We start from the raw sequence: 56,113 nt of genomic DNA, 5'->3' as shown, positions 1-56,113 counted from the left end.
GATGGCTCGCCGATCATCGACCGCACCCACGTCAAAGGGCTCTATCTCAATGCCGGCTGGTGCTATGGCGGCTTCAAGGCCACGCCGGGCTCGGGCTTCGTCTTCGCGCATCTGCTGGCGAAGGACGAACCGCATCCCGCCGCAAACCGCCTGCTGCTGGATCGCTTTCGCTCAGGCCACATCGTCGATGAAAAGGGCCAGGGCGCCCAACCGAGCCTGCACTGAGGCCCCATGCGCATCCCCTGCCCTTATTGCGGATCCCGCGACGCTTCGGAGTTTGCCTATTCCGGCGACGCCACGCTGACACGGCCCGCGCCCGGCAATGCCGATGCGATGTTCGACTATGTCTATCTGCGCGACAATCCCGCAGGCGTTCACAGGGAATATTGGTATCACGCAGCCGGCTGCCATGCATGGCTGAAGGTGACGCGTAACGTCTCGACTCATGAAGTGATCGACGCCGTGCTGGCCCATGACGAGGCGACGTCATGAGCACATCGCGTCGACTTACGTCCGGTGGACTGATTGATCGGTCCAGGCCGGTCAGCTTCACTTTCGATGGCAAGACCTATGGCGGCTATGCCGGCGACACGCTGGCGTCAGCCCTGCTCGCCAATGACATGATGTTGGTCGGCCGTTCGTTCAAATATCACCGGCCGCGCGGCATCTTTTCGGCCGGGCCGGAAGAACCGAATGCGCTGGTGACGCTGCGCTCGGGCGCACGCGTCGAACCGAACACCAAGGCCACCACGGTCGAACTGTTCGATGGGCTGGACGCGTCGAGCCAGAATTGCTGGCCGTCGCCGCATTTCGATCTCCGCGCCGTGCATCAGCTCGCCGGCCCGCTGCTGAATGCCGGCTTCTACTACAAGACTTTCATGTGGCCGGCGGCGTTCTGGGAAAAATTCTACGAGCCCGCGATCCGCGCCTCGGCCGGTTTGGGTGCGCTGAGCGGCCTCGACGATCCCGACACATATGAGAAAGCGCACGCCTTCTGCGACCTGCTGGTGATTGGCGCCGGTCCTGCCGGCCTCGCCGCAGCGCTGTCTGCCGGGCGCGCCGGCGCGCGGGTGATCTTGGCCGAGGAAGACTTTGTGCTCGGCGGACGATTGCTCAGTGACACCACGCAGATCGATGACGTCTCCGCCGCGTCGTGGGCGGCGCTGGCGGAAGCGGAGCTTGCGATGATGCCTCATGTCCGCATCCTCAAGCGCACCGCCGTGTTCGGCGCCTATGACGGCGAATATGGCGCCATCGAGCGCGTCAGCGATCACCTGCCTGTGCCGCCGCCCTTCACGCCACGACAACGACTGTGGAAGATCGTGGCCAGGCAATGCGTGCTCGCCGCGGGCGCGCAGGAACGACCGCTGGTGTTTCCCGGCAATGACCGGCCCGGCATTATGCTGGCCTCCGCGCTACGCACCTATGCCAACCGCTTCGGCGTCTCGCCCGGCCAGCGCATCGCCATCTTCACGACATCGGATGATGGCTGGCGCAGTGCGTCCGACCTGCAGAAGGCCGGCGCCGAGATCGCCGTCGTGATCGATGCACGGACGGACGTTTCGCCTGAGGTGCGCAAACTCGCAGGCAACGCACCTCAGTTCCTCGGCGCGCATGTCTCGGACACATCGGGCTATCGCCGGCTGACGAATATCACGATCACCGACAGCGCCGGCCAGACGCGTTCTGTGGCCGTCGATACGCTCGGCGTGTCCGGCGGCTGGTCGCCGAGCATCGGCATCGCCACGCATCTCGGCGGCAAGGGCAGCTGGTCGGAGGAGAAGTCGGCGTTTCTCTGCAGCGACATGCCACCGGGCATGCAGATCGCCGGCGCCGCAGCCGCGCAATGGACGCTGGCTGACGCGCTTGCGCACGGCGCGCTGGCCGGCGCGAAAGCAGCTTCGCATGTCGGTCTCGGCCTGCAGACACAGAAGCCCATCGTCGCCAGCGACGAGGCATCCGGGAACCATCCCGTCTGGCTGTTCAAGGGATCGCGCCGCAAGGCATTCGTCGATCTGCAGAACGATGTCACGGCAACCGATGTCGCGCTCGCAGCCCAAGAGGGCTTTCGTTCGGTGGAGCAGCTCAAGCGCTACACGACGCTCGGCATGGCGACGGATCAGGGCAAGACGTCCAACGTCAACGGCCTCGCCATTCTCGCCGGCGAGATCACAAAGACCATTGCCGAGACCGGCGCGACGCGGGCCCGCCCGCCGCATGTGCCCGTTGCCATCGGCGCCTTTGCGGGCCTGCATGCGGCCAAGCATTTCAAGCCCACGCGGCTGACGGCGAGCCACGCCGCCTCCGCGGCAGCGGGCGCCACCTTTGTCGAGGCCGGCCAATGGATGCGTGCGCAATGGTTCAATGCGCCCGGCGAGAGTGACTCGCTGCAAAGCGTCACCCGCGAGGTGAAAGCCGTGCGCTCCGGCGTCGGCATCTGCGATGTCTCGACCCTCGGCAAGATCGCACTGTGCGGATCGGATGTCGGGACATTCCTCGATCGCGTCTATATCAACACCTTCTCGACCCTGCCTGTCGGCAAGGTGCGCTATGGCGTAATGCTGCGCGAGGACGGTTTCGTGATGGACGACGGCACCACCGCGCGGCTCTCCGCTGATCACTGGGTGATGACCACCACCACGGTAAATGCCGGCAAGGTGATGCAGCATCTCGAATACTGCCATCAGGTCCTATGGCCCGAGCTCGACGTGCAGATGGTGTCTGTCACCGAGCAATGGGCGCAGTATGCGGTCGCCGGGCCGAAGTCGCGCGACCTGCTGCGGGCACTGCTCGGCGACGCCTTCGACATCTCCAACGAGGCTTTCCCGTATCTGGCCTGCGCTGAATTCCTCGTCGGCAACATTCCGCTGCGGCTGTTTCGCGTCTCGTTCTCCGGCGAGCTTGCTTACGAGATCGCCGCGCCCGCGGGCCATGGCGAGGCGCTGTTCAACGCGCTGATGCAGGCCGGCAAGGCCTTCGATGTGACACCCTATGGCACCGAGGCGCTGTCCGTGATGCGGATCGAGAAGGGCCATGTCGCCGGCTCCGAGCTCAACGGCCAGACGGTTGCGCGCGATCTCGGGCTTGGACGGATGATGTCGGTGAAGAAGGACTATATCGGCCGCACCATGGCGGCGCGTGAGGCGCTGATCGATCCCGAACGGCCGACACTGGTCGGCCTGCGGCCGGTCGATCGCAGCCAGCGTTTGCGCAACGGATCGCTGCTGTTCGCGCGCGGCGTGACGCCTGCGCCGGACACCAATGCCGGCTTCATCACGTCCACAGCTTTCAGCCCGGGCCATAACCACTGGATCGGCCTTGGCCTGCTGGCGCGCGGGCCGGAGCGGCACGGCGAGATCATCCGCGCCTGGGATCCGGTGCGTTCCGGCGATTATGAGCTCGAAGTGGTCGATCCCGTCTTCATCGATGTAGAAGGAGCGCGGCTGCGTGCTTGATCTCGCTCATATCTCCGCCTTTGCTGAATTGCGCTCGATCGGCGACGGCCGCGGCGTCATCGCGCGGGAACGTCGCGGCATCGCCATTGCGACGGTCATGGCCCGCAAGGGCCAGAGTGCCGCGCTCGCTGCGGCCGTGAAGGAACAATTCGACGTCAACCTGCCGCTCGGGCCGCATGGCTCCGGCAGCGATGCGACATCGTTTCTTGGCACCGGTCCCGGCCGCTGGCTGGTGACTCACGACGCGGGCACGCCGCGTTTCGTGGACAGTCTCGCGCAGCAGCTCGACGGCCTCGCTTCGGTGGTCGATCAGTCCGACAGCGTCGGATTGCTGCGGCTGACCGGGCCGGCCCTGCTCGACGTGCTGGCCAAGGGTGTCGCCATTGATCTCGGCGCAACGGCGTTTCCCGCCGGCAGCGTCGCGGTCACGCAGATCGCGCATATGGGCGTAACGCTGTGGAAGGTGGATGAAGCGCCGACGATTCACATCGCCGCCGCGCGCAGCATGGCCGGCAGTTTCCTGCACTGGCTGGAAGCGTCGGCCGCGATGACGGGATTGGCGGTGGAGTAGTTGTTTCTCTTTAACCTCTCCCCGCCTAGCGAAGCTTCGCTTCGCCGGGCGGGGCGAGGGAAAAGTCAATATCCCCGGCTGCGATCCACCGAATCCTTCGGCGTTACGCCGGCCTGCACTGCCTCGGCGGTGGCGAGGATGGTGTCGCCAATGGCGGTCATGGTGACCTCGCAGGCGTCATGCGGCGTCAGCACGATCTGCGGATGCGACCAGAAGGGATGATCCCTGGGCAGCGGTTCGGTGTGGAAGACATCGAGAGTCGCGCCGGAGAGCTGCCCGCTGGCGAGCGCATCGAGAATATCCTGCTCCACCGAGTGCTCGCCGCGGCCGACCTGAATGAGATAGCTGCCACGCGGCATCTTCGCAAACAGGCTTGCATCGAGAATGCCGCGGGTTTCCTCGGTGAGCGGCAGCAGGTTGACCAGCACCTCGGCGCCCGCGAGCATCGCGTCGAGCCCCTCACTGCCGTGGAATCCGGTCACGCCCGCTGTCGTCGGCTTGGCCGAGCGGCTCCAGACCCGGACGGGAAAGCCGAGCATCGCCAGATCCGACGCGACCCGCGCACCGATGGCGCCATAGCCGAGAATGCCGATCGCAACCTCGGACGGGCGGCGCCCGCCGCCGAGGCGCTTCCAGACCTTGTCGCGCTGGTTCTGCAGATAAGTGCCGAACTGGCGCTGGTAATAGATCACGTTCCAGATCACGAAGCCGGACATCATCTGCGCCTGTGCCGGCTCGACCACGCGCACCACGTCGATGCCATCGCGCAGGCTCGGACAGTTCAGGATGCTGTCGGCACCGGCGCCGATCGAACACGCCGCCTTCAGGTTCGGATAGTGATCAAACGCATCCGCATGCGGATGCCAGCCGACGGCCATGCTGACTGCAGCGGGATCGGTGCCGTCGAGGTGATCGACAAAACTCACCTTGCCGTCCAGCCGGGCGATTTCGTTGGTCAGGTATTTGCGCAGGTTGATGGTCCTGCTCAGGAAAACGCAGGTCACGGAAGGCGTCGGCATAAGATCAAGCGGCCTGGGATGGCGAACTCTGGCCAGGGACGGCGCCGAGCAATTCGCGGGTGTAGGGATGTTCGGGCGCCGCAAACAGTTGCGCCGTCGGTTTCAGCTCGACGATGACACCGCGCTGCATCACGGCGATACGGTCGCAGATCTGCGCTGCGACGCGCAAGTCGTGCGTGATGAACAGCATCGAGAGACCGAGGCGGGCCTTGAGGTCTTCCAGCAGTTTCAGCACCTGCGCCTGCACCGAGACGTCGAGTGCGGAGACGGCTTCGTCAGCGACGATGATCTCCGGATCCATCGCGAGCGCGCGGGCAATGCCGAGGCGCTGGCGCTGGCCGCCGGAGAATTCGTGCGGATAGCGGTCGAGCGCGCCGGCATCGAGGCCGACCATCCCGAGCAGATCACGCGCACGCTGCATCGCGACCTTCGGATCGGCACCGCGGGCGATCGGGCCATCGGTGATGATCTGGCCGACCCGGCGACGCGGATTGAGCGAGGCGAACGGATCCTGGAAAATCATCTGGATGCGATGGCGCTGCGCGCGCAGCGCCTTGCCTTCGAGTGCCGTGAGATCGACATCGCCAATGCGCACCGTGCCGCGATCAGCCTCGATCAGCCGCATTACGAGACGCGCCACTGACGACTTGCCCGAACCGGACTCGCCGACCAGACCGACGGTCTCGCCCTGCATGATGGAGAACGTGACTTCATTCGCGGCCTGCACGCGGCGATCCGGCTTGAACCAGCCGCCCGAGGTCACATAGGTCTTGTCGAGGCCTATGACTTCAACCGCCTTGGCGTTTTCATCCAGCGGCGCGCGCACCGGCGGGTGCATCGACGGCACGGCAGCGAGAAGCGCCTTGGTGTAGTCGTGCTGCGGATTCCTGAACACGGCGTCGATCGAGCCTTCCTCGACGATCTTGCCATGGCGCAGCACGACGACGCGGTCGGCGATATCGGCGACGACGCCGAAATCGTGGGTGATGAACATCACCGCCATATTGCGGCTGCGCTGCAGGTTGCGGATCAGCTTGAGGATCTGCGCCTGGGTGGTGACGTCGAGGGCTGTCGTCGGCTCGTCGGCGACGAGCACCGACGGCTCCAGCGCGAGCGCCATGGCGATCATCGCACGCTGGCGCTGGCCGCCGGAGAGCTGGTGCGGATAGGCGCGGATGATGCGCTCGGGATCGGGCAGACCGACTTCCCTGGCGAGACTGAGCGCCTTGGCGCGACGCTCCTTCGGCGTCAGCAGATTATGCGCCTCGAACATCTCCATCATCTGGTCGCCGATGCGCATCAACGGATTGAGCGCCGTCATCGGCTCCTGGAACACCATGGCGATGCCGCGGCCGCGCACTTCGCGCCAGCCGCTCTCGTCGAGCTTGAGGAGATTCTGGCCCTCGAACAGAACTTCGCCGGTCTCGGTCTTCACGGTGTCCGGCAGCAGACCCATCAGCGCATGCGCGCACATGGACTTGCCGGAACCGGATTCGCCGACGACGCAGACGATCTCTCCGGGAATGAGATCGATGGACACGCCATCGACCGCATAGGGGCGTTCGGCGCTCTTCGGCAGGGCAATCTTCAGGTTCTTGATGGAAACGGCGGGGGTAGCGGTCATCAGCGGCTATCCTTCGCCAGGCGCGGATTGAGCGCGTCGTTGAGGCCTTCGCCGATCAGGTTCATGCCGAGCACCGAGATGAGAATGGCGATGCCGGGGAAGACGGTGATCCACCAGGCCTGACGGATCACCGTGCGGCCGGCACCGACCATATAGCCCCAGGACATCAGGTTGGGATCGCCGAGACCAAGGAACGACAGCGAGGATTCCAGCAGGATCGCATTGGCCACCATCAGCGAGGCCAGCACGATCACCGGCGACAGCGCATTCGGCAGGATCTCGCGCGAGATAATCCAGGTATTGCTCTGGCCGGTCACGATGGCCGCCTGAACATATTCGCGTGTGCGCAGCGACAGCACCTCGCCGCGCACCAGGCGCGCCACCGGCGGCCACGAGACGATGGCGATGGACCCGACGATGGAATAGATCGACGGCTGCAGGATCGCCACCAGCACAATGGCCAGCGGGAAGCTCGGAATGGTCTGGAAAAATTCGGTGAAGCGCATCAGGGCGTCATCGACCTTGCCGCCGAAATAACCGGCGATGGCGCCGACCGGCACGCCGATGGTCAGCGCCACCGTCGTGGACACCAGACCCACCAGCAGCGAGACGCGGGCGCCGTAGATCAGGCCGGCGAACACATCGCGGCCCAGCGCATCGGTGCCGAGGGTCACCATGGGATTGGTGAATGGCGGCAGGAACGGCCGCTGCACCATCCGCCAGGGGGAGGTCGGAAAGATCATCTGCCCGAACAGCGCGATGAAGATCGCAATCGTGATGATGATCAGACCGATCAGGCCGCCGGGATTGCGCAGCATCAATTTCCAGAATTTCTTCATGATGCAAACTCGATGCGTGGATCGACCAGCCGATAGACCAGGTCGGTGACGAGGTTGAAGATCAGGACCATCGCCGAGCAGACCACGAAGACGCCGAGCAGAAGGTTATAATCGCGTTGCAAGAGCGCCTCATAGAGCAACCGGCCGATGCCGGGCCATGCAAACACCGTCTCGGTGAGCACGGCGCCGCCGACCAGCGTACCGGAGTGGACGCCGGCCAGCGTCACCACGGGCAGCAGCGCGTTGCGCAGCACGTGACGGCGCTGGATGATATTGTCGCGCAGGCCCTTGGCGCGCGCGGTCTTGACGAAGTCGAGGCGCTTGACCTCGAGCATCGACGCCCGCGTCATGCGCGTATAGGTCGCCATGAAGAACAGGCCGATGGTCATCGCCGGCATCACCAGATGCAGGGCGACATCTTTCACATGAGCCCATCCGGTAAAGTTTCCACCGACGGTCTCGTAGCCGAAACTCGGGAGCCAGCCGAGATAGACCGAGAACAGCAGGATCGACATCAGCGCGACCCAGAAGATCGGCGTGGCGTAGAACAACAGCGCAGAGACCGTGATGGCGGTATCCGCCCATGTCCCCGCAAACCTTGCGGCCAGCGTACCGAATGTGATGCCCAGCAACAGCGATATACCGAACGCCGTCAGCGTCAGCAGCAACGTCGCCGGCAGACGCTCGGCGATCAGCTTCGCGACCGGCATCTGCTGGCGGAACGAGAAACCGAGGTCGAGGGTGACTACACCCTTCACGTAAATGAACAGCTGCTCCGGCAGCGGCTTGTCCAGTGAGAACTTTTCGCGCAGCTGCTGGACGAACTGTGCATCGCTGGCGCCGGCTTCACCGGCCATCACCGCTGCGGGATCTCCGGGCGCAAGGCGGATCAGGAAGAAGTTCATCACGATGATCGCAATCAGGACGAACACGCCCTTCACGATCCTCTGGGCAACGAATGACAGCATCAGAGGTCCATCGCATTCAGGTCAGAGTACACAAAGAAAACCCGTGACGATCACAGCGATCGTCACGGGCATCAGGTTGAAAGCTACTTGTCGATCCAGACGTCGCGGAAGCCGTCATTGACGCCGATGCCTGTGGTGATCAGGTTCTTGATCTTGCAGTTCGTGATGGTCGGGAACTGCAATTCAAGCTGCCATGCCACCGGCACGTCTTCGACGAGGATCTTCTGGACCTTGTCGTAGATTTCCTTGCGCTTCGAATCCGGCGTCGCAATCGCGCCCTCCTCGAACAGCTTGTCGACCTCGGGATTGGAGTATCCTTCGAGATTGTTGAACAACTGGCCCTTCTGGATGGCGCTCGTCACGTAGTTGCGGCCGACGCCCAGCGCCGGATCGCCGTACTGATACAGATAGGTGAACGAGATGTCGTAATCCCATTCGCTGTTCTTCTGGTTCGAGCCGGGAACGTCGGTGGCGATGGTCTCGATATTCATGCCGACGTCGACGAGGTTCTGCTTCACGGCCTCACCCCAGCGCGACCAGGTCTCGCCATAGGGCAACGGCATCAGGCGGATCTTTTCGCCCTTGTAGCCGGCTTCCTTCAGCAGCGCCTTGGCCTTGGCCGGATCGTAGGGGTATTTCGGCACGTTGTCGGTGTAGAACTTGATCGCCGACGACGACGGGCCAGTGGCCACCTTGCCAAGACCGTTCCAGATCACGTCCTTGGCGAATTCGCGGTCCACCGCGAACATGATCGCCTGACGCACCTTCTTGTTGGCAAGGATCGGGTTGCGGTTGTTCAGCCACATCCAGGCCATCGGCGAGAAGAACTCCCAGCCGTCGCCGGTGACGCAGGTGTTCGGCAACTTGCTGACGCGCGGCACGTCGAAATTCTCGATCGAACCGCCCGGCAGCACGTCGACCTTGCCGGTCTCGTAGGCCACCGAACGCGCAGCGGCGTCCGGAATGATCTGCCAGTAGATGCCGTCGATATAGGGCTTGCCTTTGACGTGATAGTTCGGGTTCTTCACCAGCTGGATGAAGGAGCCCTTCTTCCATTCCTTGAACATGAACGGGCCGGTGCCGATCGGCGTGTTGTTCGCCGGATTGGTCTTGATATCGGTGCCTTCATAGATGTGCTTCGGAATGATCGGCATCGAGCCGACCTCGAAGATGCCGATGAAGGGGCCGAAGGGCTGCTTCAGCGTGAACACGACCGTATAGTCGTCGGGCGCTTCGACCTTGTCGAGCTGCACGAGGTTGTTGCGCGCACGGGCGTGGGTGACCTTGAGTGTCTCGATGGAAAACAGCACGTCGGCCGCAGTGAACGGCTTGCCGTCGTGCCAGGTCACGCCCTGCTTGAGCTTGAACGTGTAGGTCTTGGCATCCGGGCTGATGGTCCAGCTCTCGGCGAGACCCGGCTGCGGCTCCAGCGTCTTGCTGTAGCGCAGCAGGCCTTCATAGATGTTGCCCGAGACCATCTGCGTCGGGCCGTTCTGCACCAGCGCGAGCATCAGGCCCGGCGGCTCAGGCTGGATCACCGCATTGATGGTGCCGCCCATCTTCGGCTCCTGCGCGAGCGCCATCGTGCCCGTGAAGACGAGCGGGCTCACGCTGCTCAGTGCCAAAGCCAATACAAATTTCTTCAACATATCTTTCCCCTTAGTGCCGGCTGGCACGTACCCCAGATCAGTTGACGATGTGTAGCGGAAGTCGGATCAATTCTTGTAATCGGCGTCCGTGCGATCGAGCATGCGCTTGAAGGCTTCCCATTCGCTGTCCGGCTTGCCGCCTTCGGCGCCATGCACCTTCTCGTAGCCGCGGTCGTATTGGCCGGCGGTGTGCGCGGCAATGGCATGCGAGGGGCGAATGACCTCTGCACCGGTAGACAGGATCGCGAGCTGCGCGCGGCACGAGCGCTCCATGTTGAACATCAGCTTGAAGGCTTCGCCAACCGAGCGACCGCAGGTGAGCAGGCCGTGATTGCGCAGAATGAGAACCATCTTGTCGCCGAGATCGGCGACAAGGCGCTCGCGCTCGGACAGGTCCAGCGCGATGCCTTCGAAGTCGTGATAGGCGATACGATCGGTGAACTGCATCGACCACTGGTTCAGCGGCTGCAGACCGTCCTTGAGGCACGACACCGCAACGCCGGCAACGGTATGCGTGTGCAGCACGCACTGCGCATCGTGGCGCGCGGCATGAACGGCGCTGTGAATGGTGAAGCCGGCCGGGTTGATCCCGAGGCCGAGCGGATCGTCGACAACCTTGCCGTCGACGTCGACGGTGACGAGGTTACCGGCCGTCACTTCCTCGAAGCGCATGCCATAGGGGTTGATCAGGAAGCGGTCCTGCGTGCCGGGCACGCGCACCGAAATATGCGTGTAGATGCTGTCATCGAGGCCGAGGCGATGGATCAAACGATAGGCAGCCGCGAGGTCGACACGGACCTGCCTGGCGGCATCGAGGGTCGGCGTAATGTTTGCATGCATATTCACAGGCGTGGTCCCCGGCTTTTTTAAGGTGCGGGCAGGAAACACAATCGCATGGCAGCTCGCAAGATTAAACTGTCGACAATCGACGATTAATTCTTGTACAGGGGAAGAAACGGGTCCCCCGCATGCGTTTGATTACTCCTCCAGTTGGTCTGACCGCCCTCGCCGACACCGATCTTGTCGGGCAGGTCACGCGCATCCTCACCCAGGCCATCATCAAGGGACAGTTGCTGCCCGGCGCGAAGGTCGTCGAGGTGGGCATCGCCCGCGAGCTCGGCGTCAGCCGCGCTCCTGTCCGTGAAGCGGCACGGCTGCTTGAGCAACAGGGTCTGCTGGTCTCGCATCCGCGCCGCGGCTTCTTCGTCCGCAAGCTCGAAGCGACGGATATCGACGAGATCTACGACCTGCGCATTTGCGTCGAATGTCATGCCGGCGTGCTCGCCTCCAAGAACATGACGCCGGCCAATCGCGACATGCTGCGCCGGCAGATCGACGTCTTGCATGAGACTGCAGGAATCGACGATCATGCGCGGCAGATCGAGGAAGACTACAAATTCCATCGCATGATCTGCGAGATCGCCGGCAGCAAGCGCCTGCTGCGACTGTTCGACGATCTCGCTTCGGAACTGCGCATGACGATCGGCCTGATCGGCCGGCTCTATGACGATCCGCATCGCATTGCGCAGACCCATGAGGCGCTGCTCGAAGTTCTCGAACAGGGGCATCCCGATATCATCACCGCCCGGATCGACTATCACATCGGCGCTGCCTGGCGCGAAGTCGGCAAGCTGGTCCGCGAACTTCCCTCCTCAACGAATGGAGCCGCCACGTGAAAGCCGTTTATTCCGACAAGCACAGCGCCCACGATCCGCAATTCTACCTGGTGCGCGGCCAGATCCGCAAAACCACCGAACAGCCGGAGCGCGCACTACGCCTGTTGAAGGGGCTCAATGACGGCAAACACACGCTGGTGGCACCGACCGAATTCGGCCAGGGACCACGCGCACGGGTGCATTCGCCGGAATATCTGCGCTTTCTCGAAACCGCCTGGGATGAATGGACGAAGCTGCCGGACTACGGCACCGAAATGATCCCCAACATCCATCCGAACCGCGTGCCCGGCAGCTATCCCACTCATATCGTCGGCAAGCTCGGCTGGCATACGGTGGACACGTCCGCCCCGATCGGCCCCGGCACCTGGGCCGGCGCCTGTGCTGCGACCGATATCGCCGTGACCGCCGCGCAGATGGTGATGGATGGCGAGGACGCGGTCTATGCGCTGTGCCGGCCGCCCGGCCACCACGCCTATCGCGATCTTGCCGGCGGCTTCTGTTTCATGAACAACTCGGCGATCGCCGCCGAGCATCTGCGGACCAAACATGAGCGTGTGGCCATCCTCGATGTCGACGTGCATCACGGCAACGGCACCCAGGGCATCTTCTATTCGCGACCGGACGTGCTGACGATCTCGATCCATGCCGATCCCGGCAACTACTATCCGTTCGTCTGGGGCTTCGCCGACGAGAAGGGCGAAGGGAATGGTTTGGGCACCAATCTCAACATCCCGCTTGCCCACGGCACCGGCGATGACGGCTTCATCGATGCGCTCGCTGTGGCCGAGAAGACCATCAAGTCGTTCGCGCCGACTGCCCTTGTGCTCGCGCTCGGCCTCGATGCGTCCGAGCAGGATCCGCTGGCAGCCCTGAAAGTCACCACCCCGGGCTTCAAGCGTATCGGTGAAGCCGTTGCGCGCATGGGCCTGCCCACCGTGCTCGTTCAGGAAGGCGGATATCTCTCCGACATCCTGGGCGCCAACCTGACGTCAACGCTCGCTGGCTTCGAAGCGGCGCGGTGATGAACGAGAGCACAAGCCCTCGTCATTCGTAGGATGGGTAGAGCGTCTTCGCGAAACCCATCATTCATATCGACCGGGGTGATGGGTTTCGCTGCGCTCTACCCATCCTACGGCACAACCACTCTCACCCAACAACAACATCCAAAAAACTGAAGGACAAACTCGCATGCCAACCAATGCAGAAATCTTCGCACGGCGCGAAGCCGCCGTTCCACGCGGCATCGGCCATTCCACCCCGATCTCGGCGCAGCGCGCGCTGAATGCCGAAGTCTGGGACGTCGAAGGCAAGCGCTATGTCGACTTCGCCGGCGGCATCGCCGTGCTCAACACCGGCCACTGCCATCCGACCATCATGGCCGCCGTGCGCGAGCAGATGGAGCGTTTCACGCACACCTGTTTCCAGGTGCTGCTGTATGAGCCCTATGTGACGCTGGCCGAGCGCCTCAACAAGCTGGCCCCGATCGACGGCGCCGCCAAGACCGCCTTCTTCACCACCGGCGCGGAAGCGACCGAGAACGCCATCAAGATCGCGCGCGCCTCGACCGGCCGCGCCGGCGTCATCGCCTTCACCGGCGGCTTCCATGGCCGCACCGCCATGACCATGACCATGACCGGCAAGGTGCAGCCCTACAAGAAGGGCTTCGGCGCCGCGATCCCGGAAGTCTGGCACGTGCCGTTCCCGGTGCCGCAGCTCGACGTCACCGTTGAAGAGTCGCTGAAGTATCTGAACTTCCTGTTCAAGGCCGATATCGATCCGGCCCGCGTTGCCGCGATCATCATCGAGCCGGTGCAGGGCGAAGGCGGCTTCCACCAGGCGCCGCCGGAATTGATGCGGGCGCTGCGCAAGATCTGCGACGAGAACGGCATCGTGCTGATCGCCGACGAGGTGCAGACCGGTTACGGCCGCACCGGCAAGATGTTCGCGATGGAACATTACGACGTGAAGCCTGACCTCATCACCGTGGCGAAGAGCCTCGCCGGCGGCTTTCCGCTGTCGGGCGTGATCGGCAAGGCCAAGATCATGGACGCTGCCGATCCGGGCGGCCTCGGCGGCACCTATGCCGGCAACCCGCTGGCCGTGGCTGCGGCGCTTGCTGTGCTCGACGTGTTCGAGAAGGAGAAGCTGGTCGACCGCGCCAATGTCATCGGTGCGAACATCGTGGCCCGTCTCAAGAAGATGCAGCAGCGCAACGATCTCGTGCCGATCGCGGGCGTCCGCAATGTCGGCGCCATGATCGCCTTCGACATCGTCAAGGAGCGCGGCAGCGATGCGCCGGATGCGGAGATGACCAAGAAGGTGACGCAGCGCGCCACCGAGGAAGGCCTGATCCTGCTGTCCTGCGGCGTCAACTTCAACACCGTGCGCGTGCTGGTGCCGCTGACCGCCGACGACAAGATCATCGACGAAGGCATGGACAAGCTCGAAGCCGCTCTGTCCGCCTGATTACATCACACAAGAACAAGGTCACCATCAATGACACTCGATCCCACACTTCGCGACAAGATCATCGCCGCAGTCGACAAGGGCTTCGATGCCCAGGTCAAGTTCACTCAGGACATGGTTCGCCATGTCTCGACCCGCGGCAACGAACACACGATGCAGGACTTCATGTTCCGCGCCATGAAGGCGCGCGGCTACAAGATGGAGCGCTTCGAGATGGACCGCGCAGCGCTCGGCCATCATCCCGGCGCCGGCGCCTGGGACGACCTGCACTCGACCGCGCCGATCGTGGTCGGCACCCATTATCCGCGCGAGGAAAAGGGCCGCTCGCTGATCATGCAGGGCCATGTGGACGTGGTGCCGGAAGGCCCTCACGACATGTGGACCACGCCGCCTTACGATCCCGTGATCCAGGGCGACTGGATGCAGGGCCGCGGCGCCGGCGACATGAAGGCCGGCTGCGCCTCCAACATCTTCGCCCTCGACGCCTTGAAGAGCCTCGGCCTGCAGCCGGCGGCCACCGTCTATCTGCAGTCCGTGGTGGAAGAAGAGTCCACCGGCGACGGCGCGCTGATGACGCATCTGCGCGGCTACAAGGCCGATGCGGTGGTGGTATCGGAGCCCTCGCACGAGACGATCACCCGCGCCAATATCGGTGTGGTCTGGTTCCAGGTCGAAGTTCGCGGCGTGCCGGTGCATGTGCAGCGCATGGGCACGGGCGCCAACGCCATCGACGGCGCCTATCGCATCATTGGCGAATTGCGCAAGCTGGAAGCCAAATGGAATGCGACCAAGGACCAGCACGAGCACTTCAAGAACATCGAGAAGCCGGTCAATCTGAACATCGGCAAGATCGCCGGCGGCGACTGGGCGTCCTCGGTCCCGGCCTGGTGCAAGGTGGACTTCCGCATCTCGCTGCTGCCCGGCAAGACCGCCGAAGCTGCAAAGAAGGAGATCACCGACTGCGTCGCCGCCTTCGCTCATCAGGATCCGTTTCTGTCGAACATCCCGCCGACCGTGACCTTCAACGGCTTCCAGGCCGAAGGCTACGAGCTCAAGCCGGGCTCCGACGCCGAAGCCACACTGGCCGCGGCGCATGAAGCGGTATTCGGCCAGAAGCCGAAGCCGGAAATCTCGCTGGCCTATCTCGACAGCCGCGTCTATGCGCTGTTCGACAACGTGCCGACGCTGAACTACGGCTGCATCTCGCGCGGCGTCCACGGTTTCGACGAAGGCGTCAACCTGCCCTCGCTGAAGAAGACGACGACGGCGCTGGCGCTGTTCATCGCCGAATGGTGCGGCGTGGAAGAGATCAAGGCCTAATCAATCAGGCCTCGGCTTGAAGACGGAACGGGCGGCGGAGTCATCCGCCGCCTTTCTCATTTCCTCCAGTTGCAGATACCGCCCGTGCGGCACGGCCAGACCTGCACCCGCGTATCCGCCGCATTGGCATCGAGCGGATTGCCACGGCGGCTGCGAGCAACCTTCTTCTGCGCAGCGGCGCGCTGCGCCACCGGCTTGGCAGCCTGCGCGCGCGCAACACGCGGCGTCGCCTTTACCGGATTGGCTTTGGCATCCGTCTTGGCATCGGCTTTGGCCTGAATCTGCACCGGCTCGAATGACGCGGGCGGGCCGAGCAATTTCGGCGACAGCACGGCCTTCTGCAGATCGAGTAGCAGGTATTCGCCCGGCTTGTAGGAATCGGCCTGCGCGGCACCACAATTCGCCAGCAGCGCAATGCCGGCCGAGGCCGCAATCAACCGCTTCAAACTCATTTACGCCTCCCGAGGCCGGTTCCGGCTTCTGGACTACAATGTTGCTAAGTTAAGCATGGATAACGCTGAATCCAGCCCTGAGTTTCCCCGAAAGCGCCTGCAGCGCAGGCATTTCTGGCGGTAAGACTAACCGTCCCCTCGGGCCCGCCCAATTGATCCAGCGCAATGCGACTCCGCGCCGCTGCGCCGACCCTCCGCTCAATCACTTCAGCAGCGGAGACTGCCATGACATCCGTCCAGCCCTATCCCCTCGTCAGTAATTTCATCGAACGCCTTGGCGACTGGTTGATCCAGCGCCGCCAGCTCAACGAACTCGGCGCGCTCGACAGCGGCGAGTTCAAACGCATGGCCCACGAACTCGGCCTTGCGCCAGGCGATCTCGATACGATCGTGCGCAAGGGCGTGAACGGCGCCGAGGAATTGCCGCGGATGCTGCGCGCGCTCGGCTTCGACGAGGCCGCCATTGCCAGGATCCAGCCGCCGCATATGATGGAGATGCGCCATGCCTGCGCCAGTTGCGCACACAAGCGGGCCTGCAGGACCCACCTCGCAGCCAAAACGGCGGCGGCGAATTACGAGAACTATTGCGCCAATGCCAACGATATCACGCTGCTGGCCCGTGCTGCGGAGTAGATTATTCTCCACCCTTGCCAGAAATGCTCGAAAAACCGGCCAGGTAAGCCTAATCGGTTAGGTTAAGATTTGGTTTAAGTTGCGACAAAACACGGCTGGGATAGCGTCGACCACGTCGCGCAGTGGGGTTTGGAAGTCGCTTTCCAACCCCGAATTTCAATGCTCGGCACGGGGCCGCCGTTATTACCTGCGTCGGCGGTCCCACCCCTTGGCAGACGATTCCGAACACCAAACGCGCGACCGTTGCGCATCATGCGATCCGCGTCATTGCTGCGACTACGTGCGTCCGATCGCGTGCAGAGCACCGGTGGCGCCTAGATATCAGCGAACACCTCCAGCAAATTCCCGTCGGGATCGCGAAAGAACAGCGTGCGATGTCCAAAGACCTGATCGGTCGGCGGCGACACGAGGCTGATACCTTTCCGCACCAATTCCTCTGCACACGCATCTACCTCCGCAACGGAAACCTTGAAGGCAAGCTGAAGTGCTGCACTGCCAACCGGGACCGGACTATCTGACGCGGTGCGGCTTGGTATGGCCAAGGCTAACGTGTTGCCGCCGATGCGAAATTCTATCCAGCCGGACGATAGCACGCGCTGCAGCGAAAAGCCGAGCACCGTCTCGTAGAAGCAACGCATCGCCTCCATGTCGCGGACGAAGATGACCGTGTAGTCGATGGCGCGAATAGCTTGAAAGGCCGACCTGGTGTCTGCACTCCGTTCCTCCATCCCGGCTTCTCCATGCTCATCCGGCGAGATGATCCAAGGGCGTCAAGCCTCGCACAGCTGATTGTGCATCTACAACTGCTGGCACATTGCTCATCCGCGTCATCGCATCGCAGCAGAGAAACACGTTGTGAATGCTCGCAATTTAATCCGCGACACAGTGTTGCTACGCGCAATCCTCCTTGACTTGCTCTCGCCGCACTTGGCAGTCTGTGATCACACAAAAAAGCATCGGGCAACGACCCAGATGCATCTAGGGAGAGACACCATGGACTCATTTCTGAGGCCGCTTGCGGCTGCGAGTATGATTGTTGCTGGCGCCCTTGCTTCCACTGCTCCAGCATCTGCCCAGCAAGCGCCGATCAAGATCGGCATTCCGACGTCGGTCCAGCTGCAGGTCGGCCGCGACACCCAGAACGCCGCCAAGCTGGCCATCGAAGAAATCAACGCGAAAGGCGGATTGCTCGGCCGCAAGCTCGAAATGGTTGTCGCCGACGAGACCGAGAATCCCGAACAGGGCATTGCCGCGATCAAGAAGCTCACCGCAGACGACAAGGTGAATGTGCTGATCGGCGGCTATACGTCAGGCGTGACGCTGGCCCAGCTGCCGCATATTTCCAGCGCCAAGACGATCTATATCGGCGTCGGCGCTGCATCGCCCGCGATCACCGCCAAGGTGAAGTCGGATTACGACAACTACAAATACATCTTCCGCGCCTTCCCCATCAACGCCGCGCATCAGGCCCGCGCGCTGGTCGACTTCATCAATGGCAAACTCAAGGGCGAAATGGGCCTGAAGAAGATCGCCATTGTCGGCGAGAACGCCAAATGGGTGCAGGACCTCGTTCCGATCCTGAAGAAGGGCGCCACCGAGGGCGGCACCGACGTGACGCTGGCCGAGTTCTTCGACACCTCGACCTCGGACTTCTCGCCGCTCTTCGCCAAGGTGAAAAATTCCGGCGCGCAGTATCTGATCGTGATCCTGTCGCACGCCTCCTCGGACATCTTCGTCAAGCAGTGGCATGACGCTCAGGTGCCGATTCCGATCGGCGGCATCGACGTGAAGAGCCAGGACGCCGACTTCTTCACCCGCGTCAGCGGCAAGGCCAATGCCGAAACCGTCGGCATGTTCGCGATCCGCGCGCCGCTTACGCCAAAGACCATTCCGTTCTGGGATGAATTCGTGAAGCGCTTCGGCACCGCCCCTGTTTACACCGGCATCGGCGCCTACGACTCGGTCTACGTCTATGCGGACGCCGTGAAACGCGCCAACTCCATCGAACCGGACGCGGTCATCAAGGAGCTCGAAAAGACCGACCATGTCGGCATCGCCGGCAAGCTTGTCTTCGACGAACTTCACGACGTGAAGACCGGACCGGGACTGCAGAACCTCCTGTTCGTGCAGTGGCAGAAGAACGGCGAGCGCGTCGTTGTCTGGCCCAAGGAAGCCGCCACCGGACCGATGATCGCGCCGCCCTGGATGAGCAACTGACCTGTTGATCGCGATCATCATGATCGCAGCGTAACCGCACGGCCGGCGATCCTCTCGCCGGCCGGAAAAAGGGAGGCGCGAACCTTCACGCGTTCGCCCTCTTCTGTCCGGTCTTCAACAGCGGGTTCTCATGCTTCAGATTCTGATCTACGGCGCGGTCTCCAGCGCCATCTATGCGATGCTGGCCGTTGGTTTCACCCTGATCTTCGGCGTCGCCCGCATCCTCAATCTCGCCCATGGCTCGTTCTACGCACTCGGCGCCTATGCGGCCTATGTCCTCACCTCGCTACTCAGCGTTCCGCTCTTCATCGCTGCACCGCTGGCAGTGTTGATGGTCGCAGGCTTCGGCGTGGTGATGGAGCGCTTTCTGGTGCGTCCACTGCGATCGTCACAGCTTGCCGTATTGATGATCACGCTGGCTGTGTCGCTGGCTGTGGAGCAGGCGCTGTTCATCACTTTCGGCTCCGAATATCGCAACGTCCCCTCATTCGTCGCTGACAAGCTATCGATCGGCGGCGTCGATATCTCCGGCCAGCGCCTGCTGGCACTCGTTGCCGGTGTCCTCGTGCTGCTCGGCCTGTGGCTGTTCATCCAGCGCACGCGCCTCGGCGCGGCCATCCTCGCGGTGTCGCAGGATCCGGAAGCCGCGCAATATATGGGGATACCGACCAACCGCATCTTCTCCATCGTGATGGCGATCTCCGCCGGCACTGCGGCGCTCGCTGGCGTACTGGTGTCGCCGTTCCTTACGGTGCAGCCGACCATGGGCCTGCTGCCGATGGTGAAGGCCTTCGCCATTGTCATCGTTGGCGGGCTGGGCTCGATCCCCGGCAGTATCATCGCATCGCTGATCCTCGGTTATTCCGAGACCATCGTGGCCTATCTGATTTCGTCATCATGGACCGAGCTGGTGTCGCTGGTCGCGGTCGTCGTCACGCTGATGATACGGCCATCCGGAATCCTTGGTCGACGGGCGGCGTTCTGACATGAAGCGCATTTCACCGATTGATATCGCCGGCGGGATCATCGTCGTCGCCATTCTCGCGCTGGCGCCCATGTTCGCCGCCAGCAACTATCTCACCGGCGTGCTGACAGTGTGCGCCATCTACGGCATCTGGGCGTCGAGTTGGGACTTCATGTCCGGCCTCACCGGCCGCGAGAACTTCGGACACTCGCTGTTCATCGGCACCGGCGCCTATACCGCCGGTTTCCTCTCCAGCATCTGGTCCGCCAGCCCGTGGATCAGCCTGCCGCTGGGCGTCGTCATCGCCATCGCCTTCAGCCTGCTGGTGGGTTTCCCCACGCTGCGCCTGCGCGGGCCCTACTTTGCGCTGGCCATGCTGTCGGCCTCCGCCATCCTGCAGCGCCTGTGCCTGATCTTCTGGGAATATACCGGCGGCGAGGAAGGCCTCTACGGCCTCGATCCCCTCATCAAGAATCCGCTGCATTACTACTGGTTCGTGCTCGCCATTCTGGCGGTCACGGTGATCGCGCTGACGCTGCTGGCGCAATCCCATTGGGGCCTGCTGCTGCGTGCGATCCGCGGCGACGAGGCCACCTGTCAGGCCGCCGGCATCAATGTCACCTTCTACAAGATCGTGTCGCTGATGATATCGGCCGGCTTTGCCGGTCTGGGCGGCGCGCTCTACGCGCATTACCAGCTCCAGGTGTCGCCGCCGCTGTTCTCCGTCGTGGTGTCGATCACCGTCATCATCATGGTCTATGTCGGCGGTATCGGCTCGATCTACGGCGCTGCCGTTGCCGCGATCCTGCTGACGCTGCTCACCGAGATGCTGCGTGGCTTCGGCGAATACCGGCTGTGGATCTACACGCTGACCCTGATGCTGATCCTGTTCTTCCTGCCCAACGGACTGATCGCTCCCCTGTGGCGCCGCATGACGGAGCGTTTCCGATGACCGACCTGCTCGAAGTCAACGGCGTGACCAAGCGCTTCGGCGGCCTGACCGCCGTCAAGAACGCGTCCTTCACCCTGAAGAAAGGCGAGTTCACCGGCATTCTAGGTCCCAATGGCGCCGGCAAGACCACGCTGTTCAACATCCTCACCGGCTTCATGCAGCCGACTTCCGGCACCATCTATTTCAACGGCGATCTGGTGCGTGAGCTCGCGCCATACAAGGTCGTCAATCGCGGCATGGCGCGAACCTTCCAGCTCACGCGCCCGTTCGTCGGCATGAACCTGCTGGAGAACGTGCTGGTCGCCTGTATGTCCCCCCGCGCCAGCGAGGACAAGGACAAAGAGGCGCGCGCCAGCTATCTGCTCGCCCAGGTCGGACTTGGCGGACGCGACAGGGAGCCGGTGGAGACGCTGCCTTACGGCGACCTCAGGCGGCTCGAAATCGCGCGCGCACTGGCAACCCGGCCGGACCTGTTGCTGCTCGACGAGCCTTTTGCAGGCTTGGGGAGCAGCGAGATCGAGCAACTGGCACAACTGATCCGCCGGCTGCATCGCGAGGAAAACCTCACCATCCTTCTGATCGAACATAAACTCCGCGAATTCATGGCGCTGGTATCGCGCGTCATCGCGATGAATTTCGGCGAGATCATCGCCATCGGCCCGCCCGAAGAGATCGTGAAGAACGAGAAGGTGATCGAGGCCTATATCGGCAAGACGGAGGACGCTCATGCCCCTGCTTGAAGTCGCCGATCTCAAGGTCAGCTATGGCAAGGCGCTGGCGATCGAGTCCGTCTCGATCAAGGTCGAGAAAGGCGAACTCGTCGGCGTGCTCGGCCCCAATGGCGCCGGCAAGACCACGCTGCTGAAGGCCATCTCGCGCAGCATCGCCTCGCAGGGTACGCTGAACTTCAAGGATGCGTCGCTGCATCCGATCGAGCCGTATAATGTCGTCGCCAGGGGCATCTGCCACTGTCCTGAGGGGCGCAAGCTGTTCTCGGAACTCTCGGTGCTGAAGAACCTGCAGCTCGGCGCTTACCTTCGCAAGAATAACGCCGACGTCGAGAAGGACCTGGAGCGCGTCTTCGCGCTGTTCCCGGTGCTGCGCGAACGGCAATGGCAACAGTCCAGCACACTGTCCGGCGGCGAGCAGCAAATGGTCGCCATCGGCCGCGCGCTGATGGGACGTCCGGAATTGCTGCTGCTCGACGAGCCCTCTGTCGGCATCGCGCCGCGGCTAAAGGGACTGATCTTCGACTCGATCCAGCAGATCAGGAAAGACGGTACAGCGATCCTGATCGTCGAACAGGACGCGACATCGACGCTGCGGATCGCGGATCGGATCTATGTGCTGGAACACGGGCGGACGATCCGTGAGGGAACGTCGGCGGAGATCGCCGGCGACAAGTACATCCAGCAGATTTATCTGGGGGTGTGAGCCGATTCCTTCTCCCCGCATGCGGGGAGAAGGTGGCTCGAAGGCGCGAAGCGCGTTCGAGACGGATGAGGGGGACTATCAGCAGGCTCCGAGCATGAGGATAGTCCCCCTCACCCGCCTTCACATGCTACGCATGCGAAGGACGACCTCTCCCCGCAAGCGAGGCGAGGTTAGGATCACCCCTTCCGCGTATACAGATGAAACCCGCCATAGATGCCTGAGCGATCCGCAGCCAGACCTGCAGCGCTGCGCGCGTCGTCGCGCTGCCACGTCTCGCGCAGCGAAGCATGTTCCGGGTCGTCCAGCGGCGATTCGGCGCCGGCCGTGCGAAAGATCACGCGGATGCCGTCATTGCCGGCGCGGTCGATCGCATCCCACAGCGCACGGATTTCGTCCGGCGCCATCCAGTCCTGCGAATCCAGCAGCACCACCGCGTCGATCTGGCGGGCCGGCAGACTCTCAATGAACACGCGCAGATTGGCATGGACCGGTGTGACCAGCGCGGCGCGGCTGGCAGTTTCCGCATAGCGGCTCTGCTGCAGATACAGTGGCAGGCATTTGTCGCCGGGGCCGACATAGCTGCGGCTCAGCGCCTGCCAGGCGAAATAATTGTTCGCGTTCGGATGCACGTCGATCAGCGCGAGCAGGCGCTGATGCAGCACTTCATTGAGCGGCTGATTGCCGCCGAGCAGCGTGCGTTGCTGCGGCGGAATGCCGAGGCTGAACAACAGGGCCGGCGTCTTCGTCATCATACGGGCAAGCCGCGAATGGAACAGCCAGTGCAGGCGCTCCAGCGCGCGCTTGCGCGCGGGCGACTGGGCGTCGTCGTGCAGTAACGCCTTGAGATCGATGCGGGCGAGCTTCGCCAGACCATGCGCGAAGCCGATGAAGCGGCCGAGCGCGCCATGGCGATAGAAGCCGTCGCTGAAGTAACCATAACGGGGGCGGCCCTGGATATCGCGTTCGTCCCAATAGCCGCGCGCTTCGGCATCGAGCAGCGGGCGCAGCCGTTCGCGGTACAGACCCACATTGGTATCCGACGCGCCTTCGCCGAAGAATTTCCAGAAGTCCTGATAGTTCGGCAGCGCGCGCAAGCCGGCGAGTTTCAGCTTCAACAGCGACAGATGCGCCTCGTTGAGATCGACCGCATAGACATGCTCGGGCTTCGCCGACAGATAGGACAGCGCATTGCAGCCGCCGCTGGAGATGGTGACGATGGTCGAACCGGGCGCCAGCTGCAGTGCCGCCATATCCGCTTCGGGATCTTCCCAGATCTGGGTGTAGACCAGCCGGCGGAACCAGAAGGCAAACAGCCTGTCCCAGATCGTCGTTTCCTCGCGACCACGGCTATTGCGAACGGCGTCGGCGATCAGATGCGTATTCATCGGCTTCTTGGACCCTTCGAATCGACAATCTGATATTTTTATCAAGCGCAGACTGCGGTTTTGCGACAGAACCTTCTCCAATCAGCGACTTTCTTGCCACAAAGCCACTGTCACACCGCTGTCGTGTGGCGATGAAAAGGATCGCGCTGATAGTTGAGCGATGAGGTGAGCCATGACGATTGTCTCCGAATACGAGGATGGCGGTCAGCCTGCGTGGTCGAACGAGGCCACGCATCGCATGAACCGGATGTATCGCTGGCAGCGCTTCATCTATGACGCGACGCGCCGGTACTATCTTCTCGGCCGCGACCAGCTCATCGCCGAACTGGCGCCGGTGCCGGGCGCATTGGTGCTGGAGATCGGCTGCGGTACCGGCCGCAATCTCGTTCAGGCTGCCCGGAAATATCCACAGGCGGTATTTTACGGCATCGATATTTCGACCGAGATGCTGACCACGGCCATCGCATCGATTGCACGCAACGACCTCGCGGATACCGTCCGCGTCGCCCATGGCGATGCGACGAATTTCGATCCGGCACGCATCTTCGCCGTTCCGTCATTCGATCACGTCATGATTTCCTACACCCTGTCGATGATCCCGAGCTGGCAGGATGTGCTCGATCACGCCGTGTCGCAGCTCAAGCCCGGCGGACAACTGCACATCGTCGATTTCGGCCATCAGGAGCGGTTGCCCAAACTCGCCAGCACACTGCTGCTGCGCTGGCTGACACTGTTCGACGTGACGCCGCGCCGCGAACTTCTCGATGTGCTGAAGACGCTCGCCGAGCGTCACCATGCCAATCTCGATTTCAAACGCCCGTTCCGCGGCTACGCGCAATCGGCGGTGCTGACGTTGCCGAAGTAGTTCAGGCCAGCTTGCGTCTGTTCACATTCCGATAGGCCTCGACGGCGCCGAACAGCGCCAGCGACAGCACGAACGGGATCAGGTGGTAGAACAGCCGGAACAGCAGCAGCACGGCCAGCAGTTTTTCAGTATGTTCGCCGCCGAGCCCGACCAGGATCGTTGCGTCGAACACACCAATGCCCGCGGGTGCGTGGCTGGCGAATCCCAACAGCGTCGCAGCGATGAAGACGACGATCACCTGCGCGACGCCGATATCCATCGTTTCGGGGATCAGCACATACATCGCCAGCGCCGCCGCCCCGAGATCGACGAGCCCGATGCCGATCTGAAAGAACACGTTGCGCCCGCTGGGCACCGGCACCGACCAGTTGCGGCCGCCGAGCGTCCGCATACCGTTCCACGTCCAGGCGACATAGGCGACGATGCCCACGAGAATTGCGACAGCGATGAAGCGGTTGATCTCGGGCGAGAGCTGATCGATCCGGCTGATGGCGCCCGGCTCATGCAGGGTGCTGAGCGCCAGCGCGGTGAGATTGCCGAGCCAGAAGGTGAGTCCGGTCAGGAAGCAGATACGCGCGACGCCGGCAGGACCGATGCCATGTGGTGCATAGATCCGGTAGCGCACCGCCGATGAGACCAGCAGCACGGCGCCGGTGCCGTGCGAGATGGGATAGCTGGTGAAATTGGCCAGCGCTGCAATCCTGAAGGGAATGTCCCCCCGCCCGATCATCTGCAGCGCCAGCCAGTCATACAGCGTCAGACTGCCATAGGAGATCGCCACCAGGGACAGCGAGAGCGCAATGCTCGTCGGCTGCACCGTCTGCATCGCCGCCAGCACATGGGCGAAATCCACGCCCTTGAGCGCCCTGGTCAGCGCCATAAACGCAATGGTCGCGATCGCTATGCTAAGGATTGCGCCAAGCCATCCCCAGCTGAGGCGCGCGCGCATCAGCTGAATGATATTTCTCAATGCGGGTGGCACATCGTTCCACTTTTCATTAGGTCTGAGCACGCCGTGATTCGCGCTTGTGTTTGCGCGTTCTGTTGCACGTCCATGTGACAGCTGCGCAAAAGCAGCGCCTTGGCATCGCCTAACAATCCGGTGATTCCCAGATTTAGCCGTCGCGTTGTCGCATCAAATTCATGCGACGCTCGTAAGCCACCCACACTGAATTGATTGACCTAAGCAGGACACCATGTCGACCGAGACCGAATATCAGCTCACCGAAAATCAATGGGACACGCTGCGGGCACTCCGCCCAGCCGGCCTGCCCGTTCGGCTGAACCGTTACGTTCTCGATCAGCTGGTTGCGATGGGGCTCGTCGCGCTGTCGGACACTGATCCGACGCTGACACCTACGGGCCGGGCCGTGGTTTTGCGCGGCTGTCCACGTCTGTGGGACCTTGCGGCCTAAGCTGCCGCCGCTTGTCTCCGCGGCCATCGCCGCCGCTACAACAGGAACGTCAGCGCATCCTCGCAGCGGTCTTCGACCTTGAAGCTGAGAAATTCATCGGCGCGCGTGCGGCCGAGATTGATCGCCGCGATGGGGATCCCGGCACGCACAGCGGCCTGAACGAAGCGAAAGCCCGAATACACCATCAGCGATGAGCCGACGATCAGCATAGCGTCGGCCTTGTGCAGATGGCCGAGCGCAGCATCGACGAAGTCGCGCGGCACGTTCTCACCGAAGAACACCACGTCCGGCTTGAGGATGCCGCCACACTGCGTGCAGGCCGGCACCACGAAAGACGCGAAATCAACGCCCTCCAGATCGGCATCGCCATCAGGCGCGACGGCCGCATCGAGGTCGAGCCATCCTGCGTTCAAGCGACCCATCTCATGCTGAAACTCGTCGCGCTGGATGCGGCGTTCACATCCCATGCAGCGAACAAGATCGAGCCGGCCATGAAGGTCGATCACCCCCGTGCTGCCGGCGACCTGATGCAGCCGATCGACATTCTGGGTGAGCAGCACCTCGCATTTGCCGAGCTGTTCGAGGCGCACCAATGCGTGATGCGCATCGTTCGGCCGCGCCTGGCCAAACCGCCGCCAGCCGATGAGGCTGCGTGCCCAGTAGCGCTGCCGCGTCAGTTCCTCGCCCATGAACGCCTGAAACGTCACGGGCTGCGTCCGCTTCCAGTTGCCGTCGGTGTCACGATAGTCGGGAATACCCGAATTGGTGCTGCAGCCGGCACCGGTCAGGACAAAAAGACGGTCGTGGCGATCAACGAAATCGCGGAGGGCATTGGGTGGGGTCATCAGGGAAGGCTTATCTCTCGGCGAGAAATGATGCCAAGCGGACGCCGGCGCGACGCATGGGACTGCATATGTGGGGGCGGAATTCGGCGATTCCACCGCGCGCGATCACGCCGCCGCACCGAACATCGCCGGTGAGCCGATGGATGAAAATCGGGAGATTCTGGCCAATAGGGGCGCTGCAAGTGAGCGCTAAGCCATTGAAATCATGGTCGGAGTGGCAGGATTCGAACCTGCGACCCCTGCGTCCCGAACGCAGTGCTCTACCGGGCTGAGCCACACTCCGACTAAGAGCGCGGCTTATAGCCTTGGGTTTCGCATCCTGCAAGAACCCCGGTAAAGAAGCCTGACCGATTTTCCAGAACAAGGATCTGCCCTGCATGGCCACAGGCCTGACAACCCGGATGAGCCCTGCCGACACCGCCCATATTGTGGAGGCGGCGCGCTGCCTGCGCGCAGGCGGGCTGCTGGCGTTCCCCACCGAGACGGTCTACGGGCTCGGCGCGGATGCGGCCAATCCGCGGGCCGTGGCGGGGATCTATGAGGCCAAGGGCCGGCCGTCGTTCAATCCGCTGATCGCCCATGTGGCCGATCTCGCCGCTGCCCGGCGCATTGCCCGCTTCGATGCGCGCGCGCTGGCGCTGGCCGAAGCGTTCTGGCCGGGACCGCTGACGCTGGTGCTGCCCAAGGCGGCGGATTGCCCGGTTGCCGACCTGGCCACCGCCGGGCTCGATACGGTCGCCATCCGCGTACCGGCGCATCCCGTGGCCCACGCGCTGCTGCAGGCCTTTGGCGGTGCCGTGGTGGCGCCATCGGCCAATATCTCCGGACACGTCTCGCCGACCACCGCAGCCCATGTGCTGAGCGATCTGGAGGGCCGGATCGACATGATTCTCGATGGCGGGCCGGTTGAGGTGGGCGTTGAATCCACCATCGTCGGTTGTTTCGACCAGCCGATGCTGCTGCGGCCGGGCGGCCTGCCGCGCGAGGCGATCGAGCGGGTCTTGGGTCAGCCGCTGGCAAGCCCGCCGGACGAACCCGCGAGCGATACAAACCAGCCGCTGGCGCCGGGCATGCTGGCCTCGCATTACGCGCCGCGGACACGGGTGCGGCTGCTGGCCGAGGCCGTCAGCCCCGGTGAGGCCTTGCTGGCCTTCGGATCGGCCCCGCTGCCGGGTATGGAGGGCGCCGCCGCTATCCTGAATTTGTCTGAACAAGGCGATCTCGAGGAAGCCGCCACCAATCTTTTCGGCTATCTTCGCGCGCTCGACGCAGCTGCCGTCGCTTCGGGCGCCACCAGTATCGCGGTGATGCCGGTGCCGAACCACGGGCTCGGCGAAGCCATCAACGACCGGCTGCGCCGCGCCGCCGTGTAAATCGAACGCGAGACCAAGAAACGCGCCAAGAAAATATCCAAGGGAATAGTTATGAATATCGTCCAGCCGAAGCCGCCCACGCTCTCCCCCGAAACCATCGCGCGCTTCCGGGCCATCGTCGGCGACAAATACGCCATCACCGATCAGGCCGATGTGCATCAATACGTCACCGAGGATCGCAACCTGTTCTTCGGCACGTCACCGCTGGTGCTGCGCCCGGGCTCGACGGCTGAAGTCGCCGCGATCTGCAAACTCGCCACCGAGACGCGCACCGCGCTGGTGCCGCAGGGCGGCAATACCGGCCTCGTCGGCGGCCAGACGCCCTATGGCGGCGAGGTGGTGCTGTCGATGCGCCGGATGGACAAGGTGCGCGATCTGGACACCTCGTCCAACACCATGACGGTGGAAGCCGGCCTCGTGCTGCAGGTCGCGCAGCAGCGCGCCGCGGAAGCCGACCGGCTGTTCCCGCTGTCGCTGGGCTCCGAGGGGAGCTGCACCATCGGCGGCAATCTCTCCAGCAATGCCGGCGGCACCACGGCGCTCGCCTATGGCGTGGCGCGCGAGATGGCGCTGGGCCTCGAAGTGGTGCTGGCCGATGGCCGCATTCTCAACGGCCTGTCGAAGCTGAAGAAGGACAACACCGGTTACGACCTGCGCAACATCTTCATCGGCGCCGAGGGCTCGCTGGGCATCATCACCGCCGCAACGCTGAAACTGTTTCCGAAGCCGCGCGCGGTCGAGACGGCCTTTGTCGGCCTGAAATCGCCGGACGATGCGCTGAAGCTGCTCGGCATCTCGCGCTCCGAGGCCGCCGGCAATCTCACGAGCTTCGAACTGATCGCCGATATCGCGGTGGATTTCAGCGTCCGCCACGGCATCGGCATTCGCGATCCCCTCGCCGGCAAGCACGCCTGGTATGTGCTGATGGAATTGTCCTCGGGACGCGACGACGCGCGCGCCACGCTGGAAGCGATCCTGGAGCGCGGCATGGAAGACGGCATCGTCGACGATGCCGTGATCGCCGAGAATATCGCCCAGCGGCAGGCGTTCTGGAAACTGCGCGAGGAAATCTCGCCGGCGCAGAAGCCGGAAGGCGGCTCGATCAAGCACGACATCTCGGTCCCCGTCGCATCGGTACCTGCCTTCATTGCTGAAGCCAACGCAGCCGTCGTGAAGCTGATGCCCGGCGCGCGGCCGGTGCCGTTCGGCCATCTCGGCGACGGCAACATCCACTACAATGTCACGCAGCCCAAGGAGACGCTCGGGGACAGCGACGGCCGCGAGAAATTCCTGGCGCGCTGGCATGACGTCAACGAAGTCGTCTTCGAGGTCGTGCTGCGCATGGGCGGTTCGATCTCCGCCGAACACGGCATCGGCCAGATGAAGGCGGCTGAGCTGCCCTCGGTGAAGGACCCCGTCGCCATCGAGCTGATGCGCAGCCTGAAGACCATGCTGGACCCACTGAACATCCTCAATCCGGGCAAGGTGCTGCTGCCGGTGCAACATTGAAAGTTGCCCGGCTCGTCGACACCGATATTCAGGCAGTCATCCAGCTCTGGCTGCGCTGCGGACTGGTGCGGCCCTGGAACGATCCGGAAGCCGATATCCGGCTGGCGCGCGCCGGCACCAATGCCGATGTGCTGGTCGGCCGCAAGGGAAGGACCATCGTCGCCTCCGTACTCGTCGGCCATGACGGCCATCGCGGCTGGGTCTATTACGTCTCGGTCGATCCGGACCATCAGCGCCAGGATTTCGGCCGCGGCATCATGACGGCAGCCGAAGACTGGCTGCGCGAACGCGGTATCGAGAAAATGCAGCTGATGGTGCGCTCGGATAACACCAAGGTGCAGGCATTCTACGAGTCGCTCGGCTATGGCGAACAGAAACGCGTGATCTATGCCAAGTGGCTCGATGGCCGGCCCCTGACGCCGTAGGTCGCAATTGTTGGATGGGTGGAGCGTAGCGAAAAGCAAGGATGGGTTTCGCGAAGACGCTCTACCCGTCCTGCTGTCAAAACAACGAGCCCTGACCGTCGTCCTCGCTCACTATCACCTTGCGCGGCGCCCGCAACGGCTTCACCTGCTCCACAGCAGCTTCCTCTGCCGAGATCGGCAGGATGAGCTGTGCATCGTCATTGGCCACCTTGTTGACGGCCATCGCCACCGGATGCCAGGCGAAGGTGCCGTCTCCGGGTGCGGCGAGCATCGTCATCACGTCAGATGCGCTATCCGCACTGCAATCGAGCCACCGGCCGAAATGATCGGGCGCGATCGTCACCGGTACGCGATGGTGCAGAACCGACATGCCCGTGCTGGCTTCCGCAGTAATGATCGCAACCGTGTCGACTTCTTCACCGTTCGGGCCCATCCAGGTTTCGGCAAGACCCGCGAAGCCCATCGGACCTCCTGCATGTGGATGGATAAAATACGGTTGTTTGCGTTCACCGCGATTTTGCCATTCGTAGTAACCATCGGCCGGAATCAGACAGCGTCGGCGGCGAATCGCGTTTTTGAAGGCAGGCTTTTCTTGTACCGTCTCGGCGCGTGCATTAATCAGAAGCGTAAACTTCCGCGGGTCCTTGACCCAGGAGGGCAAAAGGCCCCATCGCATCAGACGGAAATGCCGGGATCCGTTTTCAACGATGACAACGGGAACCGGCTGCGTCGGCGCAACATTGTATCTGGCAGGGAAGTTCGGCTGCTCAATATAGCCGAATACCTGCCGTAACGCTTCCGGCGCCGACGTAATGACAAACCGCCCACACATTCTCGATCCGCAATCCTTGTTCAGGCGGTTTTAACCCGAAACACCAACAGTGCGACACATGACCCTGACGGCCCTGCAACCGGCGCAGCATGACCATCACGACCTGGCCGGCGCCGGTGCTGGCCCGGTCGCGTCCGCCGCTGAACTGATGGCCGCGAACATCAATCCACGCACGGGTCTGGCGACCGATTATCTGAATCACTTCAACGAAGCCATCATGCTGCTTGAGCTGATCCCGGACATGCCGGACTGCTATGAGCTGTTTCTGGAGTGGCAGCCGCTCAGCTATGCCGAGCACTTCATCAAATCCAACTTCAAGGCACGCGATCTCGCCATCGCTTCCTATGAGGCTGCACGCCCCGATATCCGCGCCGAATTCGACGCGCTGGTCACGAACATGACGCAGATCCTGATCACCGTCGGTGACGCCATGCGCACCGTGCAGCAGGATCGCACCCGCGCGATGCTGGCCGAACAGGCTGCCGGCTGGGTCAAGCCGATGGTCGGAACCGCCGGCGGCGTCATCAACGGCCGCGATCAGGAATCCAACGTTGACAGCATCATGGCCCAGTGACCTCGTGACCATTGCTGCTCCCGCCCATCCGCAACTCGCCACCAGCGCCGCCATCTTCCGGGACGGCAAGGTGCTGCTGGTCCGCCGCGCCCGCTCGCCCGGCAAGGGCTTCTATTCGCTCCCCGGCGGGCGCGTGGAATTCGGCGAATCCCTCGCCGTCGCCCTCGCGCGCGAAGTGATGGAGGAGACCGGGCTGACCATCGACATTGTCGGCCTGTCCGGCTTTCGCGAAGTGCTGCCGAACGACAAGGTGGCCGGGCATTACCTGATCATGTCCTTTGCCGCACGCTGGGTGGCTGGCGAACCCAGGCTGAACGACGAACTCGACGATTTCCAGTGGGTCGCGCCGGACGATCTCGGCGCTTTCAAGACCACCGATGGCCTCGGTCCGATCCTTGCCATGGCGGAAGACCTGGTCGGACCATAGATAGCTCCTTGCCGCTGCGGCAGCGTTGCCTTGCTTCAGACGGCTTGAAAAGGCATATCAGCCGGGTTCCAGGACCATTCATGTTGAAGCATCTGCTCCTCATTCTGACCGTTGTGACGATCTGCGCTGGCTCTGCCCGGGGGCAGGACGCGGCTGCGCCATTCGACAACGATCTGCAGCGGATGTCGGAGATCCTCGGCGCGCTGCATTACCTGCGCGGCATTTGCGGCAATAACGAAGGCAACAAGTGGCGCAACGAGATGCAGGCGCTGGTCGACGCCGAGACGCCGTCCGGCGAGCGCCGCGCCCGCATGATCGCCGGCTTCAACCGCGGCTATAACGGCTTCCAGCAGACCTACCGGACCTGCACACCTGCCGCGACTATCGCGATCCGCCGCTATATCGACGAAGGCTCGCGGATCTCGCGCGACCTCACCGCAAGGTATGCGAACTAGATGAAGCAACATGTGATCGACACTGTCTTTTTCGATCTCGACGGGACGCTCACCGATCCCAAGATCGGCATTACGGGCTCGATCCAGTATGCGCTCGATAAGCTCGGCATCCCCGTTCCCAGCCAGGACGAACTGACCTGGTGCATCGGGCCGCCGTTGCGCGCCAGCTTCGTGGCACTGCTTGGCGGCGAGAAAGACGCCGATCGCGGCGTCGAACTCTATCGCGAACGCTTCGGTACGATCGGACTGTTCGAGAATACGCTCTATGACGGCATCACCGCGACGCTAGAGACGCTTCATACTTCCGGCCGCCGGCTCTTTGTCGCGACCAGCAAACCGCATGTATTTGCCGACCGCATCGTCGAGCACTTCGGCCTGCGCAAGTATTTCACGCACGTATTCGGCTCGGAACTCGACGGTACCCGCGTCGACAAAAGCGATCTGCTTCGCTACGCGCTGGACGAGACCTCCACCGATCCCGCCCGGGCCATAATGATCGGCGACCGCAAGCACGACATCATCGGCGCCGCGAATAACGGCATTCCGGGAATCGGCGTGCTCTATGGTTATGGCGGCCGCGAGGAGCTGACCTCCGCGGGCGCCCGGCATCTGGTGACTTCACCTACGGAAATTCCGGGTCATATCAACTAGTCGCAGGATGGGTGCAGCGTGTTCGCGAAACCCATCAATCACACACGACCAAAAGATGGGTTTTGCTGCGCTCCACCCATCCTAGGACAATCGCGATTTCAATGCTTCCCCGCGCCCATATAGCCGAACAGGAATCCCGCGACCTTGCGCTTCTGGATTTCCTCGCTGCCTTCCGTAATGCGATAGCGACGGTGGTGGCGATAGATGTGCTCGAATGGCTTGTGGCGTGAATAGCCCATGCCGCCATGCACCTGCATCGCGCGATCGGCGGACTCGCAGCACAGCCGGTTGGCCCAGTAGTTACACATGGACACCTTGTCGGACAGCGTGTGCTCGACCTGGGCCTGGGTGAGCTGGTCCATCTCCCATGCGGTCTTGCGGATCAGCAGCCGCAGCATCTCTGCCTGCGTCGCCAGTTCGACCAATGGAAACTGGATGCCCTGGTTGCGCGCCAGTTCCTCGCCGAACGGCTTTCGCTCGCGCGCGTATTTCACGCTCTCATTGATGCAATAGACAGCCGCCCCCAGCGAGCTCGCAGCCTGGCGGATGCGGTTCTCATGTACGAAACACTGCGCCAGCGATAACCCGCGGCCAATCTCGCCGAACAGCGCATCGTCCGGCACGAACACATCGGTGAACGAGACACGCGGATGGTCCGTGGGCATGTTGAAGGTCCACATATATTCTTCGATCTTCACGCCTGCGGCCTTGGCCGGCACCAGGAAACAGGTGATGCCGCGCGCATCCCCGTCATTCCCCGACGTTCGCGCGAACAGCGCGCAATGCGTGGCCACATGCATGCCGGTGGTCCACATCTTCTCGCCGTTGATGACCCAGCCCTTGACGCCGTCTCGTGTCGCCTCGACCGCCGTCGTCTCCATATGCGTGGCGTCCGAGCCGTGCTCGGGCTCCGTGAGCCCAAAGGTGATGCGATACTTGCCGGTGATGGAGCCTTCGATCATCTCCTTCTGGTCGTCGCGGCCATAGCGATCCAGCATCGTCACCAGCGGCAGATTCCCGACAATGGAGTGTTCGTTCTGCAGATCGTTGTGCAGACCAAGACCCTTGGCGGCGAAATGCTCGCGGATCACCGCCATCCAGAGATTGCTGCCGTCCTTGCCGCCATAGCGCTTCGGGATTGCGAAGCGGAGATGGCCGGCCTTGTCGGCGCGGTTCTTTGCCTGGCGCAGCAGCGCTTCCCATTCGTGCCGAGGCAACCCGCCATTGTCGAAATCGGTGCGCGCCCATTCGCGACGATGGTCGAAGAAACGGATGTTATCGTCCGCGTCTTCCATCGGCTTGATCTCGCGCAGGATGAAGCTATCGAGTTCGGCGAGATAGGCGACCAGATCGGCCGGCAAGGAAAAATCCAAGGCGCTCTCCCGATTGTTTTGATGAGCTTTGTTGCTCTTGTTAATCGGGCGATTAAGATGGCATCGTTCGATCAAGTCAAGCGCGGCAAGTCACGCACGGCCCGGCCGCAAATATTCTGCGCAACGAAAAACAAGAGGGAGGCCGCGATGGCTCTGCAATTCTCAACCGTGACCCGCAAGGGACCGATCACCATCGTGACGCTGTCACGCCCGGAAGTTTACAACGCGCTGCACACCGACGCGCATAACGAGCTGCACGAGGTGTTCAACGACTTCGCCGCCGATCCCGACCAGTGGGTGGCGATCGTCACCGGAGCGGGCGACAAGGCGTTCTGCGCCGGCAACGATCTGAAATGGCAGGCCGCCGGCGGCAAGCGCGGCTGGAACACGTCGGGCTTCGCCGGCCTCACAGCACGCTTCGATTGCGACAAGCCGATCATCGCTGCTGTGAACGGCGTCGCCATGGGCGGCGGCTTCGAGATCGCGCTGGCCTGCGACCTGATCATCGCCGCCGAGAATGCGACCTTCGCGCTGCCGGAACCACGCGTCGGCCTCGCCGCTTTGGCCGGCGGGTTGCAGCGCCTGCCACGCCAGATCGGCATGAAGCGCGCCATGGGCATGATCCTCACGGCACGCCACGTGAAGCCCCAGGAAGGTTATGAACTCGGCTTCGTCAATGAAGTGGTGCCGCAGGGCGAGGCCTTGAATGCCGCGCTGCGCTGGGCCGAGACCATCTGCCAGAACTCACCGATGTCGATCCGCGCCTCCAAGCAGGCAATCCAGAAGGGCATGGCAGTGTCGCTTGAACAGGCGATCACCGAACAGCGCGAATATCCCGCGGTGAAGGCAATGGCGGCGTCGGAAGACTATGTCGAAGGACCGAAGGCATTTTCGGAGAAGCGCAAGCCGAACTGGAAGGGGAAGTAGCTTCAGCCGCAGGGTGGGCAAAGGCGCGCTTGCGCCGTGCCCACCCTATTTTTTCAGCTCCCGTTGATACGCCGCATAATTCGGCTGATCGACCGCGAGTTTCGCCAGCGTCGTCTGCCACAGGTGATCCTTCACACCGGGCGTATCGAGATCAGCCTCACCGCTCGCAATGCGCGCGGCGAGTATTTGATTGAGTTCGTTGAGCGATCCCGTGGTGCCCAGCAGTGCCGAGAGGCTTGCGGCCTCGCTCGCATTGCTCGCACCTTCCAGCGTCAATTGCCGCGTCACCAGATCGAGCGCATTGATTGCGACGCGCAGCTTGAACGCCGCATGACCGGACAGCTGCGGCGTGATGTCGTTGCGCAGGAAATCCGCGACGGCTTTGACGAGTTCGTCCGGCCTCGGTTCGTCCTGCATCACTCCCCCTTTTGCTTTCGCATGATCCAATCCGAAAACCGGCAACCATTTTTCGGGATCATGCGCGCGGAGCAAGAAGCCGCAACAGATCAATCTCGGTTTCCGACGAGCGCCGCCCAATCATCGCCCGCTCCATCGAATGATCCGGCCCCAGTCGAAATCGCTGCATCATCCCGACGCACATCACGCCCCAGCGCAGTGTGCCCATCACTTCCCAGAACTTTACGCGTTCGGCATCGACCTTGATGCCCGACGCCGCCTCGTAAGCTGCGAACAAATCCTCATAGGCGCCGAAACCACCGACCGGTTTGTCGATCGCTCCAAAGCGCCATGAATTGACGCAGATCCAGCCGAGATCCTCCATGGGATCGCCGAGATGCGCGAGCTCCCAGTCCAGCACTGCGCACACGCCATCGGGCCCGATCATCAGATTGCCGTGACGAAAATCGCCGTGCACCAGAGTGACGCGCTCGGACGGGCCGGGATCGTGATCACGCAACCAGCGCAGTGCCAGTGCGAAAACCGGCCTTGGCCAGTTAAACCCATCAATTTCCCTGGCAATATCGGAAATTTCAATCGCGGCCGTCATGCGTCGCAGCTGCGGCAGTGCTGCAATATCGAGACCATGGATGCCGGCGAGGATTCCGCCACACTGTTGCGCGAGTTTTGGGCGCGCTTGCGCGAATTCGTTGTCACGCAAGATCTTGCGCGGGATGGTTTCCCCAGCGACTCGCTGCATGATGAAGCCCGTTCCCAGATCCTCATCCGGTTCGAGAACATGCAGCACCTTCGGCGACGGCACGCCGGCATCATGCGCAAGCTGCATCAGCACCGCTTCGGCATCGAGACCCGCAGCACGGCCGGGCGCCGCGCCATAGCCGGGCGGCGCGCGGCGCAGGATGGCGCCGATGGCACCATCGGGATGCGTGATATCGAACGACCACGTCTCCTGACTGGCGCCACCGGACAGCCGTGTTGCCGACGCCACGCCCGTCGCGCCGGGGCACCACGCCACCGCACTGCGCGCCAAAAGCTCCGCGACGGACGCCGCGCTCAAGGCTTACTGGCCCGTGAACTTGGCCGGACGTTTTTCCAGGAACGCCGCAACGCCTTCCTTGAAATCCGGCGAAGCGCCGGCGGCGCGCTGCGATTTGACCTCGAGATTGATCTGGTCCTCGAAGGAATTCTCCGGGCTTTCCCAGTAGAGCTTGCGGATCAGCGACAGTGCGATGGTCGGGCCGTTGGCGAGTTCATGGGCGAGCTTCATGGTTTCATCCATCAGCGCCGCATCATCATAGACACGATTGACGAGGCCCCATTCCAGCGCCTTTTCGGCCGGCAACCTTTCACCAAGCAACGACAGTTCGACCGAACGCGCCTTGCCGATCAGGCGGGGCAGAATCCAGGTCGAGCCGCAATCCGGCACCAGACCGATACGGCGGAACGCCTGCAGGAAATAGGACGAGCGCGCACACAGAATGAGATCGCCCATCAGCGCGAAGCTCATGCCGGCGCCGGCGGCGGGGCCATTCACCGCGGTAACGATCGGGCAATGCAGGTTCTGCAGCCGGCGCAGGAACGGATGGAAGGCAGTCTCCAGCGTGGCGCCGGCATTGCTGCGCGCCTTTGTGAGCTGATTGTTGCGCCCCTGAAGATTGGCGCCCGTGCAGAAGGCACGGCCGGCGCCGGTGAGGACCACGCAGCGCACATCCGCCTTGCGATCATCGATCTCGTCCAGCGCCTCGCCGAGGCCGCCGAGCATGTCGACCGAGACCGCGTTCATGACCTCCTGATGATCGAGCTTCAGGATGGCGACATTGCCGTCGAAATCGAGCGTGACGTGTTTGAACTGCATGGTTTCCTCACGGGATGATCCGCGTGTTTATTCCGCGGTGTGGAAGCTTTGTATGTCGGGCGGCATATTTGATTTTTCAGACGCGCTTGTCCATGCTTCCTGGGGAACACCAGCCCACCAACGGACGCACGGCATAACGTGCGCCAAACATGGAAACGCTGACATGGCAACGCCAACACACATTTTCGACCTCAGCGGCCGCGTGGCCGTCATCACCGGCGGCAATGGCGGCATCGGCCTCGGCATCGCGCAGGCGCTGGCCACCGCCGGTTGCAACGTCTCGATCTGGGGCCGCAATGCCGAGAAGAACAAGGCGGCGGCTGCCAGCATGGCGGATTGCACCGGCAAGGTCGACACGCTGGTCTGCGACGTTACCGACACCGCCTCGGTGAAGTCGGCCATGGATGCCACGCTCAAAAAATTCGGCCGTGTCGATGGCTGCTTCGCCAATGCCGGCATCGGCGGCGGTGGCCGGCACAATTTCATCGACCGCACCGAAGAACAGTGGCGCACCATGTTCGCCACCAATCTGGACGGCGTCTTCCATGCCTTCCAGGTCGCCGCGCGGCACATGACGGAACGCGCCGAGGCCGGCGACAAATTCGGGCGGCTGGTGGCGACATCGAGCCTCGCGTCGATCTTCGGCACTGCGCGCAACGAGCACTATGCGGCGACCAAGGCGGCGATCAACGCGCTGGTGCGCGCACTGGCGGTCGAACTGGCGCGGCAGGGCGTGACAGCGAATGCGATCCTGCCCGGCTGGATCAAGAGCGACATGACGGCGGGGATCATGGGCAACGAAAAATTCGTCGCGAATGTGATGCCGCGCATCCCGGTGCGCCGCTTCGGCGAGCCCTCGGATTTCGGCGGCATCGCGGTCTATCTGATGAGCAAGGCATCGTCGTATCACACAGCGGATACATTCGTGATCGACGGCGGGTATACGGCGTTCTAACCACAAACGCTGTCATGCCCGGACTTGATCCGGGCATCCGTCTTTGCCCCCTGCACCCCATGAAGATGGTTGGCCCGGTCAAGCCCGGCCATGACAACCGGGAGAGCGCAGTCTCTCGCCCTCCTCCACGACTCTACGACGCCACGGCCTCCCGCGGCTTCGCCCCGACCGTCATCGCAAACCCCTCATAATCCTTCGCGGCGACTTCGTTGCAGATCTGCCGGTAGACCCCGACGCCCCCGATATAGGGCATGAAAATCTGCGGCTTACCGGGGATGTTGGCCCCCATGTACCAGGAATTGGCCTGCGGATAGAGCGTGCCGGCCGCCACCTCGTTGACATGCGCGACCCATTTGTCCTCGGCGGGATGCGTTGCCTCCATGACCTCGGCGCCGCGGTCGCGCATATAAGCGAGGCAATCGCTAATCCAGTCGACATGCTGCTCGATGGACACGATCATGTTTGACAGCACCGAGGGCGAGCCGGGACCGGTGACGATAAACAGGTTCGGGAAGCCCGCGCTCATCAGACCGAGATAGGTTCGCGGGCCTTCAGCCCATTTGTCGTTCAGCGTCTGGCCGCCGCGGCCGCGAATATCGATCTTGGCGACCGAGCCGGTCATGGCATCGAAGCCGGTGGCAAGCACCAGCGCGTCCACCTCATAGTCCTTGCCGCCGGTGCGCACGGCATGCGGCAGGATCTGTTCGATAGGGTGAGCCTTGATATCGACCAGCTTCACGTTCGGGCGGTTGAAGGTCGCGTAATAGTCGGTATCGACGCAAATGCGTTTGGAGCCGACCGGATGATCCTTCGGCTGCAGAAGTTTCGCCGTCTCCGGATCGCTGACAATCTCTGAAATCCTCTCGCGGATGAAATCGGCGGCCGTATCGTTGGCGCCCTGATCCAGTACCAGATTATTGTAGACGCCCATAAATGTAAGACCGCCAGAGGTCCAGCGCGCGTGATACTTCTTACGCCTTGCATGTTCCGGATCGTCGAGCGCGCCACGGTCCGGCACCGGCTGCACGATGCCGTTCTTGAATTCCTCGCGGGCACGGCGCCTGATTTCCGGATAGTTATCGCGGAACGACTTGCGTTCAGCATCAGTCAGCGGCGCATTGCGCGCCGGCACGCTGAAATTGGCGGTGCGCTGGAACACATAAAGCTGGCTTGCCTGTTCGGCGATCAGCGGGATCGACTGGATTGCCGACGATCCGGTGCCGATGACGCCAACGCGCAGGCCGGTGAAATCGACCGGCTCATGCGGCCAGTTGCCGGTGTGATAGACCTTGCCCTTGAAGTCCTTCATGCCGCGGAATTCGGGGGTCCGCGCGTTGGACAGACAACCTGTCGCGAGCACGACATGCTGCGCGACGGTGGTCCGCCCGTCGGAGGTCGTCACCGTCCATCGGTTGGCGCGCTCGTCGAAGACTGCAGATTTGACGGTCGTGTTGAACTGGATGTCCTTCCGTAAATCGTAGCGATCGGCGACATGGCCGGCATAGCGCAGAATCTCGGGCTGCGGCGCATAGCGCTCGCTCCAGTCCCATTCCTGCTGCAGTTCCTCATCGAACGAAAAGGAGTACTGCATGCTCTCGACATCGCAGCGCGCGCCGGGATAGCGGTTCCAGTACCAGGTGCCGCCGACATCGCCGCCCTGTTCGAACACCTTCACGGCAAGGCCGAGGCCACGCAATTTGTGCAGCAGATAAAGCCCCGCGAACCCGGCGCCGACGACCACGACATCAATGCGCGCATTGTGATGTGAGACAGATTGCGGCTGTGCAGCGGCCATGCGTTCACTCCTGTATTCTTTGCTTTGCTTGTTACAGCCAGCATTTCCCGCATGACGCGAAAGCGCAAGCAGGAAATCGGGTATCGTTGCCGCGTATTTTGCCAGACGGAATGCCGCCCGCTTGGCATCGCCCTTCCCCATACGCTAGCGTTCATCACGAACCCGCCGCATGAAGCGGGTCATGCGAGATTCAGGGAGACACGCCGATGAAGTCACCGATCTGCGAGATGCTGGGCATCGATTTTCCACTGCTCGCGTTCAGCCACTGCCGCGACGTGGTGGCTGCCGTCAGCCGCGCCGGAGGTTTTGGTGTCCTCGGTGCCACCGTGCATTCACCGGAGACGCTGGAGCAGGAACTGAAGTGGATCGACGATCATGTCGACGGCAAGCCCTATGGCATCGACGTGCTGATCCCGGAGAATATTTCCACCGCGGGCGAGAAGGATGTGACGTGGAAATCGCTGGAGAGCCGCATCACGCCGGTGCATCGTGATTTCACCAGGGGCCTGCTGAAGAGATACGGCATAGAGCTCAAACATACCGAAGTGCCGGCCAATCAGCCGCAACCTTTCGATGGCGAGACCGCGCTACGTCTGCTCGACGTTTCGTTCAATCATCCGATCCGCTTGATCGCCAATGCGCTCGGCGTGCCGCCGAAGGCCATGATCGAGATGGGCAAGGCGCATGGCGTACCGGTGGCGGCATTGGTCGGCGCCAAGGAACATGCGATCCGCCAGGTGGCAGCCGGCGTGGATATTCTCGTCGCGCAAGGCACCGAGGCCGGCGGCCATTGCGGCGAGGTCTCGACCATGGTGCTGGTGCCGGAGGTGATCAAGGCGATCAAGCCGATGCGCGAGGTGCCCGTACTGGCGGCCGGCGGCATCATGACGGGACGGCAGATGGCCGGTTGCATGGCGATGGGCGCGGCCGGCGTGTGGACGGGCTCGGTGTGGCTGGCGACGACGGAATCCGAAACCTCCGAAATCTTTCGCGAGAAGATGATTGCCGCGTCATCGCGCGATGCAATCCGCTCCAGGGGGCGCACGGGCAAGCCCGCGCGGCAGTTACGCTCGGTCTGGACCGATGCCTGGGATCGCGGCGAGGATAGCCCAGGCGCACTCCCCATGCCGCTGCAAAGCCTGATCAGTCGCGACGCCTTCGCCTCTATCGACCGTTCGGCCGCGGCCGGCAATGCGCAGGCACGGGATCTGGTCAGCTATTTCGTGGGCCAGGGCGTCGGCCTGATTGACAGCGTCAAGTCGGCGGGCGCAGTTGTGCAGGAGTTCAAGGAGGATTTCGCAGAGGCCGCCGAGCATCTGACGATGTTGGTGAGCGAGTAAACGGCCTCATGGTGAGGAGCGCGCCCTTCGCGCGCGTCTCGAACCATGAGTGGCTTGGCCATCCTTCGAGACGCGGCGAAGTCGCCGCTCCTCAGGATGAGGTGCTGAGGATGTTGAAGAAAGTGAAACAAGAAAATGACCAATCAAGCTGAAGACCGCATTCCCGTCATCGTCGGCGTCGGCGAGTTCTCCGATCATCCGAAGGAGCTCACGGAGGGTCTCGAGCCGCTCGCGCTGATGCTTGAGGCGCTGAAGCGCGCGGAGCAGGATTCCGGCGGCAAGCTGCTTGGCGATATCGACTCGCTCGACATCGTGAACTTCCTGAGCTGGCGCTACACGGCGCCGGAGAAACAACTCAGCGAGAAGCTCGGTATCACGCCGAAGCACGCTTATTACGGGCCGGTCGGCGGCGAGAGCCCGATCCGCTATATCCATGAAGCCGCAAAGCGCATCGCGCGCGGCGAGTCCCAGGTGGCAGCAATCACCGGCGCGGAATCGCAGGGCACGGCCACCAAGGCCGAACGCGCCAAGGTTGATCTACCCTGGACGCCATTCGCCAAGGATGCGCCGGAGCCGCTGCGCGGCGCCAACTACCAGAAGCCGATGGCAACGGCGCTGGGCGTTGCCAAGCCTGTCACGGTCTATCCGTTCTATGAAGCCGCCTCTGCCGCGCATTGGGGCCAGACGCCGCGCGAGGCACATCGCGAATCCGGCGAGCTCTGGTCACGCTATGCGGGTGTCGCTGCGACCAATCCCGAGGCATGGATCAAGAAGGCTTACACACCGGAACAAATCACCACACCGACACCCGACAACCGGCTGATCGCGTGGCCCTATACCAAGCTGATGGTCGCCAATCCTATGGTCAACCAGTCGGCCGCTATCCTCGTCACCAGCCTTGCGAAAGCGCGTGCCGCCGGCGTGCCCGAGGACCGCATGGTGCATATCTGGGGCGGTGCCTCGGCTGAAGAGCCGCGCGACTATCTCGATCGCGATCAGTATGTGGAAAGCCACGCGCAGAACGCCGTGCTGAAAGCCGCGATGGATCTGGTCGGCGGCTCCGGCAAGAATTTCGGCGCCATCGAGCTCTATAGCTGTTTCCCCTGCGTGCCGAAGATGGCCCGCCGCACCCTCGGCCTCGGCGCCGACGTACAGCCGACGGTGACGGGCGGTCTCACCTTTTTTGGCGCCCCACTCAATGACTACATGGCCCATGCCGCCTGCGCGATGGTGCGCAAGATCCGCGCCGGCACCAGGACGGGACTGCTCTACGCGCAAGGCGGCTTCGTCACCAAACACCATGCGCTGGTGGTGTCGAAGGATATGCCGAAGGAAGCGATCGCGCAGGACACCAATGTGCAGGCTGACGCCGATCGCAACCGCAAGCCCGTTCCAGCATATGTGACCGAGGCCTCGGGCAACGGTACTGTCGAAAGCTTCACGGTGATCTACGGCCGTGGCGGCGAGATCGAGCACGGCGTGGTGATCCTGCGCACCGCAGCCAATGAACGCGCGCTGGCGCGTGTGCCGGCGCAGGACAATGCGACGCTGGCGTTTCTGATGGATCAGGACAAGACGCCGGTGGGGACATCCGGCGCGATCAGCACGGCAGGTGATGGTGTGCTGGAGTGGCGGGTGTAGGGAGGCGCTGAAGGGCCCCCACCCCGACCCTCCCCCGCAAGCGGGAGAGGGAGTCCGGCTGTGCCGCGGGAATGGTGCGAGCTTTATGTCGCTAGACGAGAGAAGGAGCTCAGCCCTTCATCTCAAGATCATCAATATCGAACGCACCGGCGCTGCGCTCCCTCTCCCGCTTGCGGGGGAGGGAGAAGAGACGGCATACGTCCTAGCCCTTCACTTCCTTCTTCTCCGTCTCCGCCGTCGGCTTGCCGCCCTTCGGCGCGCTGCCGCCGGTGATGCGGACCTTGTCGCCGTCGCTGAGGCCATCCGGGGGCGCAATGACGATGCGGTCGTCGGCGGCGATACCGGACGCGAGTTCGATATCACGGCCAAGGTCGCGGGCGATGGTCACGGTCTTGAACAGGATCTTGTCGTCCGGCCCAACGGTCGCGACTCGCAGGCCGTTCTTGTTGAAGATCAGCGCCGAGGCCGGCACGTGCAGCGGCGCGGAATCGCGCGCGAGGCTCATCTTCACATTGGCATAACCACCCGGGAGCAATTCCCCGTTGGTGTTGTCGAGCACGAGCTGCATGCGCGTGGCGCCCGATGCCACATCGACGGACTGCGACGAGGCTTCCACCGTGGCCGGGAACGTCTTGTTCGGATGATCGGGCACACTGATGATCGCTTTGGCGCCTAACCTGATCGCCGGCACATAGCTCTGCGGCACGTCGACATAGACGCGCAGCTTCTTGATATCAGACACCACGAACATCGCGGCGCCGGTGCCGGTGCCGCCCGAGATCAGCGCACCGACATCGGTGTTACGCTGGGTCACAACACCATCGAACGGCGCGGTGATCTTCTTGTAGCCGGCCAGCGCTTCCAGGCGCTCGACATTAGCCTGGCCGGAATTCACGGCGGCGCGTTTGTTGTTCAGATCGGCGGTGCGCTCGTCGATTTCCTGCGCCGAGACGAAATTCGACGCCACCAGCGTCTTGCGGCGGTTCAGCGTCGCTTCCGACAGTTTGGCGCTGGACTGTTGGCTGACAAGGTCAGCGCGGGCCTGCAGCAACTGCTGATCGAGGTCCGGGGCTTCAATCTCGGCGATCACCTGGCCGGATTTGACCTGTGCACCGATATCGGCGCTCCAGCTCTTCAGATAGCCCGAGACGCGGGCAAAAATCGGCGCGCGGTAATAGGCCTCGAGCCGGCCGGGCAGATCGAGCGTGGCGCTGAGCACACGTGCATCAGGCGGCGCCACGGCGACGCTGGGGATCGCCTGATCGTCGGTCCAGGCCTTCAGGTCGGTCTCGGTCTTGGCGCGGGCCATGATGCCGGTCACGACGATGGCACCGGCGGCGCACAGGCCAATCACTCCGACCAGGCCGAGCTTGCGGCGTGACACCGGGGGGGTCTGCTCAGTGGGCATGCAAAGTCTCCGAGGTAGCCACGTCAGCCACAGGCTGATTTTCGGGCTGCTGTTTCTTGTGAACCATGCTGAACACCACCGGCACGAACATCAACGTGGCGATGGTAGCAAAAATCAGGCCGCCGATGACAGCGCGGCCAAGTGGCGCATTCTGCTCGCCGCCCTCGCCGAGCCCCAGCGCCATCGGCGCCATGCCGATGATCATGGCCAAAGCGGTCATGAGCACAGGGCGGAAGCGAACGAAACCGGCTTCGGACGCGGCCTTGATCGGATCGCCGAGGATCGCGTAGCGCTCGCGGGCAAAGGAAATCACCAGCACCGAATTGGCCGTGGCGACGCCCATGCACATGATGGCGCCGGTCAGCGCCGGTACCGACAAAGTCGTCTGCGTCGTGAACAGCATCCAGACGATGCCGGCCAATGCTGCCGGCAGCGCGGTGATGATCACGAACGGATCGGACCAGGACTGGAAGTTCACGACGATCAGGAGATAGATCAGCACGATGGCGCCGAGCAGGCCGAACAACAGGCCGGCAAAGGCACTGTTCATGGTCTGCACCTGACCGAGCAGCGCCACATTGCTGCCCTTCGGCACATCCGCCTTGGTTTCTTCCAGTACCTTGTAGATATCGTTGGACACGGAGCCGAGATCGCGGCCCTGCGTGGTGGCATAAATCTGCACCATGGACTGGATGTCATATTGCGACACCACGGCATTCGAGGTCGAGCGGTTGATGCTGGCAATGCCGCCGAGCATCGGCGAGTTGTTGCTGGCGTTCACTGCCGTGATCGGCAGCGTTTCCAGCGCGCCCAGCGAATCCAGCTTGTATTGCGGCGTCTGCATCACGATCGAATAGGACACGCCGTTATCGGGATTGAGATAATAGGTCGGCGCGACCTGCGACGAACCGGCGAGATTGACCACGAGGCTGTTGGTGACGTCGCGTTCGGTCAGACCGACATATTGCGCACGGGTGCGATCCACATCGATGTTGAAGCCGGGATTGTTCGGCGACTGCTGGATGCGCGCATCGGCAATGCCCGGAATGCGACGGATCTTGCCGAGCAACTTGTTGGCATATTCAAAATTCGCAGCGAGATTCGCGCCACGGATCTGCAGATCGATCGGTGCCGGTGCGCCGAAATTGAGGATCTGGCTGACGATGTCGGCAGGCAGAAATGCAAAGCTGACGCCTGGAAACTGCCGCGGCAGTTGCTCGCGCAATTGTCGCACATATTCCTCGGTCGGTCTGTGGTCATCCTTCAGCTTGATCTGGAAGTCGCCATCCTGCGGACCGATTACGCCGGTGTTGTTATAGGTCAGATTGATGCCGGAGACGGGCATGCCGATATTGTCGGTCATGGTCTCGATCTGGTCCGGCGGAATGATCTGGCGCACCGCCTTGGTGATATCGGCGAACTGGTTAGCGGTTTCCTCGATGCGGGTGCCGACCTGAGCACGGACATGCATCAGGATGGCGCCACCGTCGACCGACGGGAAGAAGTTGCGGCCAAGGAACGGCACCAGCAGGAACGACACGGCGACGACGCCGAGGAAGCCGATCACAAAAACGGGACGTCGCGCCAGCGCCATGTCCAGCAGGCCATGATAGCCGCCGCGGATACGCTCGAAGCCGGCCTCGAAGCCACGCTGGAAGCGCACCAGCGGATTGCTGGTCGGCGGCTTCTCGCCCTCATGATGGACATGCGGCTGCAGCAGATACTTGGCCATGGTCGGCACCAGCGTGCGCGACAGCAGGAACGACCAGACCATCGCGAACATCACCGCTTCCGCCATCGGCACGAACAGGAAGCGCGCAATGCCATTGAGGAAGAACATCGGCACGAAGACGATACAGATACAGAGAAGCGATACGAAAGCGGGCGTTACGATCTGCGCCGCACCGTCCATGATCGCGGTCTCGACGTCCTTGCCCTGCTCCAGATGGTAATTGATGTTCTCGATGGTCACCGTGGCGTCATCGACGAGAATGCCGACTGCGAGTGCCAGACCGCCCAGCGTCATGATGTTCAGCGTTTCGCCGATCATCGACAGCATGATGATGGCGCCGAGCACCGCCAGCGGGATCGATACAGCGATGATGACCGTGGAACGCCAGCTGCCGAGGAACAGCAGGATCATGACCGAGGTCAGCAATGCCGCGATGACGCCTTCGACGGCCACGCCCTTGATGGCGCCGCGCACGAAACCGGACTGGTCGCCGATATAGCTGATCTTCAACGCATCCGGCAGCGCGGAGCGATAGTCGATCACCTTCTGCTTGATGCCGGAAATGATATCGAGCGTGGAGACCGAACCGGCCTTCAGCACCTGCATCAGCACGGAACGATTGCCGTCCACATGCACGATATTGGTCTGGGGTGGATTGCCGTCGCGCACGGTGGCGACGTCATCCACATAGACCATGGCGCCGTTGACGCTCTTGATTGGCAACCGGCCGAGCTCTTCGATCTTCAGCGGCGAATTGTTGAGATTGATCGTGTATTCAAACTCGCCGATCTTCTGCGTACCGACCGGCGTGATCAGGTTCTGCGCCGCCAGCGCATTGGCGACGTCCTGCCCCGATAGACCGCGCGCCTGCAGCGCGCCGGAATTGAGGTCGATCTGGATCTGGCGCTGCTTGCCACCGAATGGATACGGAATCGCGGCACCAGGCACGGTGACCAGCGGCGTGCGGAGCTGATTGATGCCGATATCGGCGAGGTTCTGTTCCGTGAGACCGTCACCCGAAAGAGCAACGTTGATGATCGGAACCGTCGAGGCCGAGTAGTTCAGAATCAGCGGCGGCGTGGCGCCCGGCGGCAACTGCTTGATCAGCGTCTGCGAGATCGCGGTGACCTGCGCATTGGCGGTGCGGATATCGACATTGGGCTGGAAGAAGATCTTGATGATGCCAAAGCCGGCATAGGAATTCGCCGTGATGTGCTCGATGTCATTGACCGTGGTGGTCAGTGCGCGCTGGAACGGCGTGGTGATACGGCCGGACATCTGGTCGGGCGGGAGGCCCGTATATTGCCAGACCACGCCGATGACCGGGATGCGGATATCAGGGAAAATATCGGTCGGCGTGCGAAGCGCGGCCAGCGGCCCCACAATCAGCAGCAGCAGGGCCAGCACCACAAAGGTGTAAGGCCGGGTCAGGGCGATGCGCACCAGCGAAATCATGAACGGGCAGTCCTCGATACATTGACGAGAGGGGCACAGCGGAGGACCCGCCTGCACACGGTCGAATTCACCTATTTAGAGACATCGCCCGTATTCGATTAGGGAGCCGCGCCGGCATAAGCCTATCGGCTCGGTCCATGAATGAACGGGCAATCCTCTTTTGCATGAAGGGCTGCGAACGAGCGGTTTCCGCGCCTGCTCACATCAGCAGATTTAGCCGAACTGCAACAAAATAGCCAACGCACGGTGCCTCACGGCCCTTCACTTCGGCGGTATTGTTAATTGTTTCCGCGCCGCCGTGGCGTCCACACAACAGTTTCAGGCTTTAAAAGGCGTGGTTGCGGCTCACGCACCCAAGGCGTCACGCACGGGTCAAGATGAACTATCTGTAATGCGCGCGACACGAGCAGGGCCTTGCCTATTCGGGCAGCCTGTCGCCCCGGGATTGGGCGGCAGGCATCAGGCCATCAGGCCAAGCGCGTTGGCGAAGAAATCCGCCCCCCCGAAATTGCCGGACTTGAGCGCCAGCAACATCTCGCGCTCCGCCGCACCGACCGCGCGCAATACCGGCACACCGGGAGCGATTTCCGCACCGACCAGGAAGCCCGGAATACCCAGCCGATCGACAACGGCGCCAGAGGTCTCGCCGCCGGCCACGACGAGCCGTTGCACGCCGGCCCGGACGAGGCCGTCAGCGAGATCGGCCATCGCCTGTTCGATCGCATGCCCCGCCGCATCGCGGCCATGGCGCTTTTGCAACGCCGTCACCTGATCCGGCGTCGAACTGCTGGCGATCAGGACCGGGCCCTTGCCCAACCGCTCCTTCGCCCAACCAAGGGCGCGCTGCACTTCAGCGCCGCCGGCCATCACCTGCTCGGGATCGAGATGCAGCACCGGCATCACCTGTTCGGCACGCGCTATCTGCTGCAGCGTCGCCTGCGAACAACTGCCGGCCAGACAGGCTGCAGCGCCGCCCGCAGGCGTGTCCTTGATCGAGGTGGCCGCATTCGCCTTGACGCGCCCCGACGCGACCAACGCGCGCGCCAGACCGAGCCCCATGCCGGACGCACCGACCGAGACTCGATGGCCGAGAGCGACCACCCCGATGGTTTCCAGATCGCTGGCAAACACAGCGTCGATGATCGCCGCGCCAAAACCATTCTCCGACAGTCCGTCGAGATGCGTGCGCACCACGTCGGCACCGCAGGCGACAACGCCGAGATCGACCAGCCCGATATTGGTCGCGCTCTGCCGCGCCAGCACCCGCACGAGATTGGAGTCATGCATCGGATTGAGCGGGTGGTCCTTCAGCGGGCTCTCGTTCAGCGGTACGGCACCGACGAACAGATTGCCCTGATAAACCGTGCGACCGGTCTCCGGAAATGCCGGCGTCACCAGCACGATGTTGTCGCCGGAATCGATGCGCAGCGCATCCATCACCGCACCGATATTGCCCTTGTCGGTGGAATCGAACGTCGAGCAGATCTTGAACAGCACATGATCTGCGCCGCGGCTGCGTATCCATTTCTCGGCGGCGCGCGATTTCTCGACTGCTGCGCGTGCCGCGATCGAGCGGCTTTTCAGCGACACAACAACGGCATCGACCTCCGGCAGCTGCAGATCATCGGCGGGAATGCCGATGGTCTGCACCGTCCGCAGACCGCAGCGGGTCAGCGTGTTGGCGAGGTCGGACGCACCCGTATAGTCGTCAGCGATGCAGCCCAGCGCCAGCGTCATGCGCGCACTCCAGCATAGGGCTTGAACCAGCCGAGGCCAGCAACGGTGTCACCAGCAGGGCGATATTCGCAGCCCACATAATTGTCGTAACCGAGACGGTCGAGCTCATCGAACAGGAACGGATAGTTCAACTCCTCGCCGGACGGCTCATTGCGCGACGGCACGCTGGCGATCTGGATGTGCCCGATCCACGGCAGCATTTCACGCAGGCGCATGGTGACGTCGCCGTGAATGATCTGGCAGTGATAGATATCGAATTGCAGCCCTAGATTGGGGATTTTCATGTCGGCGATGATGTCGCGCGCGAACATGAAGTCGTTGAGAAAGTAGCCGGGCACGTCGCGCGGATTGATCGGCTCGATCACCACATCGATGCCATGCTCGCCGAGAAAATTGGCGGCCCATTCGACGGATTTGCGGAAGGCTGCCACGGCCTTCGGATCGCGGCGATCCGCAAGGCCCGCCATCATGTGCAGGCGACGGACATTGGTGGCCAGGGCATAAGGCAGTGCCGTGTGAATACTCTGCCTGAGGTCATCGAACTTGTCGGGACGTGCGGCAAAGCCCTTTTCGCCCGCGTTCCAGTCCCCCGGCGGGAGATTGAACAGCACCTGCTTGAGCGCGTTGCGTTCCAGCCGCTCTGCAATCGCTTCCGGCGGATGCTCATAGGGAAACAGGAATTCCACAGCCGTGAAGCCGGCTTTGGCCGCGGCATCGAAGCGATCGAGGAACGCATGCTCGTTGAACATCATGCTGAGATTGGCGGCGAAGCGGGGCATTGATCGTCCTCTTGCTCTTAGTTCGATTCGCCCGGCAGCTTGGTGCCGGTGACCTTCGCATACATCCGCGCCACGGACGCATCGTCATCGCGGCCCATGCCGGAGGCCGATGTCATCAGGAACATCTGCAGCGCCGCAGCGGAGACCGGCACGGGAAATTTTGCCGTGCGCGCCATATCCTGAATGATACCGAGATCCTTGACGAAAATATCGACCGCGCTCCGCGGCGTATAATCGCCGTCGAGCACATGCGGCATGCGGTTCTCGAACATCCAGGAATTGCCGGCGGAGGCGGTGATCACCTCATAGACCTTGCGGATGTCGAGACCCTGCTTCGCCGCAAAGGCTATCGCCTCGGAGGCCGCGGCGATATGCACGCCGGCTAGCAACTGATTGATCATCTTGAAAGCGGCGCCCTGCCCGGCGGCATCGCCGAGTTCGTACAGCTTGGCGGCCATCGCATCGAGCGCCGGCCGCGCTCTGGCAAAGGCGGCCTCGCTCCCGGAGGCGAGAATGGTGAGTTCACCTTGCGCTGCGCGCTGTGCTCCGCCGGAGATCGGCGCATCGAGATAATGCCGGCCGGTGGCTTCGAGATCCCCAGCAAGGCGGCGCGCGACATCGGGATCCATGGTGGCGGACGAGACGAATACCGCGCCTTTCGGCAGGGTTTCGGCAACGCCATTCGTCCCGAACAGGACGGTCTCCGTCTGCGCGGCATTGACGACGACGCTGACGACGATATCCGCGCCTTGCGCGGCACCCGCCGGCGTATCCGCGCCCTGCCCTCCGTCCGCCACGAAGCGGTTCACCGCATCCGCCGAGACGTCGCAACCGGTCACCGTGAAGCCGGCCTTCTTGAGCGACAGGGCCATGCCGTAGCCCATCGATCCCAAACCGATAACGGCGACACGTGGTCTCTCAGAACTTGGTTTTTCAGATGCAGGTGACATGCGGCAATTCCCTGGGGTCCTCGATGGCCAGCTTGAGGCGGCCTTGCTTCTCGGTAACACGGCTTGGCCATCATGCCAAAGCATGGGAAAAGCATCACGAGATAACGCCAAGAAAGTACCGAGGACATCCGGTGACTGACACAAAGCTGCGTGAAGAGATTTGCCGGCTCGGCCGCTCGCTGTTCGACCGCGGGCTGACGCCGGGCTCATCCGGCAATATCAGTGTGCGCTGCGATGACGGCGGCTGGCTGGTGAGCCCGACCAATGCGTCCCTGGGCTCGCTCGATCCGGCCAGACTGTCGCGGCTCGACAGCAACGGTCGCCTCATCTCCGGCGATGCGCCGACCAAGGAGGTTCCGCTGCATACGGCGCTGTATGAGACCCGCAGCGCCGCCCGCGCCGTGGTGCATCTGCATTCAACCCATTCGGTGGCGGTGTCCATGCTGCCGGAGATCGACCCGCGCGCCGCGCTGCCGCCGATGACACCCTATTACCTGATGAAGTGTGGCGCGACCGCGCTGGTGCCGTATTATCGGCCGGGCGACCCGGCGGTCGCCGATGCCATCAAGGGCCTCGCCGGCAAATATTCATCGGTTCTGCTGGCCAATCACGGGCCAGTTGTCTCAGGAGACACGCTGGAAGCGGCGGTCTATGCCATCGAAGAACTGGAAGAGACTGCGAAGCTTTACCTGCTGCTGCGCGGGTTGAATCCACGGCATCTTACGCCAGCGCAGGTGAAGGATCTGGTGGCGACATTCGGGCTGGCGCTGCCGGAGCATGGACACGATCATTAATCGTATCCTGACTTACAGCCCCAGATACGCCTTGCGCACATCGGGATTGGTCGCGATCTCCGAGGCCTTGCCCTGCATCTGGACGCGGCCGGTCTGCAGGATATAGGCGCGGTCGGCGATTTCCAGCACTTCGGCCATGCGCTGCTCGACGATCAGCACGGTCATGCCGGTGTTGCGGATCTTGACGACAGCCTGGAAGATTTCGTCGACCAGTTTCGGCATGATGCCCTGCGAGGGCTCATCGAGCATCAGCAGCCGCGGCCGGGTCATCAGCGCGCGGCCGATGGCCAGCATCTGCTGCTCACCGCCGGACAGCGTCTCGGCGCGCTGCTCGAGCCGCTCCGACAGCCGCGGGAACAGTTCGAATACCAGATTCAACGGTTGGTCGCGGTCGGCCTTGCCGCGATACATGTAGCTGCCGAGGCGGAGATTATCCTCCACCGACAGGCGCGGAAACAGCCGGCGGTTTTCCGGCACATAGGCAATGCCCCGCGCCGTGATGAGATGCTGCGCGATGCCGTTGATCTGCTCGCCGTCGAAGGTGACGGTGCCCGAACGCGGACGCTCCGCGCCGGCGATGGTCTTGATCAGCGTCGACTTGCCGGCGCCATTGGCGCCGCAGACCGCGACGATCTCGCCCTTGGCGACATCGATAGTGACGTCCGAAATGGCGACCAGCCCCTGATAGGCGGTGGTGGCTTCACGCACCGACAGCATGACGATCCCCGAGATAAGCGCTGATGACTTCCGGATGCCGCACGACATCGGTGGGTTTGCCTTCGACAAGCTTCTTGCCGAGATTGAGCACGATGGCGCGGTCGACCAGCGGCATCACGATTTCCATGACGTGTTCGACCATCAGCACGGTAACGCCGGTGTCGCGAACCTTGCGCACCAGCGCGACGCCGGACTGAGCCTCCAGCGGCGTGAGGCCGGTGAGACACTCGTCAAGCATCAGGAGCTTGGGCTCGGTGGCCAGCGCACGCGCGACTTCGAGGCGGCGTTTCTCCGACGGAATGAGATCGCGGGCGAGCTTGTCGGCTCGCGGGGCGAGGCCACAGAACTCAAGCACCTCATGCGCCTTGCGGCGGGCATCGCGCATCTTGTCGTTGCGGATCAGTGCGCCGACGATGACGTTGTCGATAACAGTCATGGTCTCGAAGCTCTTCACCACCTGGAACGTGCGCGCGATGCCGAGCGCGCAGCGCTCGGCTGCCGGGAGCCGCGTGACGTCCTTGCCGTCGAACCAGATCGTGCCCTGGGTCGGCGGCAGGACACCGGCGATCAGGTTGAACAGCGTCGACTTGCCGGCGCCGTTCGGGCCGATCAGGCCGACGATCTCGCCGGCGCCGACGGAGATCGAAACATCGCTATTGGCGATCAGGCCGCCGAAGCGCTGCCAGACACCACGGGTTTCAAGCAGAGGCGCACTCATTGCGGCACTCCCTTCGGGGCCGGGCGCCGCGAGAACAGGCCGAGCAGACCATCCGGCCGTGCCAGCGAGATCACCACGATCACCGCACCGTACAGAATGAGATCGACGCCGCGGCCGGAGCCGCCGATGAAGGAGCGCGTCAGTTCGGTCATCGGGATCAGGATGACCGCGCCGAGCACGGGTCCCCACAGCGTGCCGATACCGCCGAGCACCGCCGGCAGCGCCATCAGCAACGAGAACTGGAAGGTCATGACGCTTTCAGGATCGATATAGGAGACGAACTGCGCATAGAACGCGCCGCCGATTGCGGTGAGGAAGGCCGAGACGGCCGCCGCGCCCATCTTGGAATTGAACACCACGACGCCGAGGCTTTCAGCGGCATCGGGATTGTCCTTCACGGCACGCCACCAGTACCCCCATTTGGAGTCTTCCAGCCACCAGGTAATCAACCAGGCGACACAGCAGAACACCAGAGCGAAATAATAGAACGGCAGCTTGCTACGGGTGAACTGGAACTTGGCCCAGCTATCGCCACGCACGGGAATGTCGATGCCCAGCGCCGCGCCTGCATAATCCCAGTTGTGGAACAGCAGGAAGCCGATTTCGGCAATCACGATGGTGGCGATGACGAAGTAGTGGCCGCGCAGGCGGAAGGTCGGATAACCCAGCGCCAATGCGATCAGCGCAGAGAGAACGCCTCCGCCGAGCATGCCGAACCAGGGCAGCACGCCGAACTTGGTGAACAGCAATGCCGTCGTATAAGCGCCAAGGCCGAAATACAGCGCATGGCCGAGCGATATCTGGCCGCAATAGCCGCCCAGGATATTCCAGGCCTGCGACAGTGCCGCATACATCAAGGTCAGCACCATGATGTTCTGGACATAGACGTCCTTGACGAAGAACGGCACGCAGGCGGCGATGGCCGCGAGCACGGCAGCGAGGATGAGGTCGCGGCGGCGACGCTGGGTGAAGCTGTCCATCAGATCGATCCGAACAGGCCGCGCGGCCGGACAAAGACAACGAGAAGATAGACGGCGTAGATGCCGACCGATTTGAGCGACGGCGGCAGGATCATCGCCGTGGTCGCCTCGACCAGACCGACGATGATGCCGCCTGCGAACGCGCCGAACACGCTACCGAAGCCGCCGAGCGCCACGGTCACGTAAGCAATCAATGCGAAGGACGCCCCGACATCGGGATAGACATAGAAGAAGATCGCCATCACGCCGCCGGCGAGACCGATCAGCGCGGAGCCAAGGCCCCAGCCCAGCGCGAACACCTTGTTCTTGTCGATGCCGACCAGCGCCACCGCGCCGGCATCTTCGCGGGTCGCTTCCAGCGCGCGGCCGAAGTCGGTCTTCTTCATGAAGAAGTAGAGCGCGCCGAAGGCCAGGATCGAGATCAGCGCGCCGACCAGCTGCGGGACCGGCAGGAACACGCCGAAGATCGAGATCGTCTTGCCGCCGAGGAGCGACGCCGGGATGCTGCGATAATCCGGGGTGAAAAAGAACTGCGCGAGACCGCGCATCAGGATCGCGAGACCGAAGGTCGCAAAAATCTGCACCATGCCAATATTGGCCTTGGCCCGCATCGCAAACCGTATGACGACGAGATAGATGACTGCGCCGAATACGAACATGCCTGCGGCGACAATCGGAATCGACAGCAGCGGGTCGACTGCCCAGAACATGAACAGAAAGAAGGTGAGGTACATCGCCAACATCAGGAATTCGCCATGGGCGAAGTTGGTGACGTCCATCAACCCGAAGATCAGCGCGAGGCCGACCGCGAGCAGGCCGTAAAGCAGCCCCATCAGCAATCCGCTGGCAAGGCTCTGGATGATGGTCGCGGCGGTCAAAGGCTTCCCCTTCTCAAGTCGGCAAAACGCGGCGGTGAGGCTATGCGCAGACCCATTCTTCGGAATGTATGGGTCCCCGCTTTCGCGGGGACGACACCGAGCATGAGGCCGCCTTACGGCATCGGCCAGATCGCATCCGCCACCGCGGCCTGTGGCGGGAAGATGGTGACGAACTTGCCGCCATTATATTGCAGCAGTACCGGATCGGCGTTGTTGTTCTGTCCCATCTCGTCGAACTTGACTTTCGCCCACGGCATGATCGTGCTTTCGCCCGGCATGTCGGTGGCGACCAGCGCTTCGCGGATCTTTTCGCCATCGGTGGACTTGGCGCGGTTGATGGCGTCAGCCATCACGATCAGACCCATGAACTGGCGCGACGAGTAGTCGTTGAAGTCCTTGCCGGACTTCTCCTTGAACATATCGTTGATCTTGCCAACCATCGGACGCTTGACGGCGAGATCGAGCGAGAACGAGCCGCGCGAGATCACGCCCGGAATCTTGTCACCGACCGCGTCATACAGTGCCTTCTCGGAGAAGCCTGCGTCCTGGGCGACGATGTTCTTGGCCTTGTAGCCGAGTTCGCCCATGGTCTTGATGAGCAGGATGCCATCGGTGGTATAGCTCGACGGCATCAGCACGTCGGCATTGGCGGCCTTGAGCTGCTGCA

55 protein-coding genes and 1 tRNA gene (2 of these 56 only partly in view) are annotated in these 56,113 nt (G+C 62.8%); 28 read left to right on the top strand and 28 right to left on the bottom strand.

Going from position 1 to position 56,113, the window contains the following annotated elements; genetic code table 11:
* The 4 genes in view from AC1RLZ_RS05870 to AC1RLZ_RS05855 are tightly spaced (at most 6 nt apart) and all read left to right on the top strand, a layout consistent with a single transcriptional unit that may run on beyond the window.
* On the top strand, window positions 1–225 hold the 3' end of the coding sequence (locus AC1RLZ_RS05870) for a sarcosine oxidase subunit beta family protein (protein WP_493187844.1). The gene continues 1,026 nt to the left of window position 1, outside the view; 225 of the gene's 1,251 nt are visible here — the last part of the coding sequence; the start codon falls outside the window, past its left edge; the stop codon is at window positions 223–225.
* Window positions 226–231: 6 nt separating this feature from the next.
* Window positions 232–492, top strand: coding sequence for a sarcosine oxidase subunit delta (locus AC1RLZ_RS05865; protein WP_493187843.1), 261 nt, complete (start codon window positions 232–234; stop codon window positions 490–492).
* Window positions 489–3,455 carry a sarcosine oxidase subunit alpha family protein gene (locus AC1RLZ_RS05860; RefSeq protein ID WP_493187842.1) on the top strand — a complete coding sequence of 989 codons (2,967 nt, stop codon included), beginning with the start codon at window positions 489–491 and terminating at the stop codon, window positions 3,453–3,455. The genes AC1RLZ_RS05865 and AC1RLZ_RS05860 overlap by 4 nt, the downstream gene beginning before the upstream one ends.
* Window positions 3,448–4,026 carry a sarcosine oxidase subunit gamma gene (locus AC1RLZ_RS05855; protein WP_493187841.1) on the top strand — a complete coding sequence of 193 codons (579 nt, stop codon included), beginning with the start codon at window positions 3,448–3,450 and terminating at the stop codon, window positions 4,024–4,026. Before AC1RLZ_RS05860 ends, AC1RLZ_RS05855 begins: the two co-directional genes overlap by 8 nt.
* Window positions 4,027–4,091: 65 nt before the next feature.
* On the opposite strand, the gene AC1RLZ_RS05850 is transcribed toward AC1RLZ_RS05855, so the two are convergent.
* From AC1RLZ_RS05850 to AC1RLZ_RS05825, 6 genes are all read right to left on the bottom strand, one after another.
* Window positions 4,092–5,030, bottom strand: coding sequence for a 2-hydroxyacid dehydrogenase (locus AC1RLZ_RS05850; RefSeq protein WP_493187840.1), 939 nt, complete (start codon window positions 5,028–5,030; stop codon window positions 4,092–4,094).
* Between the two features lie 19 nt (window positions 5,031–5,049).
* Window positions 5,050–6,669 (bottom strand): ABC transporter ATP-binding protein, encoded by a 1,620-nt coding sequence (locus AC1RLZ_RS05845; RefSeq protein ID WP_493187839.1) that lies wholly within the window; start codon window positions 6,667–6,669, stop codon window positions 5,050–5,052.
* Window positions 6,669–7,508: an ABC transporter permease gene (locus AC1RLZ_RS05840; RefSeq protein ID WP_371421878.1), complete on the bottom strand. Its 840-nt coding sequence runs from the start codon at window positions 7,506–7,508 to the stop codon at window positions 6,669–6,671. Before AC1RLZ_RS05840 ends, AC1RLZ_RS05845 begins: the two co-directional genes overlap by 1 nt.
* Window positions 7,505–8,476 carry an ABC transporter permease gene (locus AC1RLZ_RS05835; RefSeq protein ID WP_371421877.1) on the bottom strand — a complete coding sequence of 324 codons (972 nt, stop codon included), beginning with the start codon at window positions 8,474–8,476 and terminating at the stop codon, window positions 7,505–7,507. Before AC1RLZ_RS05835 ends, AC1RLZ_RS05840 begins: the two co-directional genes overlap by 4 nt.
* A gap of 83 nt (window positions 8,477–8,559) precedes the next feature.
* On the bottom strand, window positions 8,560–10,125 hold the full coding sequence (locus tag AC1RLZ_RS05830) for an ABC transporter substrate-binding protein (protein WP_493187838.1): 1,566 nt from the start codon (window positions 10,123–10,125) through the stop codon (window positions 8,560–8,562).
* A gap of 66 nt (window positions 10,126–10,191) precedes the next feature.
* A complete protein-coding gene (locus tag AC1RLZ_RS05825; protein ID WP_493188002.1) occupies window positions 10,192–10,965 on the bottom strand; it encodes a class II aldolase/adducin family protein in 774 nt (257 codons plus the stop codon).
* Window positions 10,966–11,093: 128 nt separating this feature from the next.
* On the opposite strand from AC1RLZ_RS05825, the gene AC1RLZ_RS05820 reads away from it, so the two are divergent.
* From AC1RLZ_RS05820 to AC1RLZ_RS05805, 4 genes are all read left to right on the top strand, one after another.
* On the top strand, window positions 11,094–11,801 hold the full coding sequence (locus tag AC1RLZ_RS05820) for a GntR family transcriptional regulator (protein WP_493187837.1): 708 nt from the start codon (window positions 11,094–11,096) through the stop codon (window positions 11,799–11,801).
* Window positions 11,798–12,823, top strand: a complete 1,026-nt coding sequence (locus AC1RLZ_RS05815) for a histone deacetylase family protein (RefSeq protein ID WP_371421874.1) — start codon at window positions 11,798–11,800, stop codon at window positions 12,821–12,823. Before AC1RLZ_RS05820 ends, AC1RLZ_RS05815 begins: the two co-directional genes overlap by 4 nt.
* Before the next feature lie 166 nt (window positions 12,824–12,989).
* Window positions 12,990–14,267, top strand: a complete 1,278-nt coding sequence (gene gabT, locus AC1RLZ_RS05810) for a 4-aminobutyrate--2-oxoglutarate transaminase (RefSeq protein WP_371421873.1) — start codon at window positions 12,990–12,992, stop codon at window positions 14,265–14,267.
* A gap of 30 nt (window positions 14,268–14,297) precedes the next feature.
* Entirely contained in the window at window positions 14,298–15,587 is a 1,290-nt protein-coding gene (locus tag AC1RLZ_RS05805) for an ArgE/DapE family deacylase (RefSeq protein ID WP_371421872.1), read from the top strand.
* Window positions 15,588–15,643: 56 nt separating this feature from the next.
* Here AC1RLZ_RS05805 and AC1RLZ_RS05800 read toward each other — a convergent pair whose 3' ends face one another.
* On the bottom strand, window positions 15,644–16,039 hold the full coding sequence (locus AC1RLZ_RS05800; RefSeq protein ID WP_493187836.1) for a hypothetical protein: 396 nt from the start codon (window positions 16,037–16,039) through the stop codon (window positions 15,644–15,646).
* 225 nt (window positions 16,040–16,264) lie between these two features.
* Here AC1RLZ_RS05800 and AC1RLZ_RS05795 point away from each other — a divergent pair, with 225 nt between their 5' ends.
* Complete coding sequence (locus AC1RLZ_RS05795) at window positions 16,265–16,672, top strand: DUF6455 family protein (RefSeq protein WP_493187835.1); 408 nt, start codon at window positions 16,265–16,267, stop codon at window positions 16,670–16,672.
* Between the two features lie 314 nt (window positions 16,673–16,986).
* On the opposite strand, the gene AC1RLZ_RS05790 is transcribed toward AC1RLZ_RS05795, so the two are convergent.
* Window positions 16,987–17,400, bottom strand: a complete 414-nt coding sequence (locus AC1RLZ_RS05790) for a VOC family protein (RefSeq protein WP_493187834.1) — start codon at window positions 17,398–17,400, stop codon at window positions 16,987–16,989.
* Between the two features lie 265 nt (window positions 17,401–17,665).
* Here AC1RLZ_RS05790 and AC1RLZ_RS05785 point away from each other — a divergent pair, with 265 nt between their 5' ends.
* From AC1RLZ_RS05785 to AC1RLZ_RS05765, 5 genes are all read left to right on the top strand, one after another.
* Window positions 17,666–18,889, top strand: a complete 1,224-nt coding sequence (locus AC1RLZ_RS05785) for an ABC transporter substrate-binding protein (RefSeq protein ID WP_493187833.1) — start codon at window positions 17,666–17,668, stop codon at window positions 18,887–18,889.
* Window positions 18,890–19,019: 130 nt separating this feature from the next.
* A complete protein-coding gene (locus AC1RLZ_RS05780; protein ID WP_493187832.1) occupies window positions 19,020–19,874 on the top strand; it encodes a branched-chain amino acid ABC transporter permease in 855 nt (284 codons plus the stop codon).
* Between the two features lies 1 nt (window position 19,875).
* Window positions 19,876–20,805 (top strand): branched-chain amino acid ABC transporter permease, encoded by a 930-nt coding sequence (locus AC1RLZ_RS05775; protein WP_371421867.1) that lies wholly within the window; start codon window positions 19,876–19,878, stop codon window positions 20,803–20,805.
* A complete protein-coding gene (locus tag AC1RLZ_RS05770; RefSeq protein ID WP_493187831.1) occupies window positions 20,802–21,545 on the top strand; it encodes an ABC transporter ATP-binding protein in 744 nt (247 codons plus the stop codon). The genes AC1RLZ_RS05775 and AC1RLZ_RS05770 overlap by 4 nt, the downstream gene beginning before the upstream one ends.
* Window positions 21,532–22,239, top strand: a complete 708-nt coding sequence (locus AC1RLZ_RS05765) for an ABC transporter ATP-binding protein (protein WP_371421865.1) — start codon at window positions 21,532–21,534, stop codon at window positions 22,237–22,239. Before AC1RLZ_RS05770 ends, AC1RLZ_RS05765 begins: the two co-directional genes overlap by 14 nt.
* Window positions 22,240–22,415: 176 nt before the next feature.
* Here AC1RLZ_RS05765 and AC1RLZ_RS05760 read toward each other — a convergent pair whose 3' ends face one another.
* Window positions 22,416–23,624: a BtaA family protein gene (locus AC1RLZ_RS05760; protein ID WP_493187830.1), complete on the bottom strand. Its 1,209-nt coding sequence runs from the start codon at window positions 23,622–23,624 to the stop codon at window positions 22,416–22,418.
* A 172-nt stretch (window positions 23,625–23,796) separates the two neighbouring features.
* Here AC1RLZ_RS05760 and AC1RLZ_RS05755 point away from each other — a divergent pair, with 172 nt between their 5' ends.
* Window positions 23,797–24,489, top strand: coding sequence for a class I SAM-dependent methyltransferase (locus AC1RLZ_RS05755; protein ID WP_493187829.1), 693 nt, complete (start codon window positions 23,797–23,799; stop codon window positions 24,487–24,489).
* A 1-nt stretch (window position 24,490) separates the two neighbouring features.
* On the opposite strand, the gene AC1RLZ_RS05750 is transcribed toward AC1RLZ_RS05755, so the two are convergent.
* Complete coding sequence (locus tag AC1RLZ_RS05750) at window positions 24,491–25,438, bottom strand: putative bifunctional lysylphosphatidylglycerol flippase/synthetase (protein WP_493187828.1); 948 nt, start codon at window positions 25,436–25,438, stop codon at window positions 24,491–24,493.
* A 247-nt stretch (window positions 25,439–25,685) separates the two neighbouring features.
* Here AC1RLZ_RS05750 and AC1RLZ_RS05745 point away from each other — a divergent pair, with 247 nt between their 5' ends.
* Window positions 25,686–25,904: a hypothetical protein gene (locus AC1RLZ_RS05745; protein WP_493187827.1), complete on the top strand. Its 219-nt coding sequence runs from the start codon at window positions 25,686–25,688 to the stop codon at window positions 25,902–25,904.
* 35 nt (window positions 25,905–25,939) lie between these two features.
* Here AC1RLZ_RS05745 and AC1RLZ_RS05740 read toward each other — a convergent pair whose 3' ends face one another.
* Window positions 25,940–26,749: an NAD-dependent protein deacetylase gene (locus AC1RLZ_RS05740; protein WP_493187826.1), complete on the bottom strand. Its 810-nt coding sequence runs from the start codon at window positions 26,747–26,749 to the stop codon at window positions 25,940–25,942.
* A 206-nt stretch (window positions 26,750–26,955) separates the two neighbouring features.
* Window positions 26,956–27,032, bottom strand: a tRNA-Pro gene (locus AC1RLZ_RS05735).
* A 94-nt stretch (window positions 27,033–27,126) separates the two neighbouring features.
* Here AC1RLZ_RS05735 and AC1RLZ_RS05730 point away from each other — a divergent pair.
* The 3 genes from AC1RLZ_RS05730 to AC1RLZ_RS05720 are packed head-to-tail and all read left to right on the top strand — an operon-like array spanning window position 27,127 to window position 30,056.
* Window positions 27,127–28,122: an L-threonylcarbamoyladenylate synthase gene (locus AC1RLZ_RS05730; RefSeq protein WP_493187825.1), complete on the top strand. Its 996-nt coding sequence runs from the start codon at window positions 27,127–27,129 to the stop codon at window positions 28,120–28,122.
* Window positions 28,123–28,173: 51 nt separating this feature from the next.
* Complete coding sequence (locus tag AC1RLZ_RS05725) at window positions 28,174–29,631, top strand: FAD-binding oxidoreductase (RefSeq protein ID WP_493187824.1); 1,458 nt, start codon at window positions 28,174–28,176, stop codon at window positions 29,629–29,631.
* Entirely contained in the window at window positions 29,628–30,056 is a 429-nt protein-coding gene (locus tag AC1RLZ_RS05720; protein WP_493187823.1) for a GNAT family acetyltransferase, read from the top strand. The genes AC1RLZ_RS05725 and AC1RLZ_RS05720 overlap by 4 nt, the downstream gene beginning before the upstream one ends.
* Window positions 30,057–30,132: 76 nt before the next feature.
* On the opposite strand, the gene AC1RLZ_RS05715 is transcribed toward AC1RLZ_RS05720, so the two are convergent.
* On the bottom strand, window positions 30,133–30,888 hold the full coding sequence (locus AC1RLZ_RS05715) for an SOS response-associated peptidase (protein WP_493187822.1): 756 nt from the start codon (window positions 30,886–30,888) through the stop codon (window positions 30,133–30,135).
* 58 nt (window positions 30,889–30,946) lie between these two features.
* Between AC1RLZ_RS05715 and AC1RLZ_RS05710 the strand changes: the two genes are divergently transcribed.
* The 4 genes from AC1RLZ_RS05710 (at window position 30,947) to AC1RLZ_RS05695 (ending at window position 32,995) form a co-directional block, all read left to right on the top strand.
* Complete coding sequence (locus AC1RLZ_RS05710; protein WP_493187821.1) at window positions 30,947–31,462, top strand: hypothetical protein; 516 nt, start codon at window positions 30,947–30,949, stop codon at window positions 31,460–31,462.
* Complete coding sequence (locus tag AC1RLZ_RS05705) at window positions 31,440–31,889, top strand: NUDIX hydrolase (RefSeq protein ID WP_493187820.1); 450 nt, start codon at window positions 31,440–31,442, stop codon at window positions 31,887–31,889. The genes AC1RLZ_RS05710 and AC1RLZ_RS05705 overlap by 23 nt, the downstream gene beginning before the upstream one ends.
* An 80-nt stretch (window positions 31,890–31,969) precedes the next feature.
* Window positions 31,970–32,344, top strand: coding sequence for a TIGR02301 family protein (locus AC1RLZ_RS05700; RefSeq protein ID WP_371421852.1), 375 nt, complete (start codon window positions 31,970–31,972; stop codon window positions 32,342–32,344).
* A gap of 15 nt (window positions 32,345–32,359) precedes the next feature.
* A complete protein-coding gene (locus AC1RLZ_RS05695) occupies window positions 32,360–32,995 on the top strand; it encodes an HAD family hydrolase (RefSeq protein WP_371421902.1) in 636 nt (211 codons plus the stop codon).
* A 98-nt stretch (window positions 32,996–33,093) separates the two neighbouring features.
* Here the strand turns inward: AC1RLZ_RS05695 and AC1RLZ_RS05690 are convergent, their stop codons facing one another.
* Window positions 33,094–34,368 (bottom strand): acyl-CoA dehydrogenase family protein, encoded by a 1,275-nt coding sequence (locus AC1RLZ_RS05690; protein WP_493187819.1) that lies wholly within the window; start codon window positions 34,366–34,368, stop codon window positions 33,094–33,096.
* A gap of 147 nt (window positions 34,369–34,515) precedes the next feature.
* On the opposite strand from AC1RLZ_RS05690, the gene AC1RLZ_RS05685 reads away from it, so the two are divergent.
* Window positions 34,516–35,295 (top strand): enoyl-CoA hydratase-related protein, encoded by a 780-nt coding sequence (locus AC1RLZ_RS05685; RefSeq protein ID WP_371421850.1) that lies wholly within the window; start codon window positions 34,516–34,518, stop codon window positions 35,293–35,295.
* Between the two features lie 45 nt (window positions 35,296–35,340).
* Here the strand turns inward: AC1RLZ_RS05685 and AC1RLZ_RS05680 are convergent, their stop codons facing one another.
* From AC1RLZ_RS05680 to AC1RLZ_RS05670, 3 genes are read right to left on the bottom strand one after another with little or no spacing between them, the layout of a single operon-like run.
* Window positions 35,341–35,712 carry a DUF6285 domain-containing protein gene (locus AC1RLZ_RS05680; RefSeq protein WP_493187818.1) on the bottom strand — a complete coding sequence of 124 codons (372 nt, stop codon included), beginning with the start codon at window positions 35,710–35,712 and terminating at the stop codon, window positions 35,341–35,343.
* Between the two features lie 58 nt (window positions 35,713–35,770).
* Window positions 35,771–36,769, bottom strand: a complete 999-nt coding sequence (locus tag AC1RLZ_RS05675; RefSeq protein ID WP_493187817.1) for a phosphotransferase family protein — start codon at window positions 36,767–36,769, stop codon at window positions 35,771–35,773.
* 3 nt (window positions 36,770–36,772) lie between these two features.
* Window positions 36,773–37,567 carry an enoyl-CoA hydratase/isomerase gene (locus tag AC1RLZ_RS05670; protein WP_493187816.1) on the bottom strand — a complete coding sequence of 265 codons (795 nt, stop codon included), beginning with the start codon at window positions 37,565–37,567 and terminating at the stop codon, window positions 36,773–36,775.
* A gap of 163 nt (window positions 37,568–37,730) precedes the next feature.
* On the opposite strand from AC1RLZ_RS05670, the gene AC1RLZ_RS05665 reads away from it, so the two are divergent.
* Window positions 37,731–38,522 carry an SDR family NAD(P)-dependent oxidoreductase gene (locus AC1RLZ_RS05665; protein ID WP_371421846.1) on the top strand — a complete coding sequence of 264 codons (792 nt, stop codon included), beginning with the start codon at window positions 37,731–37,733 and terminating at the stop codon, window positions 38,520–38,522.
* Window positions 38,523–38,655: 133 nt separating this feature from the next.
* On the opposite strand, the gene AC1RLZ_RS05660 is transcribed toward AC1RLZ_RS05665, so the two are convergent.
* A complete protein-coding gene (locus AC1RLZ_RS05660) occupies window positions 38,656–40,317 on the bottom strand; it encodes a flavin-containing monooxygenase (RefSeq protein ID WP_493187815.1) in 1,662 nt (553 codons plus the stop codon).
* Window positions 40,318–40,523: 206 nt separating this feature from the next.
* Here AC1RLZ_RS05660 and AC1RLZ_RS05655 point away from each other — a divergent pair, with 206 nt between their 5' ends.
* Entirely contained in the window at window positions 40,524–41,657 is a 1,134-nt protein-coding gene (locus tag AC1RLZ_RS05655; RefSeq protein WP_493187814.1) for a nitronate monooxygenase, read from the top strand.
* 135 nt (window positions 41,658–41,792) lie between these two features.
* Entirely contained in the window at window positions 41,793–43,298 is a 1,506-nt protein-coding gene (locus tag AC1RLZ_RS05650; protein ID WP_493187813.1) for an acetyl-CoA acetyltransferase, read from the top strand.
* 202 nt (window positions 43,299–43,500) lie between these two features.
* Here AC1RLZ_RS05650 and AC1RLZ_RS05645 read toward each other — a convergent pair whose 3' ends face one another.
* From AC1RLZ_RS05645 to ltnD, 5 genes are all read right to left on the bottom strand, one after another.
* Window positions 43,501–44,706: an efflux RND transporter periplasmic adaptor subunit gene (locus AC1RLZ_RS05645; RefSeq protein WP_371421842.1), complete on the bottom strand. Its 1,206-nt coding sequence runs from the start codon at window positions 44,704–44,706 to the stop codon at window positions 43,501–43,503.
* Window positions 44,696–47,893, bottom strand: coding sequence for an efflux RND transporter permease subunit (locus AC1RLZ_RS05640; RefSeq protein ID WP_493187812.1), 3,198 nt, complete (start codon window positions 47,891–47,893; stop codon window positions 44,696–44,698). The genes AC1RLZ_RS05645 and AC1RLZ_RS05640 overlap by 11 nt, the downstream gene beginning before the upstream one ends.
* Window positions 47,894–48,352: 459 nt before the next feature.
* Window positions 48,353–49,630: a 3-oxo-tetronate kinase gene (gene otnK / locus AC1RLZ_RS05635; protein WP_493187811.1), complete on the bottom strand. Its 1,278-nt coding sequence runs from the start codon at window positions 49,628–49,630 to the stop codon at window positions 48,353–48,355.
* Window positions 49,627–50,409 carry a 2-oxo-tetronate isomerase gene (otnI, locus tag AC1RLZ_RS05630; RefSeq protein WP_493187810.1) on the bottom strand — a complete coding sequence of 261 codons (783 nt, stop codon included), beginning with the start codon at window positions 50,407–50,409 and terminating at the stop codon, window positions 49,627–49,629. Before otnI ends, otnK begins: the two co-directional genes overlap by 4 nt.
* A gap of 17 nt (window positions 50,410–50,426) precedes the next feature.
* Window positions 50,427–51,359, bottom strand: coding sequence for an L-threonate dehydrogenase (gene ltnD / locus AC1RLZ_RS05625; RefSeq protein ID WP_493187809.1), 933 nt, complete (start codon window positions 51,357–51,359; stop codon window positions 50,427–50,429).
* Window positions 51,360–51,490: 131 nt separating this feature from the next.
* On the opposite strand from ltnD, the gene otnC reads away from it, so the two are divergent.
* Window positions 51,491–52,153 (top strand): 3-oxo-tetronate 4-phosphate decarboxylase, encoded by a 663-nt coding sequence (gene otnC / locus AC1RLZ_RS05620; RefSeq protein WP_493187808.1) that lies wholly within the window; start codon window positions 51,491–51,493, stop codon window positions 52,151–52,153.
* A 12-nt stretch (window positions 52,154–52,165) separates the two neighbouring features.
* Here otnC and AC1RLZ_RS05615 read toward each other — a convergent pair whose 3' ends face one another.
* From AC1RLZ_RS05615 to AC1RLZ_RS05595, 5 genes are all read right to left on the bottom strand, one after another.
* Window positions 52,166–52,870, bottom strand: a complete 705-nt coding sequence (locus AC1RLZ_RS05615; RefSeq protein ID WP_371421836.1) for an ABC transporter ATP-binding protein — start codon at window positions 52,868–52,870, stop codon at window positions 52,166–52,168.
* Window positions 52,854–53,588: an ABC transporter ATP-binding protein gene (locus AC1RLZ_RS05610; RefSeq protein WP_371421835.1), complete on the bottom strand. Its 735-nt coding sequence runs from the start codon at window positions 53,586–53,588 to the stop codon at window positions 52,854–52,856. The genes AC1RLZ_RS05615 and AC1RLZ_RS05610 overlap by 17 nt, the downstream gene beginning before the upstream one ends.
* On the bottom strand, window positions 53,585–54,568 hold the full coding sequence (locus AC1RLZ_RS05605; protein WP_493187807.1) for a branched-chain amino acid ABC transporter permease: 984 nt from the start codon (window positions 54,566–54,568) through the stop codon (window positions 53,585–53,587). The genes AC1RLZ_RS05610 and AC1RLZ_RS05605 overlap by 4 nt, the downstream gene beginning before the upstream one ends.
* Entirely contained in the window at window positions 54,568–55,401 is an 834-nt protein-coding gene (locus AC1RLZ_RS05600) for a branched-chain amino acid ABC transporter permease (RefSeq protein WP_493188001.1), read from the bottom strand. Before AC1RLZ_RS05600 ends, AC1RLZ_RS05605 begins: the two co-directional genes overlap by 1 nt.
* Before the next feature lie 158 nt (window positions 55,402–55,559).
* Window positions 55,560–56,113, bottom strand: partial view of an ABC transporter substrate-binding protein gene (locus AC1RLZ_RS05595; protein ID WP_371421833.1) — the end only. It continues 697 nt past the right edge of the window; 554 of the gene's 1,251 nt are visible here — the last part of the coding sequence; the start codon falls outside the window, past its right edge; it ends in the stop codon at window positions 55,560–55,562.

It is taken from the genome of Tardiphaga sp. GW822-FHT04G09 (genome assembly GCF_058800725.1).
This window is presented reverse-complemented; position numbering and strand designations above follow the sequence as displayed.

Excerpts from the sequence above, each read along its gene's own strand:
- AC1RLZ_RS05760 (WP_493187830.1), bottom strand. The coding sequence starts at position 23,624 with ATGAATACGCATCTGATCGCCGACGCCGTTCGCAATAGCCGTGGTCGC.
- ltnD (WP_493187809.1), bottom strand. The coding sequence starts at position 51,359 with ATGTCACCTGCATCTGAAAAACCAAGTTCTGAGAGACCACGTGTCGCC.
- AC1RLZ_RS05860 (WP_493187842.1), top strand. The coding sequence starts at position 489 with ATGAGCACATCGCGTCGACTTACGTCCGGTGGACTGATTGATCGGTCC.
- AC1RLZ_RS05730 (WP_493187825.1), top strand. The coding sequence starts at position 27,127 with ATGGCCACAGGCCTGACAACCCGGATGAGCCCTGCCGACACCGCCCAT.
- AC1RLZ_RS05755 (WP_493187829.1), top strand. The coding sequence starts at position 23,797 with ATGACGATTGTCTCCGAATACGAGGATGGCGGTCAGCCTGCGTGGTCG.
- AC1RLZ_RS05615 (WP_371421836.1), bottom strand. The coding sequence starts at position 52,870 with ATGCTGTCGGTGCGTGAAGCCACCACCGCCTATCAGGGGCTGGTCGCC.
- AC1RLZ_RS05785 (WP_493187833.1), top strand. The coding sequence starts at position 17,666 with ATGGACTCATTTCTGAGGCCGCTTGCGGCTGCGAGTATGATTGTTGCT.
- AC1RLZ_RS05765 (WP_371421865.1), top strand. The coding sequence starts at position 21,532 with ATGCCCCTGCTTGAAGTCGCCGATCTCAAGGTCAGCTATGGCAAGGCG.
- AC1RLZ_RS05600 (WP_493188001.1), bottom strand. The coding sequence starts at position 55,401 with ATGGGGCTGCTTTACGGCCTGCTCGCGGTCGGCCTCGCGCTGATCTTC.
- AC1RLZ_RS05780 (WP_493187832.1), top strand. The coding sequence starts at position 19,020 with ATGCTTCAGATTCTGATCTACGGCGCGGTCTCCAGCGCCATCTATGCG.
- AC1RLZ_RS05605 (WP_493187807.1), bottom strand. The coding sequence starts at position 54,568 with ATGGACAGCTTCACCCAGCGTCGCCGCCGCGACCTCATCCTCGCTGCC.
- AC1RLZ_RS05685 (WP_371421850.1), top strand. The coding sequence starts at position 34,516 with ATGGCTCTGCAATTCTCAACCGTGACCCGCAAGGGACCGATCACCATC.
- AC1RLZ_RS05610 (WP_371421835.1), bottom strand. The coding sequence starts at position 53,588 with ATGAGTGCGCCTCTGCTTGAAACCCGTGGTGTCTGGCAGCGCTTCGGC.
- AC1RLZ_RS05800 (WP_493187836.1), bottom strand. The coding sequence starts at position 16,039 with ATGAGTTTGAAGCGGTTGATTGCGGCCTCGGCCGGCATTGCGCTGCTG.
- gabT (WP_371421873.1), top strand. The coding sequence starts at position 12,990 with ATGCCAACCAATGCAGAAATCTTCGCACGGCGCGAAGCCGCCGTTCCA.
- AC1RLZ_RS05640 (WP_493187812.1), bottom strand. The coding sequence starts at position 47,893 with ATGATTTCGCTGGTGCGCATCGCCCTGACCCGGCCTTACACCTTTGTG.
- AC1RLZ_RS05795 (WP_493187835.1), top strand. The coding sequence starts at position 16,265 with ATGACATCCGTCCAGCCCTATCCCCTCGTCAGTAATTTCATCGAACGC.
- AC1RLZ_RS05805 (WP_371421872.1), top strand. The coding sequence starts at position 14,298 with ATGACACTCGATCCCACACTTCGCGACAAGATCATCGCCGCAGTCGAC.
- AC1RLZ_RS05700 (WP_371421852.1), top strand. The coding sequence starts at position 31,970 with ATGTTGAAGCATCTGCTCCTCATTCTGACCGTTGTGACGATCTGCGCT.
- AC1RLZ_RS05715 (WP_493187822.1), bottom strand. The coding sequence starts at position 30,888 with ATGTGTGGGCGGTTTGTCATTACGTCGGCGCCGGAAGCGTTACGGCAG.
- AC1RLZ_RS05775 (WP_371421867.1), top strand. The coding sequence starts at position 19,876 with ATGAAGCGCATTTCACCGATTGATATCGCCGGCGGGATCATCGTCGTC.
- AC1RLZ_RS05650 (WP_493187813.1), top strand. The coding sequence starts at position 41,793 with ATGACCAATCAAGCTGAAGACCGCATTCCCGTCATCGTCGGCGTCGGC.
- AC1RLZ_RS05830 (WP_493187838.1), bottom strand. The coding sequence starts at position 10,125 with ATGTTGAAGAAATTTGTATTGGCTTTGGCACTGAGCAGCGTGAGCCCG.
- AC1RLZ_RS05835 (WP_371421877.1), bottom strand. The coding sequence starts at position 8,476 with ATGCTGTCATTCGTTGCCCAGAGGATCGTGAAGGGCGTGTTCGTCCTG.
- AC1RLZ_RS05825 (WP_493188002.1), bottom strand. The coding sequence starts at position 10,965 with ATGCATGCAAACATTACGCCGACCCTCGATGCCGCCAGGCAGGTCCGT.
- AC1RLZ_RS05655 (WP_493187814.1), top strand. The coding sequence starts at position 40,524 with ATGAAGTCACCGATCTGCGAGATGCTGGGCATCGATTTTCCACTGCTC.
- AC1RLZ_RS05740 (WP_493187826.1), bottom strand. The coding sequence starts at position 26,749 with ATGACCCCACCCAATGCCCTCCGCGATTTCGTTGATCGCCACGACCGT.
- AC1RLZ_RS05865 (WP_493187843.1), top strand. The coding sequence starts at position 232 with ATGCGCATCCCCTGCCCTTATTGCGGATCCCGCGACGCTTCGGAGTTT.
- AC1RLZ_RS05750 (WP_493187828.1), bottom strand. The coding sequence starts at position 25,438 with ATGCGCGCGCGCCTCAGCTGGGGATGGCTTGGCGCAATCCTTAGCATA.
- AC1RLZ_RS05645 (WP_371421842.1), bottom strand. The coding sequence starts at position 44,706 with ATGCCCACTGAGCAGACCCCCCCGGTGTCACGCCGCAAGCTCGGCCTG.
- AC1RLZ_RS05710 (WP_493187821.1), top strand. The coding sequence starts at position 30,947 with ATGACCCTGACGGCCCTGCAACCGGCGCAGCATGACCATCACGACCTG.
- AC1RLZ_RS05680 (WP_493187818.1), bottom strand. The coding sequence starts at position 35,712 with ATGCAGGACGAACCGAGGCCGGACGAACTCGTCAAAGCCGTCGCGGAT.
- AC1RLZ_RS05660 (WP_493187815.1), bottom strand. The coding sequence starts at position 40,317 with ATGGCCGCTGCACAGCCGCAATCTGTCTCACATCACAATGCGCGCATT.
- AC1RLZ_RS05665 (WP_371421846.1), top strand. The coding sequence starts at position 37,731 with ATGGCAACGCCAACACACATTTTCGACCTCAGCGGCCGCGTGGCCGTC.
- AC1RLZ_RS05790 (WP_493187834.1), bottom strand. The coding sequence starts at position 17,400 with ATGGAGGAACGGAGTGCAGACACCAGGTCGGCCTTTCAAGCTATTCGC.
- AC1RLZ_RS05845 (WP_493187839.1), bottom strand. The coding sequence starts at position 6,669 with ATGACCGCTACCCCCGCCGTTTCCATCAAGAACCTGAAGATTGCCCTG.
- AC1RLZ_RS05725 (WP_493187824.1), top strand. The coding sequence starts at position 28,174 with ATGAATATCGTCCAGCCGAAGCCGCCCACGCTCTCCCCCGAAACCATC.
- otnK (WP_493187811.1), bottom strand. The coding sequence starts at position 49,630 with ATGACGCTGGCGCTGGGCTGCATCGCTGACGACTATACGGGTGCGTCC.
- AC1RLZ_RS05820 (WP_493187837.1), top strand. The coding sequence starts at position 11,094 with ATGCGTTTGATTACTCCTCCAGTTGGTCTGACCGCCCTCGCCGACACC.
- AC1RLZ_RS05745 (WP_493187827.1), top strand. The coding sequence starts at position 25,686 with ATGTCGACCGAGACCGAATATCAGCTCACCGAAAATCAATGGGACACG.
- AC1RLZ_RS05770 (WP_493187831.1), top strand. The coding sequence starts at position 20,802 with ATGACCGACCTGCTCGAAGTCAACGGCGTGACCAAGCGCTTCGGCGGC.
- AC1RLZ_RS05840 (WP_371421878.1), bottom strand. The coding sequence starts at position 7,508 with ATGAAGAAATTCTGGAAATTGATGCTGCGCAATCCCGGCGGCCTGATC.
- otnI (WP_493187810.1), bottom strand. The coding sequence starts at position 50,409 with ATGCCCCGCTTCGCCGCCAATCTCAGCATGATGTTCAACGAGCATGCG.
- AC1RLZ_RS05670 (WP_493187816.1), bottom strand. The coding sequence starts at position 37,567 with ATGCAGTTCAAACACGTCACGCTCGATTTCGACGGCAATGTCGCCATC.